Annotated in this window: 52 protein-coding genes (1 of these 52 running past the window's edge); 9 read left to right on the forward strand and 43 right to left on the reverse strand. The window is 56.0% G+C overall.

Features of this window, described 5'->3' with window-relative positions; all coding sequences use genetic code 11:
* The 14 genes from AB1724_17940 to AB1724_18005 form a co-directional block, all read right to left on the reverse strand.
* The coding region (locus AB1724_17940; protein MEW6079692.1) for an RHS repeat-associated core domain-containing protein at positions 1 to 206 on the reverse strand (206 nt) is incomplete at its 3' end.
* Positions 207 to 218: 12 nt separating this feature from the next.
* Positions 219 to 1,907: a choice-of-anchor U domain-containing protein gene (locus AB1724_17945; GenBank protein ID MEW6079693.1), complete on the reverse strand. Its 1,689-nt coding sequence runs from the start codon at positions 1,905 to 1,907 to the stop codon at positions 219 to 221.
* A gap of 146 nt (positions 1,908 to 2,053) precedes the next feature.
* Complete coding sequence (locus AB1724_17950; protein MEW6079694.1) at positions 2,054 to 2,401, reverse strand: hypothetical protein; 348 nt, start codon at positions 2,399 to 2,401, stop codon at positions 2,054 to 2,056.
* Positions 2,394 to 3,425, reverse strand: a complete 1,032-nt coding sequence (gene ruvB / locus AB1724_17955; protein ID MEW6079695.1) for a Holliday junction branch migration DNA helicase RuvB — start codon at positions 3,423 to 3,425, stop codon at positions 2,394 to 2,396. Before ruvB ends, AB1724_17950 begins: the two co-directional genes overlap by 8 nt.
* A gap of 54 nt (positions 3,426 to 3,479) precedes the next feature.
* Positions 3,480 to 4,091, reverse strand: coding sequence for a Holliday junction branch migration protein RuvA (ruvA, locus tag AB1724_17960; GenBank protein ID MEW6079696.1), 612 nt, complete (start codon positions 4,089 to 4,091; stop codon positions 3,480 to 3,482).
* Entirely contained in the window at positions 4,075 to 4,560 is a 486-nt protein-coding gene (locus AB1724_17965) for a crossover junction endodeoxyribonuclease RuvC (protein ID MEW6079697.1), read from the reverse strand. The genes ruvA and AB1724_17965 overlap by 17 nt, the downstream gene beginning before the upstream one ends.
* A 9-nt stretch (positions 4,561 to 4,569) precedes the next feature.
* Positions 4,570 to 5,334, reverse strand: coding sequence for a tol-pal system protein YbgF (gene ybgF, locus AB1724_17970; GenBank protein MEW6079698.1), 765 nt, complete (start codon positions 5,332 to 5,334; stop codon positions 4,570 to 4,572).
* 220 nt (positions 5,335 to 5,554) lie between these two features.
* Positions 5,555 to 6,073, reverse strand: a complete 519-nt coding sequence (gene pal / locus AB1724_17975; GenBank protein MEW6079699.1) for a peptidoglycan-associated lipoprotein Pal — start codon at positions 6,071 to 6,073, stop codon at positions 5,555 to 5,557.
* A gap of 51 nt (positions 6,074 to 6,124) precedes the next feature.
* Positions 6,125 to 7,456 carry a Tol-Pal system beta propeller repeat protein TolB gene (tolB, locus tag AB1724_17980; GenBank protein ID MEW6079700.1) on the reverse strand — a complete coding sequence of 444 codons (1,332 nt, stop codon included), beginning with the start codon at positions 7,454 to 7,456 and terminating at the stop codon, positions 6,125 to 6,127.
* Between the two features lie 17 nt (positions 7,457 to 7,473).
* Positions 7,474 to 8,394 carry a TonB C-terminal domain-containing protein gene (locus AB1724_17985; protein ID MEW6079701.1) on the reverse strand — a complete coding sequence of 307 codons (921 nt, stop codon included), beginning with the start codon at positions 8,392 to 8,394 and terminating at the stop codon, positions 7,474 to 7,476.
* An 82-nt stretch (positions 8,395 to 8,476) separates the two neighbouring features.
* Complete coding sequence (gene tolR / locus AB1724_17990; protein ID MEW6079702.1) at positions 8,477 to 8,956, reverse strand: protein TolR; 480 nt, start codon at positions 8,954 to 8,956, stop codon at positions 8,477 to 8,479.
* Positions 8,953 to 9,657, reverse strand: coding sequence for a protein TolQ (tolQ, locus tag AB1724_17995; protein ID MEW6079703.1), 705 nt, complete (start codon positions 9,655 to 9,657; stop codon positions 8,953 to 8,955). Before tolQ ends, tolR begins: the two co-directional genes overlap by 4 nt.
* Before the next feature lie 263 nt (positions 9,658 to 9,920).
* Positions 9,921 to 11,864: a molecular chaperone HtpG gene (htpG, locus tag AB1724_18000; GenBank protein MEW6079704.1), complete on the reverse strand. Its 1,944-nt coding sequence runs from the start codon at positions 11,862 to 11,864 to the stop codon at positions 9,921 to 9,923.
* Positions 11,865 to 12,205: 341 nt separating this feature from the next.
* A complete protein-coding gene (locus tag AB1724_18005) occupies positions 12,206 to 14,020 on the reverse strand; it encodes an acyl-CoA dehydrogenase (GenBank protein ID MEW6079705.1) in 1,815 nt (604 codons plus the stop codon).
* A 466-nt stretch (positions 14,021 to 14,486) separates the two neighbouring features.
* On the opposite strand from AB1724_18005, the gene nth reads away from it, so the two are divergent.
* The 6 genes from nth (at position 14,487) to AB1724_18035 (ending at position 22,032) form a co-directional block, all read left to right on the forward strand.
* Positions 14,487 to 15,134, forward strand: a complete 648-nt coding sequence (gene nth, locus AB1724_18010) for an endonuclease III (protein MEW6079706.1) — start codon at positions 14,487 to 14,489, stop codon at positions 15,132 to 15,134.
* Between the two features lie 15 nt (positions 15,135 to 15,149).
* Positions 15,150 to 15,827, forward strand: a complete 678-nt coding sequence (locus tag AB1724_18015; GenBank protein MEW6079707.1) for a nitroreductase — start codon at positions 15,150 to 15,152, stop codon at positions 15,825 to 15,827.
* The gene (gene pgeF / locus AB1724_18020; protein ID MEW6079708.1) at positions 15,824 to 16,588 is read left to right on the forward strand and encodes a peptidoglycan editing factor PgeF; all 765 of its coding nucleotides are present in this window, start codon (positions 15,824 to 15,826) and stop codon (positions 16,586 to 16,588) included. The genes AB1724_18015 and pgeF overlap by 4 nt, the downstream gene beginning before the upstream one ends.
* Before the next feature lie 264 nt (positions 16,589 to 16,852).
* Complete coding sequence (locus AB1724_18025; protein ID MEW6079709.1) at positions 16,853 to 18,910, forward strand: cadherin-like beta sandwich domain-containing protein; 2,058 nt, start codon at positions 16,853 to 16,855, stop codon at positions 18,908 to 18,910.
* On the forward strand, positions 18,889 to 19,533 hold the full coding sequence (locus tag AB1724_18030; protein MEW6079710.1) for a hypothetical protein: 645 nt from the start codon (positions 18,889 to 18,891) through the stop codon (positions 19,531 to 19,533). The genes AB1724_18025 and AB1724_18030 overlap by 22 nt, the downstream gene beginning before the upstream one ends.
* A 432-nt stretch (positions 19,534 to 19,965) precedes the next feature.
* Positions 19,966 to 22,032 (forward strand): hypothetical protein, encoded by a 2,067-nt coding sequence (locus AB1724_18035; GenBank protein ID MEW6079711.1) that lies wholly within the window; start codon positions 19,966 to 19,968, stop codon positions 22,030 to 22,032.
* Positions 22,033 to 22,042: 10 nt separating this feature from the next.
* Here the strand turns inward: AB1724_18035 and AB1724_18040 are convergent, their stop codons facing one another.
* Positions 22,043 to 23,560: a GMC family oxidoreductase gene (locus AB1724_18040; GenBank protein ID MEW6079712.1), complete on the reverse strand. Its 1,518-nt coding sequence runs from the start codon at positions 23,558 to 23,560 to the stop codon at positions 22,043 to 22,045.
* Entirely contained in the window at positions 23,557 to 24,483 is a 927-nt protein-coding gene (locus AB1724_18045; GenBank protein MEW6079713.1) for a hypothetical protein, read from the reverse strand. The genes AB1724_18040 and AB1724_18045 overlap by 4 nt, the downstream gene beginning before the upstream one ends.
* 290 nt (positions 24,484 to 24,773) lie before the next feature.
* Here AB1724_18045 and AB1724_18050 point away from each other — a divergent pair, with 290 nt between their 5' ends.
* Both AB1724_18050 and AB1724_18055 read left to right on the forward strand, forming a co-directional pair.
* A complete protein-coding gene (locus AB1724_18050) occupies positions 24,774 to 25,646 on the forward strand; it encodes a 3-keto-5-aminohexanoate cleavage protein (protein MEW6079714.1) in 873 nt (290 codons plus the stop codon).
* 151 nt (positions 25,647 to 25,797) lie between these two features.
* Entirely contained in the window at positions 25,798 to 27,237 is a 1,440-nt protein-coding gene (locus tag AB1724_18055; GenBank protein ID MEW6079715.1) for a response regulator, read from the forward strand.
* Between the two features lie 38 nt (positions 27,238 to 27,275).
* On the opposite strand, the gene AB1724_18060 is transcribed toward AB1724_18055, so the two are convergent.
* From AB1724_18060 to AB1724_18090, 7 genes are all read right to left on the reverse strand, one after another.
* Positions 27,276 to 27,935 carry a TetR/AcrR family transcriptional regulator gene (locus tag AB1724_18060; GenBank protein MEW6079716.1) on the reverse strand — a complete coding sequence of 220 codons (660 nt, stop codon included), beginning with the start codon at positions 27,933 to 27,935 and terminating at the stop codon, positions 27,276 to 27,278.
* A gap of 23 nt (positions 27,936 to 27,958) precedes the next feature.
* Positions 27,959 to 28,729: an enoyl-CoA hydratase-related protein gene (locus tag AB1724_18065; protein ID MEW6079717.1), complete on the reverse strand. Its 771-nt coding sequence runs from the start codon at positions 28,727 to 28,729 to the stop codon at positions 27,959 to 27,961.
* Complete coding sequence (locus tag AB1724_18070) at positions 28,722 to 29,261, reverse strand: biotin/lipoyl-containing protein (GenBank protein MEW6079718.1); 540 nt, start codon at positions 29,259 to 29,261, stop codon at positions 28,722 to 28,724. The genes AB1724_18065 and AB1724_18070 overlap by 8 nt, the downstream gene beginning before the upstream one ends.
* Before the next feature lie 107 nt (positions 29,262 to 29,368).
* A complete protein-coding gene (gene accC / locus AB1724_18075) occupies positions 29,369 to 30,856 on the reverse strand; it encodes an acetyl-CoA carboxylase biotin carboxylase subunit (protein ID MEW6079719.1) in 1,488 nt (495 codons plus the stop codon).
* Between the two features lie 27 nt (positions 30,857 to 30,883).
* Complete coding sequence (locus AB1724_18080; protein ID MEW6079720.1) at positions 30,884 to 32,500, reverse strand: carboxyl transferase domain-containing protein; 1,617 nt, start codon at positions 32,498 to 32,500, stop codon at positions 30,884 to 30,886.
* 27 nt (positions 32,501 to 32,527) lie between these two features.
* A complete protein-coding gene (locus tag AB1724_18085; protein ID MEW6079721.1) occupies positions 32,528 to 33,652 on the reverse strand; it encodes an acyl-CoA dehydrogenase in 1,125 nt (374 codons plus the stop codon).
* Between the two features lie 17 nt (positions 33,653 to 33,669).
* Entirely contained in the window at positions 33,670 to 34,812 is a 1,143-nt protein-coding gene (locus AB1724_18090; GenBank protein ID MEW6079722.1) for an acyl-CoA dehydrogenase family protein, read from the reverse strand.
* A 260-nt stretch (positions 34,813 to 35,072) separates the two neighbouring features.
* Between AB1724_18090 and coaE the strand changes: the two genes are divergently transcribed.
* Positions 35,073 to 35,699 (forward strand): dephospho-CoA kinase, encoded by a 627-nt coding sequence (gene coaE / locus AB1724_18095; protein ID MEW6079723.1) that lies wholly within the window; start codon positions 35,073 to 35,075, stop codon positions 35,697 to 35,699.
* A 35-nt stretch (positions 35,700 to 35,734) separates the two neighbouring features.
* On the opposite strand, the gene AB1724_18100 is transcribed toward coaE, so the two are convergent.
* From AB1724_18100 to AB1724_18195, 20 genes are all read right to left on the reverse strand, one after another.
* Entirely contained in the window at positions 35,735 to 36,892 is a 1,158-nt protein-coding gene (locus tag AB1724_18100; GenBank protein MEW6079724.1) for a (Fe-S)-binding protein, read from the reverse strand.
* Position 36,893: 1 nt separating this feature from the next.
* A complete protein-coding gene (locus AB1724_18105) occupies positions 36,894 to 38,270 on the reverse strand; it encodes an FAD-binding oxidoreductase (protein ID MEW6079725.1) in 1,377 nt (458 codons plus the stop codon).
* A 4-nt stretch (positions 38,271 to 38,274) separates the two neighbouring features.
* Positions 38,275 to 39,297: a (Fe-S)-binding protein gene (locus tag AB1724_18110; protein MEW6079726.1), complete on the reverse strand. Its 1,023-nt coding sequence runs from the start codon at positions 39,295 to 39,297 to the stop codon at positions 38,275 to 38,277.
* Positions 39,298 to 39,340: 43 nt separating this feature from the next.
* Positions 39,341 to 40,615, reverse strand: a complete 1,275-nt coding sequence (locus tag AB1724_18115; GenBank protein ID MEW6079727.1) for a hypothetical protein — start codon at positions 40,613 to 40,615, stop codon at positions 39,341 to 39,343.
* 132 nt (positions 40,616 to 40,747) lie between these two features.
* Positions 40,748 to 41,338: a glutaredoxin domain-containing protein gene (locus AB1724_18120; protein ID MEW6079728.1), complete on the reverse strand. Its 591-nt coding sequence runs from the start codon at positions 41,336 to 41,338 to the stop codon at positions 40,748 to 40,750.
* Between the two features lie 69 nt (positions 41,339 to 41,407).
* The gene (locus AB1724_18125) at positions 41,408 to 42,175 is read right to left on the reverse strand and encodes a class I SAM-dependent methyltransferase (GenBank protein MEW6079729.1); all 768 of its coding nucleotides are present in this window, start codon (positions 42,173 to 42,175) and stop codon (positions 41,408 to 41,410) included.
* 19 nt (positions 42,176 to 42,194) lie between these two features.
* On the reverse strand, positions 42,195 to 43,382 hold the full coding sequence (locus AB1724_18130; GenBank protein ID MEW6079730.1) for an NADH:flavin oxidoreductase: 1,188 nt from the start codon (positions 43,380 to 43,382) through the stop codon (positions 42,195 to 42,197).
* A gap of 216 nt (positions 43,383 to 43,598) precedes the next feature.
* A complete protein-coding gene (locus AB1724_18135; GenBank protein ID MEW6079731.1) occupies positions 43,599 to 44,651 on the reverse strand; it encodes a Fic family protein in 1,053 nt (350 codons plus the stop codon).
* 8 nt (positions 44,652 to 44,659) lie between these two features.
* Positions 44,660 to 44,782 (reverse strand): hypothetical protein, encoded by a 123-nt coding sequence (locus AB1724_18140; GenBank protein ID MEW6079732.1) that lies wholly within the window; start codon positions 44,780 to 44,782, stop codon positions 44,660 to 44,662.
* Between the two features lie 349 nt (positions 44,783 to 45,131).
* On the reverse strand, positions 45,132 to 47,522 hold the full coding sequence (locus tag AB1724_18145; protein MEW6079733.1) for an SIR2 family protein: 2,391 nt from the start codon (positions 47,520 to 47,522) through the stop codon (positions 45,132 to 45,134).
* Between the two features lie 279 nt (positions 47,523 to 47,801).
* Positions 47,802 to 48,080 (reverse strand): hypothetical protein, encoded by a 279-nt coding sequence (locus tag AB1724_18150; protein ID MEW6079734.1) that lies wholly within the window; start codon positions 48,078 to 48,080, stop codon positions 47,802 to 47,804.
* Positions 48,081 to 48,223: 143 nt separating this feature from the next.
* Complete coding sequence (locus AB1724_18155) at positions 48,224 to 49,741, reverse strand: class I SAM-dependent DNA methyltransferase (GenBank protein MEW6079735.1); 1,518 nt, start codon at positions 49,739 to 49,741, stop codon at positions 48,224 to 48,226.
* Positions 49,738 to 50,331 carry a transposase gene (locus tag AB1724_18160; protein ID MEW6079736.1) on the reverse strand — a complete coding sequence of 198 codons (594 nt, stop codon included), beginning with the start codon at positions 50,329 to 50,331 and terminating at the stop codon, positions 49,738 to 49,740. Before AB1724_18160 ends, AB1724_18155 begins: the two co-directional genes overlap by 4 nt.
* Positions 50,332 to 50,555: 224 nt before the next feature.
* Positions 50,556 to 51,902, reverse strand: coding sequence for a restriction endonuclease subunit S (locus tag AB1724_18165; protein MEW6079737.1), 1,347 nt, complete (start codon positions 51,900 to 51,902; stop codon positions 50,556 to 50,558).
* A gap of 178 nt (positions 51,903 to 52,080) precedes the next feature.
* Positions 52,081 to 54,873, reverse strand: a complete 2,793-nt coding sequence (locus AB1724_18170) for a DEAD/DEAH box helicase family protein (protein ID MEW6079738.1) — start codon at positions 54,871 to 54,873, stop codon at positions 52,081 to 52,083.
* 26 nt (positions 54,874 to 54,899) lie between these two features.
* Positions 54,900 to 55,142 (reverse strand): hypothetical protein, encoded by a 243-nt coding sequence (locus AB1724_18175; protein ID MEW6079739.1) that lies wholly within the window; start codon positions 55,140 to 55,142, stop codon positions 54,900 to 54,902.
* 138 nt (positions 55,143 to 55,280) lie between these two features.
* Positions 55,281 to 55,952, reverse strand: coding sequence for a hypothetical protein (locus AB1724_18180; GenBank protein ID MEW6079740.1), 672 nt, complete (start codon positions 55,950 to 55,952; stop codon positions 55,281 to 55,283).
* Positions 55,945 to 56,166 (reverse strand): hypothetical protein, encoded by a 222-nt coding sequence (locus tag AB1724_18185; GenBank protein ID MEW6079741.1) that lies wholly within the window; start codon positions 56,164 to 56,166, stop codon positions 55,945 to 55,947. Before AB1724_18185 ends, AB1724_18180 begins: the two co-directional genes overlap by 8 nt.
* Complete coding sequence (locus tag AB1724_18190; protein ID MEW6079742.1) at positions 56,159 to 56,344, reverse strand: hypothetical protein; 186 nt, start codon at positions 56,342 to 56,344, stop codon at positions 56,159 to 56,161. Before AB1724_18190 ends, AB1724_18185 begins: the two co-directional genes overlap by 8 nt.
* A gap of 289 nt (positions 56,345 to 56,633) precedes the next feature.
* Positions 56,634 to 57,671, reverse strand: partial view of a Xaa-Pro peptidase family protein gene (locus AB1724_18195; protein MEW6079743.1) — the 3' portion only. Its footprint extends 150 nt past the window's final position; 1,038 of the gene's 1,188 nt are visible here — the last part of the coding sequence; its start codon lies off the right edge, out of view; its stop codon occupies positions 56,634 to 56,636.

The raw sequence follows: 57,671 nt of genomic DNA on the forward strand, positions 1-57,671 counted from the left end.
AGGTTTGGGTCCCCGCTAAAGAAGCCTATTGGATCTTTACGCAGGTATCTTCCGATTTCTGGTTCGTAATACCTAAACCCGTTATAATGCAGCCCCGTCTCGGCATCGTAGTATTGGCCCGGGAACCTGAAATTTTCCTGGGTGATGAAATCCAGGTACTGGCGCCGGGATTCCGCCGGCGCCGGGATTCCGCCGAAATTCGTCACGTCAGACGCGTTTTACTGCAAGACGGACCGCAGAAAACACCCGCCGCCACTGTTATGATGACCGTCTCCGTCGCCACCGTCTGTTCCATCCCCGTTGTCTTCATAGAACAAAGCCGGTCCGGAAGGGTCTACAACGACGCCGTTGGCAACACCGTCCGCGTCGCCGATGCCGCCATCCTGGAACGTTAATGTCACCGACAGGCGATCCTCACTGAAGACGGCCTGGCCGGAATAATCGTACCAGCCGTTGACCGGGTCATGCTTGTACCAGATCGCGCCCTCGGGGATCGGTTGGGAGCAGTATAGGGTCAGTGCGATGGTGTCGCCGGGGGAAGCCGTCAACACCCGGAATGTCACCAGCCCCAGGGGAAAAGCGTCCGGCCGGTTGGTCATGTCGGGCACGCTGGCGTCGTCGATCCATTCCAGGTATTCCAGAGCCGTTTCCTCCGGAAGGATGAAGCCGAAATACAGGCCGGAACCATCGGACACCACGGCGATATTATCCTGGTCGCGATCCGGGGTGCCGTTACCGTCAAGGTCAAGATCTTCCGGCAGATCCTCGTCGGACGTCCAGACAGCGGTAAATTCGGCGGTGACGGCGATATCGGCCATGACATGGGTGTCCTGCCGGGTGGCGGTGGCGACCCCGTCACTCCACTTCACAAAACGGTAGCCCGGGTCCGGCTGGGCCGTGACCGGTGATCCGTCCGTACCCTGGCCGACGGTCTGGGTGCTGTCACCGATGATGGAACCGTTGTCCCCGGCCGTGTAATTCAGGGCAAAGGTGGTGATAACCGTTTCAAAAAAAGCCGTCACGGAAATATTCCCGGTCACATTGCTGTCCAGGCGCGGATTATCTATAGATCCGTCGTCCCATTGCGTGAAAGCAAAACCGGGATCGGGCACGGCAAAGACTTCCGATCCGCTGCCGCCATGGAGGACCTGCTGGGGGGTGGAGCCGCTGATGGCGCCGTGATCTCCGGCCGTGTATTCAAGGGTGTAGATGTCTCTGGCAAAAAAGGCTGTGACCGCCAGGTCGGCGGCGACGTTCATATCGGTCCGGATTGCGGTAGCAACACCGTCGCTCCAGCGCGAGAAATGGTAACCGTAACGGGGCACCGCTCTGACCGCCGAACCGTCCGCCCCGCAATCAACCGTCTGGGGGCTGGCGCCGATAATGGTTCCGCCGGTGCCGGCGGTGTAGGTCAGGGTAGCCGTACAAACCGATGCCCTGAACCAGATGTCGGAGCCGGCCACGAACCCGGCTCCGGCCGTGGCCATCCCGCCGGCGTAGCTGTTCGTTACGTCATAGCGGAATTTAATGCCATTGACGCCGCCGAGTTCGTTCGTGAACAGGAAGGTATACTGCTGGCCCGCCGTGATCGCCACGCCGCCCACCGCGTAGGTGTTCTCCCCGTGAACCAACGCGGGCAAGCCGGTCTGGGTGGAGAGCAGGTCGGGCCCGGCGAGGCTTTGACCATTGTAAATTTTAAGTGTCATCAGGCCGGCATTCGGCGTATCGGCTTTTACGGTTATGGACTGGAGCGTGCCGTCGCAGGTCGGCGTCCAGGATTGGCCGACGGTCAGCGGAGCGGTGGTGTTGTTTTCTACCAGAAATTCGTCCGTGCAGCCCGCGAAAGAATGGGCCGGAATGCCGATCAGCAAGGCCAGCAGGACGGCCAGCCCCAGGGCGGCTTTCATTATATGAAAGCTTTTCTTACAAGATACGAATACATCGTTTAATGACTTTTTAGCCATTTTGGGTACCCCGCCTTTTTTCAACTTTAAGTAAGGTTGTCGGTTTTGCTAAAGGATAACGCGGAACGGGTTATCGTCCACGATCTTTTTCACGGTGTTGCCGTTGGCGTCGTACCCGATGCCGGCGCCACCGGCGCCTGGCCGTTTTCGCAAACTCCCGCCAGGCGGGCCGTCAGGGCATCATTTTCATTCATCAGTGAACTGACCGTGTCCTGGACATGCGTCAAGGAAGTTTGCAGTTCCTGGCGCGTCGCGCGTTCATGAAAAAACAGCCCGGCCAGGCCCAGAGCCATAATCAGCAGCAGCAAAACCGTGCCGCCCAGGACAAACAGATAACGCCTGGGGTGATTAATCCGGACGGTCCGTCCGTATTCATTGATGAGCAGCAACTGCCAGTTGCCCCGGGGGCGGGACGGCTTTCCGCGCTTTTCATTCATGCCAGGAAAACCCCAGATGCCGATAGGCTTCACGCGTCGCCTTTCTCCCCGAAGAGGTCCGCTGCAGAAAGCCCTCGGCCAGCAGAAAAGGTTCCACCACATCCACCAGGGTATCCGTCTCTTCCTGGAGGGTGGCGCTGATGGCCTCTATCCCCACCGGCCCGCCGTCATAATAACTGATGATCGTGGTCAGGTAGGAGCGATCCAGCGGCGTCAGGCCCCGGCCGTCCACCCCCTCCAGCGCCAGGGCCGCGTCCACCACCTCGGCGTTCAGTTTCCCGTCGCAGCAGACCTGGGCGTAATCCCTGACCCGCTTCAACAGTCGGTTGACGATGCGCGGCGTTCCCCGGGAACGTCCGGCCAGGGCCAGGGCGCTGGCATCATCAATTTTCATGTTCAACAGGCAGGCGGAGCGATGGACAATTTTCACCAGCTCCCCGATGGAGTAGAAATCAAATTTGCGGAAAATGCCGAACCGGTCCCGCAGGGGGGCGGACAGCAACCCTACCCGGGTAGTGGCGCCGATAAGGACGAACTGATTGAGGCGGAACCGGTGGCTGCGGGCATGCATGCCCTTGTCGAAAACAAAATCAATGGCGAAGTCTTCCATGGCCGGATACAGCAACTCTTCCACTACCTTCGGGAGACGGTGGATTTCATCCACGAACAGGATATCCCCCCGCTCCAGGCGGGTCAGCATACCGACCAGATCCCCCCCCCGCTCCAGGGCGGGACCGGAGGTGACCGTCAGTTCCGCGCCGGTCTCCACCGCGATGATATGCGCCAGGGTGGTCTTCCCTAAACCGGGGGGGCCGTGAAAAAGGATATGTTCCAGGGGCTCCTCCCGCTGACCGGCGGCTTTGATGGCGATTCGCAGCGTTTCCACCGTTTCGGCCTGGCCCACATAACCGGAAAAGTCCGGCGGCCTCAGGGAAAGAAGTTCCCGGCCCAGATCCGCTTCCGTGCTCTTCGGCGTCAGCGGCTTATCCTTGTCGGAAGAGAAGGTTAAAATCCCTTTTGCCATGGGTCTGATCCATTGATCCTGGTGGCGGCCTACAAAAACCTGCCGCAAAACAGGTTACCGCGTTTTAAAAATTTCTTCCAGCAGCGCTTCCGGGGTCGCGATTGACGCCTGCCGCTGCAGGGCGTCAAAGATCATCTGCCTGGCCTCCAGCGTCCTGTATCCCAGCTGGCCGACCAGCACGTGCATGGTCTGTTCGATAAAAGCCCGGCTGTCGGTATCGGCCGCGGGGGCGGCCCCGGGGACATCACCGACGAACTGGCCGACCTTGCCATGCAGGGTGGCGATGATTTTCTGGGCGGTCCGGGAACCGATTCCCTTGAGCCCTCCCAGCAGGGTCGCGTTTCTGGCTTCGATGGCCGCGGCGATGTCGCTGACCGGCAGGGTCAACGCCTGGGCCGCCTTCAACGGACCGATGGTCTCCACGGATATCAGCAACCGGAAAAATTCTTTTTCCTCCTCGGAGTTGAATCCGATGAGTACGGGCGCCGGCTGACGCTCGGTCTGGTGATAGTAGACATAAAAAAAGGCGGGATCTCCCTCGCTCTTGAGCCGGAGGGAATCCATGACGACCGCGGGCAGCAGCAGTTCATAGCCGACATGACCCGCCAGAAGCAGGATGCGATCGGCCCGTTTTTTTAAGATAACGCCCTCAAGGTATCCGATCATATCGGAACAATCCCATAATGGCCAGCGCCAGCGCGTCCGAAGCATGGTCCGGCCGGATGACCGTTTCGTGGCGGAGAATTCGGCGCACCGATTCGGCCATCTGTTTCTTGCCGGCGTTACCGTTACCGGTGATGACCTTTTTGGCCTCACGGACCGGTACGCTGACCACATCGGCTTTGGCCCGGTACCCGGCCAGCAGGATAATACCGGTCACCTGGCCCAGCATAATGCCGGAGGCCGGATACGCTTTCAAGGAAAACACGTCCTCTACAATCATGATGTCCGGTGATTCGGACTGAAGAAGTGACGTGATGCTGGAAAAAATATGATTGAGCCGGCCAGGCAGCGGCTGCGCCTTGTCGGTCTGGATGCTTCCAAACGAATAATGATGGATCTCGGTCTTTTCCCCCTCGACGATGCCGACGCCTGTTTCCGCCAGCCCGGGATCTATGCCGAGCACTTTTGTCATGATGTCATATCACAGCTCTTTGAGCCGCTGGGCCGCCAGTTTCGCCTCTTCTGAATTGGGGAAATCCCGGACCACCTGCTTGAGACGCAACCGGGCGTTGACATCATCCCTGATTTCCTTAAAGGCCAGCCCCTGCTTCAGCAGCGCGGCCGGAAACTTATTGCCCTTGGGATATTTATCGATAATTTTCTGGTATTCCAGGATGGCTTTCTCGAAATTCTTCTCCCGGTAGTAGGTTTCGCCTATCCAGAAAAGGGCATTATCACATTGCTCCGATTTCGGATAAAGCTGCACCATTTTCCCGAAAGCCGCGCGCGCCCCGTCATAATCGGCCGCGTTCAGCCGCTGGCGTCCCGTATCGTATAGCGTTTCCTCGTCAACAGCCGCTTCCGGGGGTGCCCCCGCATCACTTCCAGGGGCCGATCCGGCATCACCCGTCACAACAGGCGCTCCGTCGGGACCCGTCGTCGCCGGGGCCGAAGGCGGTTCCTTGGCCTGCCGCCACGACTGGTATTCTTTGATATGACTGTCCAGGCGGAAAGCGGTCTGCTCCTGTTCACCGCGAAGCGCCTGCACCTCACTTCTCAAACTGTTCAGTCCGGCGTTGACCTCGGCGTACTCGCTTCTGCCCTTGTCTTTCTCTTTTTTAGATTTGTCGACTTCGTACTGCAGCCTGCGGCATTGTTGCTCCAGATCGTCTACCCTGGACGCACTGACGCAACCCGTCATCAGGCAGGCCGCCACCATACAGGTGAAGATATGTTGTGTTTTCACGGCACCGTTCCCGTGCAAAAAAACAGCCGCCCGACTGTTTCAGCCGGACGGTATTACGTGCTTGAGTCAGAGGCAGCCGTTGCCCGGTCGGGAGAAAACCAGGCAACGGTTGTCGACTCTGCGCATTCAGAATGGACGAAAGATGGTGTTCCCGGCGGGAGAAGTCCCGCCGACACTCCCTGCCCCCCTGCTGGCGGGCCTTCCGTCCACCGTATCAGGACTAATGAATGACAAAATGGGCCCGTCTGTTCTTGGCCCAGGCGTCTTCATCATGACCCGTATCCACAGGTTTCTCTTCGCCGTAGCTGACCGTGTCCAGGCGGGAAGATTCAATCCCCATGTCCACCAGGAACTCCATAGCGCTCTTGGCGCGTCTTTCACCCAGGGCGATGTTGTATTCAGCCGTGCCGCGCTCATCGCAATGGCCTTCGACGGTCACCGATTCATCGGCATTGCTGCGCAGCCAGGCGGCCTTGCGCTCAAGGACGCTGCGGGCATCCGCGGTCAGATCGGACCTGTCAAAATCGAAATAAACGTCTTCGTTCTCAAACGCTTCCCGGGCCCGCTGCATTTCCATACGGACAGCCGCGTCTTCATCCACATCAGACGACTTTACCGTCGACTTTTCCTGAGTAGCGCCGGTGTCGGGTTTGACCTGCTTCTTGGAACAGGAGATTGTGAAAACCATCCCGCACACCAGCAGCGCCGCAATCATGATCGTTAAAATTTTCCTTACCATTGTTGTCCTCCTAAATTACTTGTTGTTGTTATACGGCTTTGTGACAATTATCTATTGACCCGCTGTCATGCCGAGCGACCAGGCCGGACACGTTTGCTCTCCCGGCAGTGTCAGCAGCCGTCTCTGGTCGGTCCCGGCAATTGTCATCACATATATTTTCGATTTGCCTCCCTCACGCGTCGAACTGAACGCGATCAGGCTTCCGTCAGGAGACCATGTCGGCGACTCATTGTCCCCTTGATTGTCAGTCAACCGGACGGACTGTTTCGTGCCGACATCCACCACCCTGATCTGAAACTGGCCGTCCTCCAGGGAGCTGTAGGCGATCTTCTCATCCACCGGGCTCCATTTGGGGGTTGTATTATACTTGCCTTCAAAAGTCAACCTCTCTGTATTTCCCGAGGCGATATCCATGACATAAAGCTGAGGTGTCCCCCCCCTCTTGGACACAAACGCCACCCGGCCGCCGTCCGGGGAAAAGGTCGGAGACACGTCAATATCCCAGCTCTTGGTCAGCTGCTTGGTCACTTTCCCTTCCCCGGTCAGCAGATAAATCTCCTGGTCCCCGGAAAAGGAGAGAGAGGCCGCCAGCTCAAAACGGCCCGGCCGCCAGACCGGAGAAAGGTTCACTCCCGGTTTATCGAACACATAGCCCCGTTTGTCCGAGAGGTTCTGGATATAAAGATCGGGCTTACCCTTGCGGTAAGACGTGAACGCCAGCCATTGACCGTCCGACGACCAGGCCGGCGACAGTTCAATGACCTGGTTGTTGGTAATCCGGCGGGGATTGTATCCGTCGAACTCGCTGACAAAAATTTCCTTGTTGCCCGGTCCGTTGGAAACCAAAGCGATCTCGCTGTCAAAGTACCCTTTCCGGCCGGTCAGCCGCTCCATGACTTCGCTGCAGAAACGCCGGATGATTTTTCTCTGGTCGCTGATCCGGCCTTTATACCGTTTGCCCACCAGCATCTGCGCCTTGAAAACGTCAATCATTCTCAATTCATAGACGACATTGTCGTCTTCCAGGGAAACGCTGCCGGTCACCAGGAACTCGGCCCCGATATCCGACCAGTTTTTCAAATTGATCTCACTCAATCCGATGCCGGTCTGCCGGGGATCCTCCAGGAAGGCGGCCCTGTCGATAATACTGAAATAGCAAGTAAACTCTAATGTCTGGGCAATCAGATCGGCCGATTCCCGGGCCACGGTCTCCTCTTCGGCCGTACCCGCCAGGGACTTTAATTCAGGCACCGCCAGCGGGATTTTCCTTAAAAACGGATTGCTGATAACGATGGTATCATAACCGGCCAGAGCATGAGCCGGCACGATCACGGCGACCAGAAACATCAGAACAGTTGCGCTAACGTATCGATACATCATCATAAAAACACTCGCCTTTGTCAGTACATATCCGATGGCGTGAATTCCAGCCCCACGGTGTAGGAACGAAATCCATCGGGAAGCCTCGGAAGGGGATTGGATTTTAATACCGCCTTGTAAGCGGAATCGTCATAATACTCGTTACCGGACTTCCGGTCAAACCAGGTGTCGGTTATGGTACCGTCAGCGTCAATCTTAATGCCGATCACCGTTTTCAACTCCTGGTCGGCTCCGACCAGCTGGCTGGAAAACACCCAGTTCTTTAAAATATGGTAGCGGATCTCCAGCTTGTAGATATCGATCGCTTCCAGTTCCTTGTTGGATCCGCCCCCGGCGGGACCGCCCAGACCCGGGCCGCCCCCGCCTCCCACGCTGCCGGAAACCGTCACCGACTGGTGACTGTTTTCCTCCGCCTGCCTTAAACGGGACAGGGCCTGGTTAATAGAGTCGGTTGACTCCGGAGCGTCCTCCTTCTTCTGCTCCACCTTCTTTTCCAGCCGGGCGATGGCCTTATCCAGGTTCTGCGCGGGATTGAAGGTTTTTTCCTTCAGGGCGGTTTTGACCTTGTTGGTCGGCTTGGCCGGCGCCATGGGGATGGCCGCCGGTGCCTGAGGCGTCGGCGGTGCCTGAACCGGTTTCGGCGCCTTGGGCTCGGGAACATTCTCGGCCTTCTTGGCGGGCGCCGGTGGCTGCGGTTCGGGTTGGCTCATCCGGGGCGCGGCCGGCGGTCCGCCGCCGGGAGGCGCTCCCGGCAGGCCGGAGACCAGATCCACACTAATCACCCGGGAAGAAAAGGAGTTCCGTTCACAGCCATTGAAACCGGAAAGAAGGATCATGCAAACCGCGAGGACGAGGTGACATCCCAGGGATATTCCCATGTAAGGCGCCAGGGTTCCGATATCCTGGGTGTCCTGCCGGAACAAAGGTCGTTCAAAAGTCATGACAATATCTTGTGGTTTGTCAGGGAAACGACAAAAGCCACGAAGCCCTTACAATATCGGTCACGGCGGCGTTCGGGAATCATCATTTTTTACTCATGCCGGGTGATGATGTGCCGGGGATTTTCTTCTCCGCGTCTTCTTTCCCCTTCTTGCCGCTCTCCACCGGCTGGGTCAGCATGCCCAGTTTTTCCACGCCGGCGCCCTTGATCTCGGCCATGACGCTGACCACAAATCCATAGGGGACGTCTTTGTCCGCTTTTAAAAAAACCTGCCGGTCTTTACGGTGTTCCATGATCGCGGCCAGTTTTTCCCCCAGAAAAGACAAATCGACTTCCACGGTATTGATAAAAACACGGCTGTCCCGGTCCACCGATATCACCAGCCGCTCCTCTTCTCCGGTGGGAATCGGGGCCGCGGAGGTCTCCGGCAGGGCCACGTCCACGCCGTGGATCATCATCGGCGCCGTCACCATGAAGATGATCAGCAGGACCAGCATGACGTCCACCAGGGGCGTCACGTTGATCTCCGACATCAGGCTGTCGTTGTTCGCGTCCGACTTCATCTGTCCCCCTCGGACATTTTCGGCCGCCGGATCTGCCGCTCGATAATATTCAGAAAATCGGCTGAAAAATTTCTCATCTCTCCGTCCACGATCCGGTTTTTCTGGGTAAAATAATTGTAGGCCACGACCGCCGGTATAGCGGCCGCAAGGCCCGCCGCCGTCGCGACCAGGGCTTCTGAGATTCCGGGCGCCACCACCGCCAGGCTGGCGGAACCGCGCTGGCCGATACCATGAAAGGAGTTCATGATACCCCAGACCGTGCCGAACAGACCGATGAACGGCGCCGTATTGCCGGTGGTAGCCAGAAATGGCACCAGCTGATTCAATTTGCCCACCTCGGCACTGACGCTTCGCTGCAGGGCCCGTTCAATACTGGTGATAGCCGGAATTTCAAAATCCTGCGGCCCGCTTCCGTCCGGGGTGGTCAACCGTTTAAACTCCACGTAACCGGCCCGGAAGACCCTGGCCACCGGAGAGAACCGCAGCATTTTGGCCCGGTTGAAAGCGTCTGAAAAATCACGTTTTTTCCAGAAATAATCGGTGAACTCCAATGATTCAGCCAGAGCCCTCTTGACATAGCGGTACTTGATGAACATGATCGCCCATGATGTTACCGAAAAAGTCAGCAGCACCAGCATCACAAACTGAACCATGAAACCGGCGTTAAGAATCATTTTTACAATATCGAGACCTTCAGACATTATCGCATCGTCCCCCTTTATTGATGACAACCCATGGATCGGGCATGACAAACCCTAAAATCATCAGGTTATACCGCCTACACCACACTTTATGCTCCGATTTGGATTTAATTATCACATAATTCCATTTAATCCAACTCAAAACGTCGCCACATATCATGACGGTGCCGGGACTGCAATCAGAATCGCATATAATTTTTTGCAGCGCCCAGAAGGTCCGAAGCCCAAGGGTCAAAATGACCGCTTCAAATTATTTTATCCGTTTAATTAGACACGGACACGGCCATCAGTTCCCCGACGATTTTTGACAGTTTCGAAGGGTTGGCCACCCGGCCGCCTTCACCAATCAGCGCCAGGTCATAGATCAGGCCGATGTACTCGGCCAGCTTCGGATCGTCCTTGTCTTTTTCAAACAGGTCGTTGACGCGGGCAATGGCCGGATGATCCACGTTAATCTCCAGAACGCGTTTGGTCTCCGGCATGGTCTGGCCCGAGGCCTTTAGAATCTTCTCCATATAGGCGCTCATGTCATAGGTGTCGCCGGAGAGGCAGGCCATGGAATCCTTCAACCGGGTAGAGGGTTTGACCTCCTTGATTTTTTCATCCAGCGTCTTTTTCATATACTCAAAAAGTTTACCGTAGGCCTTCTGCTTTTTCTTGTCCACTTCACCCAGGTCCAGGTCGCCCTTTTCAGCGCTCTTCAGTTTCCTGCCGTCATACTCGGGCAGGGCCGAGACCACCCACTCATCCACCGGATCGGTCATGAGCAGGACCTCAAACCCTTTTTCCTTGAGTTGTTCCAGGTGAGGATGGTTCATGAGGGATTCAAGATTCTCGCCGGTAATGTAATAAATCTCCTTCTGCTCCTCCTTCATGCCGGCCACGTAATCCTTAAAGCTGGTCCACTTGCCGTCTGACTGGGTGGTCTTGTATCGCAGCAGATCGACGATCTTGTCCCGGCTGGCAAAATCGGTGTGCATGCCTTCCTTGAGGACCTGGCCGAACTCCACGTAAAATTTCTCGTACTCTTCCTTGCCCATGTTGGCCAGCAGATCCAGCACTTTTTTGACCAGGTTTTTGCGGATGTTGCGCACCACCGCGTCCTGCTGCAGAATCTCGCGGCTGACGTTCAGGTTCAGATCCGGCGCGTCCACCACGCCCTTGATGAAGCGCAGATAATCAGGGAACAGTTCCTTGCAGTCGTCCATGATAAAAACGCGCTTGGAGTAAAGCGACAGGCCGTGTTTCCGGCCCGGGTGGAACAGTTCGAAGGGCGCCTTGGAGGGGATATACAGCAGGGCCACGTATTCGGTCACGCCTTCCAGTTTCAGGTGCAGGTGGGTCAGGGGCGGATTCCAGTCGTGACTCAGGTGCTTGTAAAACTCCTCATGCTCCTCGGCGGTGACCTCGTCCTTGTCCTTGAGCCAGATGGCTTTCATGGAATTTAAGGTCTCTTCCTTTGTCACGGCTTTGGTCTGGCCCTCGATCTTCTTCCCGTCCTTGTCCACCAGGGCGTCCTTGTCATCGACCGGCTCGTCCCGGGTCACGTCCATGACCACGGGGTAGGCCACGAAATCGGAATGTTTCTTTATAATGTGCCGGATGGTGTACTCCTCGGTGAAGTCCTCGGCCTCGTCGTCTCCTTCCGGCGCCGGCTTGAGGTGGAGAATAATGCGGGTGCCCCGTTCCGGCTTGTCGACGGTTTCCAGGGTGTAGGAACCGTCCCCGGCCGATTCCCAGCGTACGGCTTCATTGACCGGTGCCCCGGCCGCGCGGGTGATCAGGGTGATCCGGTCGGCCACGATAAAAGCGCTGTAAAACCCGACGCCGAACTGGCCGATCAGTTCCGGCGAAACGCCCCCGCTCTCCTGGGCCTCCCGCATGGCCTTCATGAAGGCGGCCGTGCCGCTCTGGGCGATGGTGCCGATATTGGCAATCACTTCGTCCCGGGTCATGCCGATGCCGTTGTCGGCGATTTCCAGGGTGCGCTTGTCCCGGTCGGGGGTCAGCTTGATCTTGAATTCCGTGTCTTCACCCAGAATATGCGGGTCGGTCTGGGCCTTGAACCGCAGCCGGTCGATGGCGTCGGAGGCGTTGGAGATCAGCTCCCGCAGAAACACCTCGCGGTTGGAATAAAGGGAGTTGATAATCAGATTGAGTATCTGCTGGTCATCGGTCTTGAACTTGAATGTCTCTTTGCCTGTCATGATTTACCTCGTTCAAACGGTTATTATCGTATCAGCACCGGAATCATCTCTCATCTGTAATCGAGTATGCGAAAACAGTTTGTTGTAGCGCCATGACCCTTTTGGGGCCGGTTGCCATCATCCGCGGAGTTTCTCGAAGGGCTCTGTGCCCGCCCAAAATGATCGCGGAGCGAACAAAATATACTTTTACGAAGCCGCCACCGTATAATTTTTTTTAAAAAATGAACATTATAACTGAAAAGTCAAGGCCGTTTGACCTGCAAACAGTTAATTTTCCGATAAAAAAGCCCGGATACCGCTGATCGGTATCCGGGCTTTTGTTTATTTGTAATAAAGACGGCTTACATGAAAGCGTCTTCGGGCATCTGCATGACCGCGGTGTTCATGGCGGCCACGCCGTCCATCTTGCCCATCACGGCCGGGAAAACGGAGGTGATGTAGAATTCGGCCGTCTTGACCTGGCCGATGTAGAAGGCTTCATCCTTTTTGACCTTGACGCCGGCCTTGAGGGTTTCAGAAGCCACGGCCGCCCGCCACAGGTGCATCCAGGCCATGACCACGTCGCCGACCACTTCCAGGAAGGGGGTGGCCGAGGCAAAGGCGTCCAGCACCCGGTCGGACATGGCGGTGGCGCCGATGGTCATGGCCACATCGCCCAGCCGGGCCAGGGCCTTTTCCACGGTTTCAGCCATGGCCTTCAGTTCATCGAACTGCTTGGCCCGGGCCGCGACCGCGCCGATTTCTCCCAGGAAATCCTTGAAGGGCTTGCTGTTGTTCATGCCCAGCTTGCGGGCCAGCAGGTCCATGGCCTGGATGCCGTTGGTGCCTTCATAAATGCTGGTGATTTTACAGTCCCGGACCAGCTGCTCCTGGGGATACTCCTTGATGTAGCCGTAACCGCCGTACACCTGGCAGCCAATGACGCAGACTTCAAAACCCCGGTCCGTACAATAGGCCTTGACAACCGGCGTCAGGAATTCGATCAGGCCCTGGTATTTGTCCTTTTCCGCGGCATCGGCGGTAATTTCCACTCGGTCAAAACAGTGGGCCACGAAATACAGCAGGCCGCGCAAACCTTCCACGTAGGATTTCATCCACAGGAGCTGGCGCCGGACATCCGGGTGTTTGATGATGTTGACGCTGGGCGCCGCGGCGTTCATGAAATTGAGCAGATCGCGGCCCTGGATCCGTTCCTTGGCGTAGGCCACGGCATTGGCGTAGGAAGTGGCGCCCAGCGAATAGCCCTGGACGCCCACGCCGAACCGGGCCTCGTTCATCATCAGGAACATGGCCTTCATGCCCTTGTTTTCCTGGCCCAGCAGAGTGCCGATGCAGTTGCCCTTGCCGCCCAGGGTCAGGGAGCAGGTGGCGTTGCCGTGGATGCCCATTTTCTCCTCGATGCCGGTGCAGACCACGTCGTTGAACTCACCCAGGCTGCCGTCGGGATTAACCCGGAACTTGGGCACGATAAACAGGGAGATGCCGCGGGTGCCGGCGGGCGCGCCTTCGATGCGGGCCAGGACCGGGTGAATGATATTCTCCGTCAGATCATGCTCGCCGGCGGAGATGAAAATCTTGTTGCCGGAGATGGAATAGGTGCCGTCCGGGTTTTTGACGGCGGTGGTGGTCAGGGCGCCGACATCGGAACCGGCGTCCGGTTCGGTCAGCAGCATGGTGCCGGCCCACTTGCCGGAATACATGTTTTTGACATACATTTTTTTCTGTTCGGGGGTGCCCAGGGTCTCGATCATCTTGGCGGCACCGTGGCACAGACCGGGGTACATCATGAAGGCCATGTTGGCGCCGGAAAAGAATTCGGCCGCCGCCAGGTTGACGACGTGGGGCATGCCCTGGCCGCCGAACTCGGGGTCTTCGGAAGCACCGATCCATTCGCCTTCGCGATAAAGGTCAAAAATCCTTTTAAAGGATTCCGGAGCGGTGACCTTGCCGTTTTCAAACTTGCATCCGGCATCCCCTTCCACGTTGGCGGGCAGGATTTCCTTCAAGGCCAGATTGCGGGCCTCGGTAACCACCATGTCTATGGTTTTCCTGTTAAAATCAGCGAACTTGTCATGTTTTGACAGCTCTTCCACGTGGAGCATTTCATGCAGGACAAAATCGACGTCCCGACGATTGGAAAGCGTAGCCTGTGCCATAACTTCAATCTCCTTTTTTTTCAGAAAGTTCTAAAGTTCTATGTTTCAATCAATAAATTATGATTGTGGTGAATGAATACTCATTCACTATAAACCGCCCGGAATTTAGGTGTCAAGCAACAAATCATTTTTTCAAAAAGGTTCAAAGTACGAGGTTTAAGGTTTGAGGTTTAAGGTTTGAGGTGCAAGGGGGGGGGTATGAAGTTTCTGCGGGCTCTAAAAAAAATATGGGTATCTTATTGAATATAATTGGTTGTGTGTCAGGTTTATGATAAAAGTTTAGCAATAAATATAATTCAATAAGTTATGGGGGCCACCTCTAAAAATAAGAATTTTGGTTCCAGTTCAAGGCGCGCGAAAATTTTAACCGCAGGAATACATAGCAGTATTTCGAGGATTAAAATTTGAGCGCAACGACGAAATCGAACCAAAAGGCAATTTTTAGAGATGGCCTGGATAGTTAATCATGAATTTGGCCTCATTCATTACCGCCCTGGAGAAGCATTATCAAAACAGCCGGGCGCCGGTGGTTACCCTGATCGCCGAACGGGGAGCCACGCCTTTTGAAATTCTGGTCTCGACCCTGCTTTCCCTGCGCACCCGGGACGCGGTCACAACCGCGGCCACGAACCGGCTTCTGGAAAAGGCCACAACGCCGGAGCAGCTCCTTTCCCTGACGGAAAAACAGATCCAGCGGCTGATCTACCCGGTTGGCTTTTATCCCACCAAGGCCAAACGGCTCAAACAAATCTGCGCGCTGCTGGTCAGCCAATTCAAGGGGCATGTGCCTGACACCATGGAAGGGCTCCTGGCCCTGCCCGGCGTGGGCCGAAAAACCGCCAACCTGGTGCTGTCCGAAGGTTTCGGCCAGGATGCCATTTGCGTGGACACCCATGTTCACCGCATCAGCAACCGCATCGGACTGGTGGAGACGAAAACACCGGAACAGACGGAAGACGCATTGAGGAAAACCCTTCCCAGGAAATACTGGAAAAGATACAATAGCCTTCTGGTCTGTTTCGGGCAGACCCTGTGCGCGCCTATTTCACCCTTCTGCGGCCAGTGCCCGGTGGCCCGGCAATGTCCGAAAAAAGGAGTGGTTCGATCCCGATAACCAGAGGAGAATGCCATGAATTTTGAAACCGTTGTCACCCGTCGCCGCAGCATCCGGAAATTCAAACCCGATTTAATCGGCCGGCAGACCATCTCCCGCGTGCTGGCCCTGGCCGCCCGGGCGCCGTCGGCCATGAACACCCAGCCCTGGGAGTTTTTCGTCATCGCCGGTGAACCTCTTGAAAAAATCAAGCAGGACAATATCGCCGCCCTGCGGGCCGGGATCCCGCCCAAGCCCGAGCACGCCCTGTCCGGCTGGCCCCCGGATTCGGTCTTCCGCCGCCGTCAGGTGGACCTGGGCAAACAACTGTTTACGCTTATGAAAATCCCCAGAGAAGACATGGCCCAGCGGATATCCTGGCTGGAACGGGGCTATCGCTATTTTGACGCGCCCGTGGCCGTTATCATCGCCTATGACGCCGCCTTCACCCCGCCCGGTCCCCTGATGGACATCGGCGCCGTCATGCAGACCCTGTGCCTGGCCGCCACCAACGCCGGTCTGGATACCTGCATCGAAGATCAGGGCGTGCACTATCCGGACATCATCCGCCGCCACGCGCCGGTTCCGGTTTCCAAAATCATGGCCACGGCCGTGGCTCTCGGTTTTTCGGACCCGGATTTTCCGGCCAACCAGGTGCAGAGCGAGCGCGAATCCGTGGAGAACACCACCACCTGGATCGGGTTCGACCGGTGATCCGGGCAAGCGAAAACGGCCTGACCCTGTTCCGGTTTGAGAACCTGTCGGCCTGCCCGGGCTTGAACCACGCGGTTTTCTCCCGCCTGGGCGGCAGCAGCAGCCCGCCATTTACCAGTCTCAATCTGGGTACCGCCGAAGGAGACCATCCGGAAACAGTAGAACAAAACAGGGGCGCGGTGGCCGCCTGCTTTGGTCACCGACCGATGGCCTTCGTCAAACAGGTACACGGAGACGATGTTCTGGTATTTAAAAAAGGCGGCCAGGCCTTTGATCCTTCCCCTAAACCCCGGGCCGACGCCATGATCACCGACATTCCTGGCCTGATGCTGGCCGTCAAGCTGGCCGACTGCCAGGGCGTGCTTCTCCATGACCCGGTCAAACAGGTCGCGGCCGCCGTCCACTCGGGCTGGCGCGGCAGCGTGCTGGACATTATCGGCAAAACCATCGCCCGCATGAAAACGGACTTCGGCTGCGACCCGGGCGATATCATGGCCGGGATCAGCCCCTCCCTGGGCTCCTGCTGCGCTGAATTCGTCAATTACCGGACGGAACTGCCGGAATCGTTTTGGCCTTACCGGGATTCGCGGGATCGCTTTGATTTCTGGCAAATCAGCCGCGACCAGATGACCGCCGCCGGCCTTCTCGACGCACACATCGAAATCGCCGACATCTGCACCCGCTGCCGCACCGACCTTTTTTTTTCCTACCGCGGGGAAGGCCGCACCGGCCGCTTCGCGGCCGTGATCGGCATGGTCTGAAATTCAGCCGGTCAGTGAGATAACCGGGCGGCTCACATTATTGTGTCATAAGCCCTCACCGTAAGACAAAGGTTGTACACCCAAGAAAACTCTACGAGTGCTGGAGAAAATGATCTTATTTTTTCCGGATATCAATACTTATATTTCTTGATTTTCAGTTTTTTATAAAATATGGTTTTCATGCTCGTCTGATCGATTTCATGTCATATGCATTAAGGATGATGCGGCCGGCCTTCCGGGACGGCCCATGGAAAGGAGTCCATTATGATGAAGAGCCTGTTTGCATTTGTCGTTTTTCTTTGTGCGTTTTCGGCGGCTGTCTGGGGGTGGGCCGACACGTCTTCCGGCGATCCGGTCGGGGTTCAGAATCAATCCTATTCATTTGTTGACGGTGGCATTTCTGGACCCTATGTCGATGAAACGCTGACCATCGACCTGTTCTGGAACAAAGTTTCCATGATCAAATTTGATGCGGAAAAGGATGCTTCGGCCGTTCTTGTCATTACCCGACTGACGCCGGGAAAGGCCATTTCCTGGGGATTTGTAGGCATCAACGACAGCCTGTTCCGGCTGGATGATTTCCTGGCCGGGCCGGACACTGTCTTTGTGAGGGATGTGCGCCTGGGAAAAAACAATCATGTGTTCACGCACCTGTTCGGCGAAAGCGGGGCCAGCCTGAGGATCCAGGTGTTGCCGCCCCTGCCGGCCATCATGTCCTTTACGGTGACGCCGGACCGCGTGACCGCGGGGAGGTCGGCAATACTGTCCTGGTCCGCGGTTCAGGCCGACACCGTGGTGATTGAACCGGGCATCGGCAGCGTCGGCCCGGAAGGATCCGTGCAGGTGACGCCGGATGCCGCCACCGTGTATACCCTGACCGCCGCCAACGGCTATGGAAGCACCAGTGCCTCTGTTCAACTGGAAGTCCTTTATCCGCCGGAACTGGTCATAACGGAGCCGGATGGGCAGGGTGATACGACCAGCGGGTCGTTTGTCATTTCCTGGACCGACGAAGACCCGGACAGCAACGCCGCGATCTCGTTGTTTTATGATACGGACAGCACCGGTGGGGACGGCACCCTGATCACTGCCGGCCTGACGGAAGATCCCGACGGGCCGGACGACCAGTTCCTTTGGAACACGGCCTCCCTGGCGCCGGGGGCGTATTATGTGTATGCCGTCATTGACGACTGCCGGAACGATTCAGCGGTTGCCTATTCTTCCGGTCCGGTCACGGTGGCCGCGGTTGCGGCGCCGACGGTTTCCATAATCGCCGCTCCGGAATCCATTGCCGCCGGCGGCTCCGCTACTCTGTCCTGGACCTCGACGGACGCGAGTAGCTGCCTCATCGAGCCGGATGTCGGGGCAGTGGCCGTGAACGGGTCCAAATCCGTCACCCCGGCCGCCACCACGGTTTATACCATCACCGCCACCGGCCCGGGCGGAATGGCCACGGACAGCGCTACCGTCCAGGTGGACTGCCCGCTGACGGTGGCCATCACCTGCCCGGAAGATGGCGCAACCGTGTCCGGGCCATGGCTCTCGGTCAGAGGCACGGTCACCCATGCCGGCAACAAGGAAACCGGGGTGACGGTGAATGGCGTTCTTGCCATCATCAGCGATGGTCAATTCCGGGCGGATCATGTCCCGTTAAACGATGGTGAGAACAGCATAACCGTATCGGCCACGGATGTGGATGGCGCAACGACAGGCAGCACCATTACAATCACTGTCGACACCTCAGGTGATTATATTGCCTTAAGCGCTGATCCTGCTTCGGGAATTTTGCCTTATGAAACCACGCTGCGAATTTATGGATCGTTTGGTTTTACGTCTTCAAGTCTGATTTGCGATGGCCCCGGTTCGGTTGAGGTTTTCCAAATCAGTGCTGAAGAGTACAGGGTTCAAGTCGATACTGAAGGCGTCTATACCTTTACGGCAACTGTGACGGATAACCAGGGTAACGCCTTTACGGATAGCATGGTAGCGGAAAGCCTCAGCAAAGAGAAACTGGACGGATTGCTGAGAGACAAATGGACAGGATTGAAGACCGCTCTGATGACCGGCGATAAAACAGGTGCCCTGAAGTTTCAGCATGGAACAGCGCAGGAAAGATATGCGGCCATTTATAATGCGCTGGGAAGCGATTTGCCGATGCTGGCAGGACAGATGCGGCCCATTGCCCCGGTAGTGATTGAAGGGTCCCGGGCCAAATATCGTACCACCCAGGACCATTTAGTCGAAGGCCGGGCGGTTACAATTACTTATTACGTCTACTTCAGCCGTGATCAAGATGGGATATGGAAAATAGAAATGTATTGAACATGAAAGAGAGCAGCCTTATGAAAAAAACAAATTACGCCCGCCGCTTTTCCGGAATGGTGATCGCCACCTTCCTCGTTCTGTCAATCTCCGGCTGCAGCGGCATACTGGTACCGCTCCCTTACCGGTCTCTGGCCCCGTTCGAAGGCAAGGTGATTGACACGGCGACAAAAGAACCGATCGAGGGCGCTGTAGTCCTGGGGGTATATTATTTCACGACTTACACCATAGTTGCCGGATCGAATTCTTATGTGGAGGACGGCCAGGAGACGGTAACCGACGAAAACGGTGAATTTGAACTGCCGCGGACAAGAAGGTGGTTTGTGCGGCGGCGGGGATACCCGGATGGGAAACTGGTTATTTTTAAACCGGGGTATGGCGTGTTTCCGAGACATGAGAAATCCGTAGCCGTGGGTTTCAATAAGGGCTGGCCACCGCCGGGAAAGTATGTCGTTTATGAGTTGCCGAAATTACACACTACGGATGAGAGGGAAAAAAATTTACCAAATTCATATAGTGAAATCCCGATCGATTATAAAAAAATATATATTCGGTTAATTAACTTGGAAAGAACAACACTTGGCGCGGAAACTCTCTTTAGTGAACCAAATGAGGAGCAATAAATAATGAAAAAACAAATTATTGTTGTACTTTTCATTTATTGTCTTAGTCCAATATTTAGCTGGGCATGGGCATATGACGGTGAAGTGCATTCACGACTAAATGATGAAGCAGCTGTATTGTCGCAAACATTGAATGTGCTTTTAGAAAACACATTAGGGTATACCTTAGGGCTCGGTGAAACACTTAAAAAGGGTAATAAAGAAAATACTATAAAAGAATGGCTTGCCTATGGTGGAGAAGCCGAGGACTTTGGCTGGGGAGGAGAGGACAGCTATCTGACAACACGGGCCTATAACCATTTTCACGATCCATTAGAGTCCTGGGACGAAGCGGGCTTAGACTGTGCCCTCACCGATATCTATAAACTGTATTACTCCCGGGAGCCGGTTTCGCCAATTTTCTGGGGACTTGCCCCGGGCCGGCAGCGCTTCGTGAAAAACAAAACCGGTGACTGGTCTTGGCAGAAGGCACGCGAGTATTATTATACCTTTCTGTCCGGGAAAGACTTTACCGGGAATGCTGTTGCCGATACTCGCGATAAAAGAGAAGCCGCATTTGCTGACTGTTTTCGTTCCGTCGGTCAGGTGATGCACCTTTTGCAGGACATGTCGGTTCCGCTTCATACCCGTAATGACGCCCATATCCTGCCCTTGTTCGGGGTCGGTCAATGGACCTACGAAACTTATACCAAGGAAAATGTCGATACGGGTAGACTGGATTATACGCCCGATAAAGCCGGGGACCGGCCTGATCTCGAATTGATCGCCACTCCATACCCGGAACCAGCCTATTCGAACTTGCCGCCTGTCACCGGACTGATTGACCGGAATCAATATAATGGTTTGAGAGTTCCTGCTATCGACGAGAACATCGGGCTGGCCGAATATTCTAATGCCAACTTTTTAACCAATGATACTCTTTTTAAATATCCCCACCCCGCTCTTGACGAAACCAATTATGATGAATCCATCTGGCAAAATCCCGAGCAAGTGGATGCAGAAGACGGGCAGACGGATAGCCGGATCTATTTTAAAAAAATTACCGGAGATCCGGTAGAGCATCTAATGGCAGCCGGCTATTGGTCCCACGCCATCGCGGAATCCGGATGGGATAGACCTGAGCTCCAGTGGTCCTTTGTTATAGACAAGACCTGTTTTGCCGATTACGCCGACAAACTCATGCCCCGGGCTGTCGGCTACTCCGCGGCCCTGCTGGATTATTTCTTCCGGGGGAAGATGGACCTGGTCGTTGACCAGGATGTCTGCCGGATCGCCAATCAGACCGAAGAACAAATGGAGGGAACATTTGGACTGTATTATGACACGGTCGGGGGTGAACGCCGGCCGGTAACCGACCTGGAGAAATGGCCCTGGTCCCATACCGGCTGGGTTTCCGCCGGTGACCAGAGCGAGGACCTGGACCTGTTTGCCGTGCCCGGCGACGCGCAGACGCCGGGCGAATACATGCTGGTGTTCAAGGGCCGGATGGGAAATGAGACCTCCAATGCCGTGGCCGCGTCAAAAATCACCATTCCGGCCATCCGGATCTCATTGCCCGAAGAGGGCTATTATGCCTTCACCGACCGGCATCCCTACCACGATCCATCTGACGCCAGATACATGAATACGCCCGCGACAAACGGGTTTAACAAAATCGTCGTCAACGCGGAGAACCTTTCTCCCCAGGCCGGTGAAATGAGCGGCGGAGCCGTTACGCTTCTGATCAGGTACCGGCAGGGGTTGACCGACCAGTTTGTGTCGCCGCCGGGGGAGACCAGCGATGAGTTTTATACCCTTTTTGCGGGTCTGCCGGAAAGCGTCTCCATCCCTTCCGGTGCGGCCACGCGGCTGGAGTTTGATCTGACCGGCAGGGAAATCCCGCTGTGGGCTACGGACGTTCATCTTTTTCTGCTCTACGCCGGGCATGTCGGCGGACAATCCGGTCGGATCTGCCTGGGTTATAAAGATATTTCGGAACCGACGCAGTTTGATTTTTTCAATGTCATGGATAAGACCTGTCTGAACGGTGAACTGTATGACGCCGGTTCAGCGGAAGCCATTGCTGTTGTTGACACCAACAAGGACGGCATCGCTCAGGAATGGGACGTCTATCCCCACGGGGTCAGAAACCTGTCCGTCCGGTTCGTGGCCACCAGCCCGATCGATTATCTGATCCCTTTTATCAGCGCCGGTGATTTCTTTCGCATGTTCGCGCTGACCGATTACGACTATTTTGACATGAGCGTGTCATACTATCTGCCACCGCTGGCTGGCGAAGATCCTTTTTCTCACAGCGATATTTCACGCAGAGTATACTCGCACCGGGGTCTTACTAACCAGATCTCCAGGAAGGCATTTCCCGGGTGTCCGTATGCCTCCTGCCTGGTAAGATGCATTTCGTTCTTCAACTCCTTCAGGGGTCAGTATGCCTGGTCGGCGATGGTGCTTCTGAATACGTCCTATCCGACCGGGGCGCAATGTGATTATGAGGGATTGTAATGCAAGCGGGCTATCCGGACAGCCTGCGGCCGATGGCTCCGGCGACCAGCGTGGCCAGGGTCATGATGGTGATCTGGGGGTTGACGCCCAGGGAAGTGGGCACCATGCCTCCGTCCGAGACATAAAGATTCCTGACGTCATAGGTTTCACCGGCCGGACTGACCGCGCCCAGGCTCGGATGAGCCGCCATGCGGCATGACCCCAGTGGGTGAAAGGCCAGCATTTCCACCTGGACCGGCTTGATCTTCATGGACAGCAGCCTGGCAATGTCGGCCGGAGAATGGATGACCGGCATGGGCGCGATACCGGTGAACACCTTGCGCGCGCCGGCCGCGAAAAAAATTTCAGCGGTCCGGGCTACGCCCGTGACCAGCCGGGCCGTGTCCGCGGCCGAAACAAAATAGGTGGAGACCGGCCGGTTGGACCGACCGCTGCCCGGTACATTCAACACCCGGCCGGTGGTTTCGTCATGGGCCATGACCCCGAAGGCGGCCAGGTGTTTGCAGTCCAGGGCCATCTGCTTGTGTCCCTCTCCGATGCCCGGCAGGGCCGGCAGCAGCAGCGAGGGGTGGACGAAGACGCCTTCCAGCATGATGCCCTGGCCCTGGAAATCATCCACGTAAGCGCCCTGGGACACGCCCTTCCAGCCTTCTACCACCTCGTCCATCAGGGCCACCACCCGGGTACCGGGATGGATCTGGAGGTTCCGACCGATGTGCCGGTTCTTCAGGCCGTTTCTCTTCAGAAAAGCCGGAGTCATCATGGCGCCGGCCGCAACCACCACCACCCGGGCGGTCACTTCCACGGTAAAAGACCGTTTGCCGGTCCCGGGATCAATAACGGATGCGGCCACACCATGAACGATATGGTTGCGGATGATTAATTTTTCGGCCCGGCAGTTGGCGTAAATCCGGGCGCCATGCTGTTCCGCCAGAGGAATGTAGGTCACGTCCACGCTCTGTTTGGCACCCTCCTGGCACCCGAACTGGCAGGGGCCGCACCCTTTGCAGTCTTTGACATTGTGCAGCAGGGGACGACAGTTCAGGCCCAGGCGGTCGCAGCCGCGCTTGACGATCTGCGCGTTTTTGCCCAGCACCTCCCAGGGCAGCCGGGTGACGTTGAGGATGGACTCCACCCGCTCAAAAACGGGACCCAGGTTTTCCGGCGTGAGATGATCCAGGCCCAGATCGTTGCGCCAGTGGGTCAGGATTGACTCCGGGGTGCGGAAACAAGTGGCGGAATTGATCGTGCTGGAGCCGCCCACGCATTTGCCCATGGTTACCGATATGGCCGTGTTGCCGATGGTGCCGGTGGCGCCGCCGTCCCGGTACATGCGCATCAGTCCCGGCAGGGGCATGCCGTTCCAGTCAGAACGGGTAAAATGGCCGCCCTCCTCCAGCAGGACGACCGCGTATCCCTTTTCCGCCAGTTCCTTGGCGACCACCGCGCCGCCCGGCCCGCTGCCCACGACGCAGACATCGCAGGATTCGTGAATGTCCGTTTGATAATCATCGAAGGTGGTAATCATGCGGCCTCCCCTTTTCGATCTTGAAGATGACAGCCATGGATATACCCGATGGCCGCGGCCGGTCCTTCATGCTCGTAGAATGCCGTCATGACCAGGAGTTTCAGAAACAGGAGGATGTGCCGGTGATACAGCAGGCGGCCGCGTTCCATTCTTTCAAGAAACCTTTCGGCCCGGGGACGGGACAGCCCCGTAAACCTTCGGCCGTTCCATAGCAGCGATGTCCATTCCACATACCGGAGCATGGCCGGAGTCAGGCGATGAAAAATCGGCGGAAGCGTAGTCAGGTAGTCGTTGGCCCGCGACACCAGGTCAAAATCGGCCGCGCCGGGCGCGAAAACCCCGCCCCGGGGAATAATCGTATCCGCGACCCTGTTGAAGACCGCCTCGGCCTTCCCCCGAATCACCGGCCGGTGTATCCGCGACAGGCGGGTAATCACAGCCTGAACCTGCTTCTCCGCTCCCGCATCGAAACGATCTTTTACCGGGCGGCCGGAGCCCTCTCTTTCCACCGAAAAATAAAAGGAATTGAAGGCCACGCCGAAGAGCCGCAGCACGCCCCGGCCCAGATATTTACCTTCGCCGGTTTTCTTCAGTTCGTCATTTAAAATCCGCAACCAGAAGGGATTGCCCGTCCGGTCGTAATTGATGCGCAGCACCTGCTGACCGTCACCCAGGATTGACTCGGCCGGTTCGATCATAAATGAACCGATACGGACTTTGCCGAGAAATTCATTAAATCCGCCGGAACCGGGCTCAGGGTTAGCGACATCCACCGGGAAAAACTTGCGATGACCGAAGAACCGCAGAGGAGACAGAACTCCGGTCAACAGCCGGACCGCGTAATAGCCGCGTAACTCGTCCGGCTCCGGAAGGGGGCTTTCGGCAAACTGTTTTTCAAATTTACGACATGAAGCGAATAACATCTTTCCCCTTTCATTATAAATCCACCGCGCCTAAAAAAATTATATCCATAAGAATTCAATTTTTCATATCAAATTAAAAACGTTTACATTTCCAATTGCTGGACAACCCGGCCAACTGGTACTACCATCATACCAGTTAAGTTTAAAAAAGAAAGGTTTTTTTAATTCCTGATACGGCAACCGGGAATGGCGAAAAAGTCTTGAGACTAAAGCCCGAATAACCTATTACTATGCGACTGGTCGAAAAACCGGCCGCGATGACTGTAACCTTAAAAAGGCAGGACAACCCCATGACGGAAAAAATCATCATCACGGCCGCCCTGGCCGGCGCCGCCACCTTCAAGAACAACAACCCCGCCGTCCCCTACACCCCGGAGGAGTTCGCCCGGGAAGCAGCCGCGGCCTACCGCGCCGGAGCGGCCATGGTCCATGTCCACGCCCGCACTGACGACGGCTGGGCCACCTACGATATCGACCGGATCCGGCAGACCTACGACGCCATCCGCCAGAAAACTCCCGAACTGATCGTCAACTTGAGCTCCGCCGTGGGCATGGGCGCCACTGCCGAACAGCGGATCGCCCAGATCGTCGCTATCAAACCGGAGATGGCCTCCCTGAACACCAACACCATGAACTTCAGTTTTGTCGACCGCGACAGCGGACGGATCGTCGTGGACTACATCTTTGAAAACACCTTTACCATGCTTCAGGACTTCGGCCGGGCCATGGAGGAGAATGGCGTCAAGCCCGAAATCGAAATTTACGATATCGGCGGATTCGACAACTTTGCCCTCATCTCCCGGCAAGGATTTTTCAGCGAGCCGTTTAATTTCAACTTTGTCTGGGGAGTGACCGGCGGCCAGAAGTTCCGGCCGGACGCTTTTGTCGCTCTGACCCATGCCGTGCGTGATCTGGGCCGAAAAGCCAATTTTACCACCTGCGGCGTAGGCCGGGACGAATTTCCCGCCATCATGCAGTCGGCCCTCATGGGCGGACACATGCGCGTCGGGCTGGAGGACAATACCCGTCTGGGCAACGGTCAACCGGCCCGCGGAAACGACGAACTGGTGGCACAGGCGGTAAAAATCGCCGACATTCTGGGAAAAGAGCCGGCCACGCCGGATGAAGCCAGGACGATTATGGGGCTGCGAGGCGGCCAGTAACCTTTTTTATTTTTATATATTTTTTGACAAATCCGATATCTTGCGCTAATCTTTTTTATTACGGTACAAGCTGACCGGCTCCCCGGGATTGTTGATTTCAACCATTGACGGGAGCAATAAAACCAACGGCTGACAGTAAAAGAAGTACGACGTGACCAAACCAAAGCCCAGCATTCTGGTGATTGACGACAGCGCCGCCATCCGGCACCGCCTGATCAAGCTGCTGGAACCGCTCAACGCCTCCTTTGAGCAGGCGGAAAACGGCCGGCAGGCGCTGGATATCATCAACAGCAAGCCGTTTGACATCATCCTGACCGACATCGAAATGCCGGAAATGAACGGCATCGAACTGTGCCGGCGTCTGAAAAAAAAGGATGACACCCGGGATATCCCGGTCGTCGTCGTCAGTTCTCTTGACTCCGAAGAAGATATCGAAAAAGGATTTGAAGTCGGCGCCACCTATTATATCGCCAAAAACGACGTTTACACCGATCTGTACAATGTGGTGGAAGGAATCCTGTTCCGGAGCAATCGCAACAGCAATCAGATCATCCTGGTAGTGGATGACTCCGCCACCATCCGCAACATCGTGGAGCGAGGGTTAAAGTCGGCGGGCTTCAAGGTGATGATCGCGGAAAACGGCCGGCGGGCCATGGAAATCCTGGCCGATCATATCCCGGATCTGATCTTGAGCGATATCGACATGCCGGAGATGAACGGTTTTGAATTCTGCGAAACCGTCCATGCCGACCAGCGGTTTTCCGGCATCCCCTTTATCGTCATGAGCGCCAAGAACGACCGCGGCCATATGAACCGCATGCTCCAGCACGGTGCGGCGTCCTATGTCACCAAGCCCTTCAACATCGATTCCCTGGTCCTGCAGATCGAAGAAGTGCTGTCCAACCAGTTCCGCCTGCTGTTAAAGGAAAGGGAGCGACTGGAAACGGAACGCAACCTGATCATTGCCAGCATCTCCAGCCTGATTTCAGCCCTGGAAGCCCGGGACCCCTACACCAAAGGCCATTCCGAGGTCGTCGGCCGGATCGTCTCCGGCATGCTGGCCATGACCGGCGCCAGCAAAAAGGAAATCGAAAGCGCCCACATCGGCGGCCGGCTTCACGATATCGGCAAGATCGGTGTCCGGGACAGCGTCCTGTTGAAGAGCGGACCCCTGACCGACATCGAACTGGCCCACATCATGGAACACCCGCTGAAAGGCGCGGAAATCATCAAGAACATCCCCAGCCTTTCCGGCACCCTGGACACCGTCATGTATCATCATGAACGCATGGACGGCAACGGCTATCCGGAAGGCTTGAAAGGCAGTGACATCCCCCTGCTGGCCCGGATGACGGCCGTGGCCGACACCTACCACGCCTTGAGCAGCGACCGGCCTTATCGCGCCGCCACCAGTCATGACCGGGCCCTGCAGATCATTGAAGACGCCCGGGACACGCAACTCTGCCCGGATTGCATCAAGCTTTTCATGGAGTGGTGCGACAAAAACGATCCCCAGCGCACCCTTCACCCCAAAATGCCCGACAACGTTGCCTTCCTCGGCCGGCCCTTCCAGTCCACTATTTCCCACTGACCGGACATTTTATATTATCAGCGGAAAAATTGCGCCGGTCATCCTTTTCGGGAAATCATCAGGTTCTTGATCCCGCCGACGGTGAAGGCCGTAACGTCATCGGCGGCGGCGTTAATATCTCCGGCGCGATCGTGCCAGAGCATGTAGTAACCGGCCACCCGCTCATAGATACCGAGGATGCTGACCGCCATCAGTTCGGCCGAGAGCGGTGATCGGTAATGGGTTTTCGTTTCAGCGGCCACCCGGGCCAGCGCCCCTTCAAGGTCCTTGATGACTTTTCCGTAAAGCCGTTTGCGTTCTTCCTCCACGGCCGGTCCCTGCCCCCCGGCCTCCCGGAAAAAAATGGACAGTCGCTCCGGATATTTGAGACAGAACTCCTTGAAAAAAGAAAGCCCGGCGCTGACAATACCTTCCAGGGTGCCGTCCTGGCTCAAAAACGCGTCCCCCAGGGTCTTGCGGAGCTGAAAACCGACCTTCTGGATCAGGGTGATGAGCAGGTCTTCCTTGTTTTTGAAATAAAAATAAACCGTGCCCACCGAAATTTCGGCGGCGTCGGCGATATGCTCCAGGCTGGTCTGGTGATAGCCGTTTTGAGCGAACAGTTTTTCCGCCACGTCCAGAATGGTGGTATATCGTTTTTCCTTTTCCCGCTGGCGCCGCAGCGCCGCCCTGGAAACCTGTCCGTTTTTCTCTTTCATGCCGCCTCGCTTGGCCTGGCCATTTATTTGCCGGTAAAATCCGGCTTGCGCTTCTGGATAAACGCCGTAATGCCTTCCACGGCGTCCTGGGTGGCCGCCACTTCCGCCAGCTTGCCCGACAGGAACTTGACCGCCTCACCCAGAGGCATGTTTTCAGCGGCGGCAAAAGCCAGCTTGCCGATCTTCATACCGATGGGACTTTTTTCGGAGAGAGTCGCGACCACCGCGGCCACTTCCGATTCAAACGTGTCCGCCGGACAAACCCGGGTCACCATGCCCATTTCCAGGGCTTGAGCGGCCGTCAGCCGTTCCCCCAGCAGGATCATCTCCATGGCTTTCTTACGGGGCACGTTGCGGAAAATAAGGGCGCCGATCATCATGGGAAACAGACCGACATTGACCTCGGGTGTGCCGAACTGGGCCGTGTCCCGGGCGATGACAATATCGCAGGCCAGCATGAAGCCGGTGCCGCCGGCCAGGCAATGGCCGTTGATCCGGGCCACGGTGGGCTTGGAAAAGGTCGCCAGGCGCGTGATGAGGGCCGCATAACCGGCCAGCACGTCGCCGCCGGACCCGGCCAGGCTGCCGCCCAGGTCCGCGCCCGAGCAGAAGGCCTTGTCGCCGGCGCCGGTCACCACCACCACCCGCACAGCCTCATCCTGCTCGGCTCTGTCCAGGGCCTGGGCAAAAAGCGTCATGGCCTCCGGACTGATGGCGTTACGCTTGTCGGGCCGGTTGATGGTCAGCCAGGCGGCCCTGTCCCGGACTTCATAAAGCAGATGGGGTTCATTCATTGCTGCCTCCCTGCGGCTCGCCGGCCGCGTCCGTTTTCTGAATATCCACCAGGATGTCCCCCGGCGCCACCTTGTCGCCCGCGGCCACGTTGACGCTGGTGACCACCCCGTCAAACGGCGCGTAGAGCGTCGTTTCCATCTTCATGGCCGAGACCACCGCCACCGGTTGGCCTTCCGTGACCCTGTCCCCCGGGCTCACGGCGATCCGCACCACCACGGCCGGCATGGGGGGAGTGACTTCCAGCGGCTTCTTCCGGGCCGACTTGCGGCCGGTACCCGACAGGGCCAGGGTGTCTTCGTCGATCAGCGGGTACTGGCGGCCATTGATGACAACGGTTTTGCCCTCGCCGTGTTCCACTACTACCGCCGGCAACTGCCGGCCGTTGACGGTCAGCAGCAGGCCCTTGTCCGACGTCCGGACAAATTCCACCCGGTAGGTCTGCTCAGCCAATATCGCCGAGAAAAATCCCTCGCCGACCTCATTCACGGTCACGGGCAGCGGCGTGTCTTCCATTTTCAGTTTATATTCCATAACAGTCTCCTTAACTGTATTTCAAAAGGTGCCGGAATTCCTTTTTTCCTTAAAACTTAAATCTTAAAACTTAATATTTAAAACTTAATACTTAAAACTTAAAACTTTTACAGCCTCCAATGCCCCAGCGTCTGCCACGGCAGCGGAATCTCCGCCGGTCCGGCCGCCGCCGATTCCGTCGTCCGCCTTCCCGCCATGGCGTCGGCTACAAAAGCCAGGGCCGCCGTTTCCCTGTCCGGCAGGGTCGGCTGCCATGATGGAAAATAGGTGGGAATAAAGCTGGTCAGGGTTTTGCCTTCACGGAACGGCTTTGAGTCGATGACATCGTAAAGGAAGGCGTTGGGCGTCTTAATGCCGACGATGACGTACTCGTCCAGGGCCTTTTTCATGCGGTCGATGGCATCATCCCGGGTTTCAGCATGGACGACCAGCTTGGACAGGATGGGATCGTACTCTACCGGCACGGTGTACCCTTCGTAAATGCCGCAGTCGTTGCGGATGCCCGGGCCGACCGGTTCCTTCAGATAGAGAATTTTCCCGGGAGAGGGAAAGAAATCATTGGCCGGGTCCTCGGCGTAAATCCGGCACTCGATGGCATGGCCCCGGGCCGTTACCTGTTCCTGTTTCAGGTCGAGCTTTTCCCCGGCGGCGATCCTGATCTGCCGACGGACGATATCGATGCCGGTTATCATTTCCGTAATGGGGTGTTCCACCTGCAGCCGGGTGTTGGCCTCCAGGAAATAAAATCTGCCGTCTTCATCCAGAATGAACTCCACCGTACCGGCGTTGACGTAGCCGGCCGCGGCCGCGGCCCGTACGGCGGTTTCGCCCATTTCCCGGCGCAGTTCCGGGGTCAGGGCGGTGGAAGGGGTCTCCTCGATGATTTTCTGATGACGGCGCTGGATGGAGCATTCGCGCTCAAACAGGTGGATAATGTTGCCGTGGGCATCGGCCAGAACCTGGATCTCCACATGCCGGGGCCGGGCAATATATTTTTCAAGGTAAACCGAACCGTCGCCGAAGGCCGCCGCCGCCTCGCTGGAGGCCGACGTCAGGGCCGCCGTCAGTTCGGCGGGATCATGGACGATGCGCATGCCCTTGCCGCCGCCGCCGGCGGCCGCTTTCACCAGCACGGGATAACCGATCTTCTGGGCATGGGCGGCCACCCGCACCGGGTCCAGGTCCGGTTCGACCATGCCGGGCACCACCGGCACGCCGCCGTCGATCATCAGTTTCCGGGCCACGGTTTTATTGCCGAAACTCCGGATCGCCTGGGGCGGCGGCCCGATGAAGGTCAGGCCGGCATCCAGGCAGGCCTGGGCGAACTCCGCGTTCTCGGCCAGGAACCCGTAACCGGGATGAATGGCCTCGGCGCCGGTCTGCCGGGCCGCTTCAATAATCCGGCCGATGTTGAGATAGCTTTCCGCCGGTTCGGAAGCGCCGATAAAAACCGACTCGTCGGCGCCGCGGGTATGCAGGGCCTCCCGGTCCGCCTCGGAATAAACAGCCACTGTGGCAATACCCATCTCCCGGCAGGCGGCCATGACCCGCAGGGCGATCTCGCCCCGGTTGGCGATAAGAATTTTCTTAAACATGATTTATCCTCTCACAAGGTTTGTTCTTTACATGCGGAATACGCCATAGCCGTAAGCATCATCCCGGATGGGCGCGTTGAGCGCCGCCGAAATGGCCATACCCAGCGTGTCCCGGGTTTTGGCGGGATCGAGGACGCCGTCGTCCCAGAGATGAGCCGTGCTGTAATAGGCGTTGCCGTCGGCCCGGGCCTTGTCGATGATCGGCCGGGTGATGGCCTCCACCTCCTCCGGGGTCAGGGGCGGCTTGCCCAGGCGGGCGTTCTGATCGTTGGTGATGGTCACCAGCACGCCGGCGGCCTGTTCCCCGCCCATGACGCCGATTTCAGCGTTGGGCCACATCCACAGGAACCGGGGCGAATAGGCCCGGCCGCACATGGCGTAGTTGCCGGCCCCGAAGGAAGCGCCGGCGATGAGGGTGAACTTGGGCACGCTGGCCGTGGACACGGCATTGACCATCTTGTGACCGTCCTTGGTGACCCCGCCGGCCTCGTAATTCTTGCCGACGATGAAGCCGCTGATATTCTGCACGAAGAGCAGGGGGATTTCCCGGTTGTCGCAGATCTGAATGAACTGGGTGGCCTTCTGGGCGCTCTGGGGGAACAGCACGCCGTTGTTGGCCAGGATGCCCACCGGAAAACCGTGGATATGGGCCCAGCCGCAGATCAGGGTGGAGCCATACAGTTCCTTGAACTCGATAAAGTCGCTGCCGTCGATCATGCGGGCCAGGGCTTCGCGGATGTCATAGGGCGTAGATATGTTGCGGGGGATGATGCCGTAAAGCTCTTTGGGATCATAAGCCGGCGGACGGACGGGTTTGCGGGTGAGGCGGGCTTTCTCGATTTTCGGCAGATTGCCGATGATTTCCCTCAGCATGGCGATGGCGTGGGCGTCGTCCTCGGCGTAATAATCCGAGACCCCGGACTGGGAGCAGTGCAGGTCCGGTCCGCCCAGTTCGTCCGGCGTCACTTCCTCGCCGGTGGCGGCCAGCACCAGGGGCGGACCGCCCAGAAAAATGGCGCCGTGGCCCTTGACGTGGACGATCTCGTCGCACATGGCCACGCCGTAAGCGCCGCCGGCCGTACACAGGCCCATGACGGCGGTAATTTGAGGTATCTTCATCTTGGACATCATGGCCTGGTTATAGAAGATCCGGCCGCCGTCATTGGCGTCCGGAAAAATCTCGGACTGCAGGGGCAGGAAAGCGCCGGCCGAATCCATCAGGGCCACCGACGGCAGCCGGTTCTCCATGCAGATGGTCTGCATGCGCAGGGATTTTTTCACGCCCATGGGATAGACCGCCCCGCCCTTGATGGAAGCGTCGCTGACGCTGATGGCCACCTCCCGGCCCTGGACGATGCCGATGCCGGCCCGGACACCGGCCCCGTGAATCTTGCCGTCATACATGTCCTTGGCGGCCAGGGGCGCGATCTCCAGAAAGGGGGTATTCTTGTCCAGCAGCAGGTCCAGTTTCTGGTCCACCGTCAGCTTGCCCGTCTCCTTGAGCCGGTCCAGGGCCTTCTGAGAGCGGTCATGATGCGCCTTTTCGATCTCCTTGCGCAGATCCGCCACCAGGGTCTCCATTCGTTCACGATTCGCCTTGAACTCGTCCGAATTGACGTCAATCCGGGATTCGATCACAGCCATTTATTTTTCCTCCTGTTAGGGGTTTCTCTATTTTAATGCCTCACCGCCGATGTTCATGCGGGCGATCTCGGTGGACGTGCCCGCGATCTGCGCGAGTTTGGCGAAACGTCCGGCCACGGCGGCCGGATTGGCCGGGGCCAGCCCGCCGGCGGCCAGGATGCGCAGGGCGGCGCCGGCCACCTCCTCGGCCGCTTCGGCGCAGAAAACCTTGGCGCAGTCGGTCATGACGGCGGCTTCCCGGTCTCCGACGGCGGACAGCCAGGCGGCCTTGTAGGCCATCAGCTGGGCCGTCTGGGTCTGGGTCAGCATCTCGGCCAGCTTGAAACCCACCTCCTGATAGGCGATGACCGGCCGGCCGCCGGAACGGTGCGCCTTGGCATGGGCCGTGGCGGCAAGCAGAGCGGCGTTCATCTGGCCGACGGCAACCGCGATCAGCACCTGGTTTTCCCAGAGGCGGATATCATTGATCAGTTGTTTGCCGTCGACCGGCCCCACAACGCGGTCCGCGGGGACAACGCAATTGTCCAGGGAGACGGCCCCGATGTGCAGGGGCGCGTATTCCGCCATGACATCAGCCGGCGTAACGGTGACGCCCGGCGCCCGGCGGTCCACCAGAAACAGGCCCAGGCCGTCATCCAGCGCGCCCACCACCAGCAGCATGTCGGCCGCGCCGGCATTGATGACAAACCCCTTCTGGCCGGAAACAACTACCCCGTCTTTTCCCCGGACACCGTTGACCGTCAGGGGGTCATTGACCACGTTCAGGGCCGCTTCACTCAAAGCCACGGCGCCGGTCAGCGCTCCTTTTTGCAGGGCCGGGAGAATGGTCCGCCGCAGTTCCGGCGTTCCGTGATGCCGCACCAGCCGGCCGAATACCCGGGTGCTCATCTCAAACGGAATAAACACCTGGGGAGCCGCGGCGGCGAAAGTTTCCATGGCGGCCATGGCAGCCACCCCCAGCGGTGCCTCATCGTCAAGACCGGCAGCCATGTAACCCGTAGCCGCCAATTCACCGGCCAGGGTTTTAATCAATTCCCCGGCCTGCTTCGGATCCGACAGATCCCTGCCGGCCGCGCCGGCCATGGCCGTGCCGACAACCCGGCCGGCCTCATCTATCAATTTCTGTTCCTGCTCTAAAAATTCATATCGCATGGTGTTCACCTGTCTTTCTACATCATTCTGGATATGATCATCTTCTGAATGTCCGACGTCCCGCCGCCCAGAGGCGCCAGGCGATTATCCCGGAAAACCCCTTCCATTATATATTCATGGCAGTACCCGTAACCGCCGTGAATCAGGATGGCGTCGTTGACCGGGCCCAGGCTCCAGTCACCGACAAACAGTTTGGCCACGGCCGCGGCCAGATGGTTTAAGGGCTTGCCCTGGCTCTTGAACCAGGCAATGCGGTAAACCAGCAGCCGGGCCGCTTCGTAAAAAATCCGGATGTTGGCCAGCTTATGCCGGGTCGCCTGGAACTCGCCGATGGTTTTGCCGAACTGCACCCGCTTGTTGGCGTAATCAGCGGACTTTTCCAGGACGTATTTGGCCACACCGACCATGGGCGCCAGCAGGGCGCTGCGGTCCCATTCCACGGTCTGCATGGCCATGAGAAAGCCATGCCCCTCTTTGCCGACCATATTTTCGGCGGGGATTTCACAATCCTGGAAAAACAGCTCGGAAGTGGCGGATGTCCGGCAGCCCATCTTTTTCAGGGGATTACCCGTGGAAAACCCCCGGGTCCCCTTCTCCACGATAAAGGCCGAAATACCCTCGTGCCGCTTGGCCGGGTCGGTCTTGGCGTAAACCAGGGCCACGTCGGCCAGGGGGCCGTTGGTGATAAACATCTTGCTGCCGTTTAAAACGTAGCGGTCGCCCTTTTTCTCGGCGGTGGTCTTCAGGGAGGCCACGTCCGAGCCCGCGTCCGGCTCGGTCAGCCCCATGCAGCCGACGATTTCCCCCCGGGCCAGCCGGGGAACGTATTTCTTCTTCTGGGCCTCGGTGCCGTGGCAAAAGATGGTGTCGGCGCACAGAAACGTATGGGCCCCGTAAGAAAGGGTCAGGCCGCCGTCGACCCCGGCTTCACCCAGGGCCTCGCCGGCCAGCACGGTGGTGACCACGTCCGCGCCCTGGCCGCCGTACTCCTCCGGAAAGTGCATGCCGAGCAGGCCGAACTCACCCATCTTCCGGAAGGATTCCATGTCAAACGTGCCCGACAGCTCGTGCTCCTCCACCCGCGGAACGATCTCTTTTTTCGCGAACTTGATGACCTCTTTTTTAAACATCATCTGCTCGCGGGTAAAACCAAATTCCATGGGACCTCCTCAATCCAAGTTTATTTTAGAACCGTCCAAAACGGACAGAACCCATATGCCGATTAAAATAATATTCATTTATTGAATCAGATTCAATTTTAAAATCTGCTTATAGCCATGTCAAGCGCTTTCTAAATACGACCGGATCAAGCTCCTGGCCGGTTATCCGCGACAATTTACTTTTCTTCGAGGAATTCATATGATAGGATTCATAAAAATCGGATGTACGCCTATAACTATACGGGCGGGAGTCTGCCATCATGATCATCGCCGGTCTGACCGGAGGAATCGCCACGGGCAAATCTATCGTGGCCAGTTGCCTTGCCGAGCACGGCGCCCTCATTATTGATGCCGATCAGATCGCCCATGAAGTGGTTGCCAGAGGGAAACCGGCCTGGGAAGAAATCGTTAAGACGTTTGGAGAGACCTATCTTCTCCCCGACGGCGAAATTGATCGCAAGGCGCTGGGCAAAACCGTCTTTGACGATACCGCCAAAAGAAACCTGTTAAATCACATTGTCCATCCCCGGGTATTTGAAGAGATCAGCCGCGCCATCACCGCGACCATCGAGGCGCATGAAGCCCATGATCCGGTTATCATCCTGGATGTACCGCTTCTTTTTGAAACCAAAATGGACGTGGAACTGCCGGAAGTCATCGTGGTATTCGCTCCGGCCGAGACACAGCTTGATCGGCTGATGGCCAGGGACAATCTGAGCAGGGAAGACGCCCTGGCCCGCATCAATTCACAGATTCCCATCACGGAAAAAAAAGACAAGGCCGATTATGTCATCGACAACAGCGGATCCATCGACGTCACCAGGGAACAGACGACCGCGCTGTTTACCGTCCTGAAGGCCAAGGCCGAAACAAAAGCAGAAGAATAATAGCAATTTGAAATTGCTATAACACCGGGCAGTCGTTATGCAACTCGTTCCACGACCAGCTCCGAGACCTCCCTGACCTGAAGCCTGTTCTCCAGTCCTTCGGTTTTAACGGCATCTCCCAGCATGACGGCGCAGGCCGGACAGGCCACGGCCAGAACCGTCGCGCCGGCGGCCGCGGCCTCGCGGCACCGGGCCCGGGCCGGGGAGTCATCACCGCCGGAGATCATGTCGGTGAACAGGTTGCCCCCTCCCCCGCCGCAGCACAGGGCGTTTTTGCGGTTGCGGTCCATCTCCACCAGTTCGATGCCGGGCGTAAAAGCGAGCATTGTCCGCGGTGACTGGTAGTCGGCGTTGTGTCGACCGAGAAAACAGGGATCATGAAAGGTGACCCGCGTTTTTTCAACCGGGGTTTTAAACGAGAGGCGGCCCAGCAGGAAGGCCAGCATCTGGGTGTAGTGAAACACCTGAAATTGCCCGCCCAGGGCCGGGTATAAATTTTTAAAAGCGTGAAACGAATGGGGAGAGAGGGTAATGATTTTTTTGACACCCCGTTCAATAAAGACTTTTATGTTTTTTCCGGCCAGTTCCTCGAATAGCGCCTTTTCTCCGGCCATGGCCACGTCATTGCCGTCGGAGCATTCTCCGTCGGTCAGCACCCCGAAATCGACCCCGGCTTTGGCAAGCAGGGCTGCCGCGGTCCGGGCGATTTCCTGGCCCCGGGAATCATAGGCGCCCACGTCTCCGGCGAAAAAAAGATACTCCTGCCCGGAATAATCCGCCGCGTCGGTTCCGGTTCGCCAGTCGGCCCGCTTTTTGCCGGATTGGCCGTAAGGGTTACCCGCGTTCTGGACCCGGGTCAGGTAATCCCGGACCGGACCGGGCACGGTGCCGGATTCCAGAATGGCATCCCGCCCGGCGGTAAAGGCCAGCAGGATCTGGTCCTTGAAACCGGGCATGGCGCAGTGTTCGACGCAGTTTCCGCAGCCGGTGCAGGAGAACATGATCCGGCCCAGCCGCTGGCTGACGCCGATCCGGTTGTTCAGCCAGGCGGACAGCAGCCACATGCGGCCGCCGGGCGAAAAGGTTTCAAACCGGTGGGCCAGGTAAGCCGGGCAGTTGATGTCCGTGTAGTTGGATGGGAATTTGCAGTAGCCGCAGCGAAAGCAGCGATGGAGGATTTCCTGGTGTTCCATTTCAGACCTCCCAGTTGCCGGGATTCATGATCCGGTTGGGATCCAGGGTGTCGCGCAGCCGGTTCATGAACGAGACGGTATTCGGATCCATGCGTTTTAAAATCTCCTTCTGGGCCGGGGCTTCGGCCTTCCAGGGAATGCCGCCCATCTCCAGGCAGGCCCGGTTGGTCTCTTCCAGGGCCTCGGCCGCCCGGCCCACGTCTTCGGCATCGGCCCGGTTGAAGGCATAGGCGAAAAAAAACATCATGGCATGGCCGGCCCCGATGATCCGGGCGCCCAGGGAATAAGTGGTATGGTGTTTCTCGGCGATTTCAGTCCCCCGGCGGTAGGCTTCGGCAAACCGCTCGACGGCCATGATGGCGCCCACGTATTCAAACCCGCCCCCCTTGCGGGCGTCGGCGAACCGGGCCAGGTCAGGCGAGGGGATCTCCATGAACCGGCTCTTCTGCACCGGCGGGATGGGCAGAAACCCGGCCGCCCCGGTGTCGGTAATGGACCGCACCGACTCCTGGAGCAGGTTGCGTTTAAAGATCAGCTCTTTTTTCGAGTGGGCGCCGAAAGCGACATTAATATGGAAGAACCCCCTGGCCCAGTCCGGCTTGGGAGTCATCCAGGGGGTCATGTCCTCGGCCACCTGGACGCCGGTAAACCGGGAAATGATCTCGGGCATGAGGTCGGCGGTTTCGGACACATAAATCAGCACGTCGTTATACCGGTAGTTGGGGAAAAGCCGGATGCCCAGCTTCGTGATGATGCCGGTGGTGCCGGACCAGCCCAGGAACAGGCCGGACAGGTCGGGCAGCGGCGCCCTGGAAAACCACTGGGGCGACACGCTGCACGAACCGGTGCGCACGATCTCGCCCGTGGGCAGCACCGCCTCCAGACCGGTCAGCATGTCCGAATGAAAGCCGCCCAGCACCGACAGGTGGCCGGAGCCGTGAATGCAGACATTGCCGGCGATGGTGGCCGCCGGCGGGGCGTCGGGCATGGAGTGCTTCAGGCCGGGGTGGTGTTTGGACAGGTAGGCCTTGAGCACGCCCTGGGTCACCCCGGCCTCCACCACGGCGTAGCGGCTGACCGGGTTGACCTCGATGATCCGGTCCATCCGCTTCATGTCCACGATGACCCCGCCCTTCAAGGCCCGGGTCAGGCCGGATAGCACCAGTCCCCCGCCCATGGGCACCAGCGGCACCTTGTGCGCGTTGGCCAGCCGCACGATTTGCGCCACCTGGTCGGCGGTTTCCGGCATGGCCACGGCATCGGGCGCGGCCGGCGGCATGGTGCCCTGGTCCATGGAGTAGAGATAGCGCTCCTCGGGTTCGGCCGAAACAAACGCCTCGCCCACGATGGCCTGCAGTTTTTTAATGAAGTCGTTCATGACATTATTCTCCCAAAGCCGCCTGGACCAGGTCGCTGACCAGAATCGGCATCAGGCCGCGCCCGGCCACCTCCTGGGCCATGGTGGCCATGCAGAAGGGACAGTTGAACACGCAATAGACGGCCTTGACTTTCAGCATGTCGGATATGTTTCTCTCCACCAGGTCGTCGGCCGTCTCGTCCCGCTGATGGGCCCGGGGCACGCCCCCGCAGCACAGGGCGTTGTCCCGGTCATACTCGCGGGGCGCGCGGATGGCGCCGATCTTCTCAAAAATCCGGTCCAGGACCGCGTCGGTTTCCGGGCAAAGCCGGTTGGAGCAGGGCCGCTGATAGGCGATGACCTGGTTCAACGGCTTGATGCGATCGGCCAGTACCGCCAACCGTCGGTCGATATAGTCAAACAGATGGATCGGCCGGAAAGGCACGGTAATGCCAAAGGCCCGGGCCAGAGTGGTGTAGGTGCCGTAGCACTCGTCATGGAAACAGACCATGTCCGTGACGCCCGAATCCTTCATGTAAAAGGACATGATATTGTCGATCACCCGGGGCACCCGCTCGCGGATGACCGAATTCTTGGCAAAATGCAGCCACATGATATTGCAGAACACGTCATTGCCGGAAATGACCGAGGCCCCTTCAAAAAGACGGCCGCGGATGGATCCGGCCAGCATGGGAAAAGCGCACATGTTGACCAGGGGCGCGGCAACGGCTGCCCTGGTCAGCCGCCCCTTGAACGCCATCATCTTCAACTGCTCGGCCACGATGGGCCGGGGCGCGGGCAGCAGGCCCATCTCCTCCTGGCGCTCCACCAGGACAAAGAAGGGGTTGTTGCCGTTGGGGCAATACTCCTGGCAGGCGTAACAGGTCAGGCATTCACGCAGCACCCGGCTGTCCTGTCCGGCGTTGATCTTCTGCTTTTCCTGCCTGGCCTCGGCCACGTCGGCAAAAGCGATGTACTGGCACTTCATCAGGCAATCGATGGTTTCGCAGGCCGCGCAGACAGCGGGATTAAAGGCAATGGCGTTCACGATGGACCCCCATAAAAATCAAACCATTCATAAAATATTCGGGTCACCCGGGTAGCTGTTCAAGCATACGGTCGTAAAATTGATTGACGATCCCGGCGGTATAAACCGGTTGATACGTACCGATAGACAGCGTCAGGCTTCCGGCATACCCGGTCATTCCCATTCCAAAGAGGGGCGGATTCATCGGCGGAACCGTCAGCCAGGCCCTTGCGGCCGGCTGGTCATACGTCACATCCTCCGCCTTTATCGGCCCCATATTGGTCAGGGCATTGACCAGCCCGATCCGTTTCATTGAAAACAGCAACAAACCGCCGAAAATATTCTTTGCCAATCTGGCCGGCATCAGGCTGATGGTCGGCATGACGCCGATATAGTCGCTCAGCCCCAGCCAGTTCTTTTTCCGCAGGCCGATAATATGGGAAATTCTTTTGACCGAATCCGAAAACGAATGACCCAGGTCGCTGCCGGGAAAAGCAAACTCCAGGGCGCTTAAGTTGCAGATCCCTTCGCCTCTTCCCGATGGCAGGTAATGCAGGCGCAAATCCGCCGTCATCAGGGCCTGCAACCTGCTTTTATGATCCCAGTCGCCCAGATCCGTCATGGCGCTGAAAAACGAGGCCATCAGCATATCGTTTAAGGTGGCCTTCATTGTCCGGCCGTAAGCGGCGATCCTGGCCACCCTGTCGGCCGGGATATGGCGCACGACGTATTCCGGCCGACCGCCGAAATCCCCCTCCCGGCTGAATCCAAATCCTTTGGACGACGTCAGCAGTTTCCACTGCGTTCGTAAATAGTTTACATAAATCCTGGGATAGGCCATTTTGGGGATCAATCGCAACACCTGCCACGAACCGCGTGAACCGTGAAGATTCGGTTCGGGAAGGTAATCCGGGTTCTCCGCCAGGGCATTGTATATCCCGGCCAGAGCGCCGGACACTTCCTTGCAGCCGCCCGCGTCCGCCGCTTCATGGGAAATCTTGAGGATAAGCCGGTTTTTTCCGGAGGCGTCATCCTGCCACAGGCACCCGCTCACCTGCGGCCCGCCATGAGCGTCATGGGGTTTTGCGCGGAAGGCTTCATACCCGTCCCCGGAGCTGACAACGATAAAATTATCACGTTGACTGCTTTCCAGCCGCTGCCAGTATGTTCGAATATTTCCGACGATGAGTCTGCACCCCAGAACCGGCTCGGCATCCAGCACCAGGTCAAAGGCGCGGGTCAGTCTTTTGACATCCAGCCGGTGATCGAATTCCATCTCCAGGTGGAGCATCATTTCACCCATGGCGCCGAGGATATACACCACCTTGTCCGTTGCCATCGATGGCAGTCGCTTTGGTATGTTGACTGTCATTGTTCTTTTTACGGGCAAAAAGCGCATTCTAAACCTTATGTTGCAATGTTTTTCAGGCGTATATTGTATGAGGTCAGCATGTTATCCTGGTCCGACCCCTCAAATAAGGCCTGCGTCCTTCAAGACATTTTCCATCACTTCTTGATCCCACCCCGATATCCGATTTTTTCCGACAAAAATCAAAGGGACGCCTCGCCCCCTGAGATCATTAAATTTTTTGAGATTCTCCTCTGACTCGTTGATATTATATTCAATAAACGCGACGTCGTGCTTAATCAAAAAATCTTTGGCCAGATCGCAATACCGGCACCCCCTGGCGGTGTAAAGAACAACTTCATTTGACGCCGTCTCGTCTGTTTCATAATTAGCTGCGCCATTGTCAGACATGCTGCCTTGATCATTCGGATCAGCGCCGCTGAAATACCCGTAAAGGCCGGCGGAAATTACAATAGCCGCGATAATAAACAACAGCCAACCGGTAAGGGCGGTTGAGCTTTCGCGGCTTTTAACCGGTTCTTTTCCCCCGAATGAGGATGGTCTGTCAGAACCACTGTCCGCCAACACCGTACCGCTTTTATTGTGCTTTTCATATACGATTCCGCACTGCGGACATTGCCATGCCGGCGCGAAATCATCCGGCTTCCGGGTATATCCGCATTTGGGGCAGGTAGCCCCGGCATTGTCAGGCATTGTCTTCTCCTTTTTGTATTATTAGAGATACTGCCCCAACCGAATTATTCCCCCACCTGCCGGTAAAAATCAATTGCTTTGCGTTCTTCCGTTCTCCAGGCGGATCGACAGCATATTGCCGGCAACGGCGTATTCGCCCGGCAAACCCAGCCGGTCGAATATGGCCTGGTGATCGCTTGCCGTCCTGGCCACCAGCTTGCCGTTTTTCGCCAGGGCGTCCAGATACCGGTCGGCCAGACGGCCGGCTTTGACCAGGGTCGTAAAATACATCCGGCCGTTTTCCGACAGGATTTTCTCAAGGCCAGCCAGCAGCGGGCCGGTGTCGGCCAGACAATGCAGAAGGTTCTGGCAGAGAACGGCCTGGAACGCGTTTTCGCGAAACGGCAGCCGCAGGGCGTCGGCCTGGAGAAAAACCAGATTCTCCGGCATGCGGCAGCGCTGCCCGACGATCCTGGCTTTGCCCATTCTGAGCATTTTCAGGGACTGATCCGCCAGAACGACCGGCCGTCCGGACCAGCGGCTATAGACGTCGGCCGTAAAGGCCAGGGAACCGCAGCCAAGATCCAGGACGTTCCCCTCTCCGGAAGACCGCAGGGCCTCATCGGCCATTTCCGGGAACAGGGCAACCGCATATCCCCAGATCAGGCGATTATAGAGCGGATGGCACGCCACCCGATCGTAAAAAATCCCGAACCGGGTATCGTATTCGTTGCCGGATCCGCTGTCCGGCAACACGGAATAAATGCCGGGTTCAACCAGCCGCAGGGGCGTGTTTTCCACCAGCAGGGACGCCAGATGATGCTCCGCCATCGTCACCCTGTGGTCATTTTTCTCCATGAGCGGTTACTCCATTATACTATTCATTCCGCAGGCACCGCACCCGGCCGTCCAGAATGGAGGTGAAACAGTTGCCGCAGGAAACGCAGGCCGATTCGATTGCCTGGCCGGTCCGCAGCCGGTTGACAATATCGGGCTGGATGATAAACGGACGCGCCAGGGCGATGTAGTCGGCCGCTTCCTCCCGGATGATCCGCTCCATGTCCGGGAGGCGCCGGATGCCGCCCACCACGATGACGGGAACTTTCACCTGCTTCCTGATGGCGGCCGCCGCCTCGACATTGTAGTTGTGGAGCGGGCCCGGGGTCTTCATCAGCAGGCCGGCCACCGGCCTGAGCAGGGTCCTGACCGGGCCGGGCAGGTTCCGGGTCTGACGCGCCCGGTTCAGCAGGCCGGTCGCCGGCGCACGGGTCACCCGGATGGTGTTGAGCCCGTCTTCCATGACCCCGCACGAAACCTCGATGGCGTCGATGCCCGCCCCGGCCAGTATCCCGGCCACCCTGGCGGCCTCCTCCAGGGTGGTGCCGTTTTTCATGTGGTCAAAGGCGTTGATCTTGATCAGCACCGGAAAATCGCCCAGGCGTTTTCTGATCAGGCGGATGATTTCCGTCACGATCCGGGTCCGGTTCTCGGTCGAGCCGCCCCAGCCGTCGGTCCGCCGGTTCATGGCCGGCGTCATAAACTGGGACAGCAGATACCCGTGGGCGCCGTGGAGCTGCACCCCGTCAAAACCGGCCTCGCGGGCGCGTTGGGCGGCAGCGGCAAAGCTCTCGATAATCTGAAAGATCTCCTTTTCCGTCAGCTCCCCGGGTTTATCCAGCGGAAAGGTCCGGTCCCGGATGGCGGACGGCGCCTTCGGCCGGCTGCCGGTGGTATAGGCGTCGGTCTGGCGCCCGGCATGGGCAAGCTGGAGAAAGACGGGGACCTGGTGTTCATGCACCGCCCCGGTCAGTTGCCGGAAGCCGTCAATGGTCTCGTCCCGGTCAATCATCATCTGGGTGGGAAAGGCCTTGCCGTCCTGCTGCACGCAGGCCAGGCCGGTGATGATGGCGCCCGCGCCCCCTTTGGCGATTCTGGCGTAAAAGGCGGCCAGATCCTTCCCCGGCACCCCGTCCGCGCCTGCCATGCCTTCAAAAGTCGCCGAACGGATGATCCGGTTGGGCAGCGTCACGCCCGCCAGTTGGGTGGGTTCAAATATCTGTTTCATCTATTGCCTTTCTAATTTGCGTTCCCGCCGAACCGTTTGCGGCGTATATCCCTACACAGTTCTTATGGGTTGGGCCGTCTATGTTTTTATACGTTGGTCATTGGTCTCTCTGAAAAGAATAAAAGCATGGACGTCCCCCATCATACCCCGGTGGTTGGTATTTCCATTTGTCACACCCGCTGTCGCAGCATTGTCACAGCTCATTGTCACAGCTTGTCACAGCTTTCCCAAAACATAGTGACGGGTGGGATCGGTGGCTCCCGCGCCGACTTCGGCAACAACCCCTTTATCGATCATTCCCTTGAGATCCCGCTGCAGACTGCGGCGGTTGACGCTCGGGCAGAGCAACTCAAAATTCTGGATGGTCAGCTTGCCATGCTGGATAAGATAGCCCAGCGCCCTGGCTTGCCGCTCATTAAGCCCGTGTTTTTTCACCAGCACATCCCGGCGGATGACCTGCTCCCCTCGCTGCCGCACTTCGATCATCTGGGACTCCAGTCCGGTGACGAAGTAGTCAAGCCATGAGGTCATGTCCATGGCGTTCTCCCGGACGCTCTGGATGGCTTGGTAAAATGAAGGCCGGTCACGGTCGTAGTATTCGCTGATGGTAAACAGCCGCTTGAAATCATACCCGGCTTTGTAAAGGCAGAGAGTGGACAACAAACGGGAGGCGCGGCCGTTACCGTCCAGAAAAGGATGAATGTGCACCAGTTGATACTGAGCGATGCCGCTGATCAGCACCGGGTGAATTTCGGAACCCCTGTTCAGCCACTTGACCAGCTCCGACATCATCACCGGCACCTCCACCGCCGGGGGTGGGGTGTAGAGCACCCGGCCGGTGGCAACATTGACCACATAATTCTGGATACGCCGATACTCGCCGGGGGCCGCCTGGCCGCCGCGCACGCCTTCCAGCAGCTTGCGGTGGATCTCGCGGATCATCCCCTCGGTGATCGGATCTCCGCTGTCCAGACATTCGGAGACAAATTCAAAGGCCGCACGATAATTGAGCAGTTCCCGCACGTCATCCGGATCGGCTTCCGGCACCGCCTCTCCGTTCCATAATCGCGTGGCCTGATCCAGGGTCAGCCGGGTGCCTTCGATGTGGGTGGTGTGGTGAGCTTCCAAAATCAAAGCCCGGTCGCTCATCTCCCGCACCCAGTCGGCGGAAAGCCGGGCCGCCTCCAGAAAGCCCCGCGCCCGCTCGATACTGGTTATCGCGGCCGTCATGCGGCCGGTAATGGTAAACCTGGGGGTAAAAGTATTCATATCAACACCTATTTTGTCTCATTCTGATACTTTCCGATCATGGTACCCAGTGCCGTTTTCAGCGTGACGGGAATCCGGGAGGCCCGGACGATAATATCATACGCCATATCTGAAAAATCATCGGTATCCATTAGCGATTTCCTCCTGCTGAATCTGCTTTCCCCGCGGTGCCAGATCCGCGATAAACGGTATATCGAATTTGTTCTCAATCATGCGTCAACAGTGGGCAAAGTTCTCTCATCATAAATAGACAACCTGGTACCGGAATCCAGGCAAGTTTTCGGAAACAGGTTCTCCGTCCGGGGATATTCCGGAATCCAGCCCGTATAAGGGGTCTCCGGAAATGAAACACTTCAATACGCGATATTCTGCCCATACTTTTTTCCTGTTAATTCATCATCCACAACTTGATTTTTAGGAATTGTGTATGATGTCCCCGAAATTTTGGAAATTTTGTGTTACCACGAGCAGGCGGAGGGGTTACCCTAGATCCATTGCATTCCTCGCGTCCAGAAGCCGCGCGCATACATCCTCAATTTCCTTTCTTGATACTTGGGTCTTCAATGGCCATTGTGCGGTCACGGTCAGGAGGCTTAGCCCTATGGTGCCATCCACATTTTTTAACGTCGCAACGTTCAGTTTCGACAAAGCCTTAGTCTTTGCTGTCGGGAGGTATTTGGCAACATTGCGATGATCCCATTCTGAGCGAATTTTGGTCAACTCAATGTGAACAACAATTGTATCCCCTTCATTATGCAATTTTAACTTGATCCGCTTCGAAGGATCGATCCCGTGAACGTGAACTTCCCTCCCAAAGTCGTGGGAGTCAATACTGCCATCTGATTCTAGGCAAACCGCCATTTCCTCAAGCACGAGAGGATTACTGCTCGATACTTGATCGCTGAAGGTCATTCGATATGCTTCTCGAAACGCTTCTATCGCTGAGGTGAACGGGAGACGCGACTGTTGTTTATCTCTGGTGCATCCTTCCACCGTTCTGGCCAGATACGATGGAAGACAACGCCAGTTGCAGGAAAACCTCGTGCGAATACTGTCTCTCACGTGTTCTTTGAATTTATGGAAGTTTTGCTCGTTGGGGCGTGGGTCATCACCAACGAAAAGAAAATAGGCAAGCATCCCGTATCCAAAAGTATCGACTGCCGTATGTCGAGTACTTACACCAGCTTTCATGCCAGTAGCGGTCTGCTCTGGGGCCGCATAGCCTTGGGCGCGAGCACCATGAACTACTGACAAGTCCGACGCTCCTTTGTGCCAGGATAGATCGAAATCAAGCACTACTACATCAATGGGATCGCCCTTATTGTAGCCATCCCGCAATATGACGTTGTCGGGCTTGAGGTCTCTGTGCAGAACGCGCTCCTCAAGGTCGTGAGCAGTATGAACAACATCTCCGATTTGCACGAGAACATCAAGTGTCTGCTGTAACGAGTCGAGCAACCCCCAATTCTTGGCCTCCGTCAACGTTGGTCCATCTATGAATTCCATCAAAACGCAGGCAGGGACCTCGAATGCATTTATGAACTTGACCATCTTCGGGACATTTTTTTGTGTAAGTATCTTCATTGAGCGTACGCCGCGTCGAAAGCTATTGAGGTATTCGCTATCACTTCGTACCTCTTGGAGTAGCACTTTTAGTGCTGCGCGTTCCCCAGTGTCCAACTTTTCTGCTTCGTACACTTGTCCGAAAGCACCTCTGCCCTTTCCTGCCACCATCTTGTACCCGTGAACAACATCGCATTCTGAGTTTGGCTGGATCAGCCATGCCATATGGATTGCTCTCAGGTGGTCTGCATAGAACTTCTCGAGCATGTCTATGTCATTTGTCTTGGGTGTCGTGTTAGGAGGAATTATGCTGGCTACTGCTTTGTTGAGAAGCTCTCTGACATGATGCACTGGCATTGTGAGGAGGTCGGCATCACTTGGGAGCGAACCGAGGTCAGTCTGGCCACCGGTGAAGACGGAGGCGGGGATATCGTCCTCCGGTAGGAATTTAAGAAAGTCACGTAGCGTTTCCTCTATTTCTGGATGACTGTTTGGATCGCTCGGACGATAGGGAATCACTGCAAATCCTTGATTGCCGTATGTGTTAACTATTCCTGAATCGGTGCGTGACAACAAAAGGTAGTGTCGTGATCCAATTGTACCAGGCTCTGTGACTACTTTCTGGAGCAGATACGAGAAGGCGAAGTCGTCAGGATCGAATCCTACTATCAACAAATGTTTCGTCTGGCATAGGGATTGGACAAATTTTGTATAGGTACTGCTGGCAAGCAAACCTCCGAGCTCGGCCTGCGTGAAAACCCATGTTGACGGATCAGAGACATGTCCGTGGGGCTGGAACACAAACTGTTGAGGACCTATGAGGAATCTACTGAATTTTGCCGTCTCTTTCGCCGTTGCTGTGTCCACAGCTGATCGATGTACCTTGGAATATGAGTCAACGGCGCATGTGTCTATGTTGTACGTCATAATTCCCTTCACATCGAGTTGCCAAAGTAATTCGTAGGTGACAGGGATGCTGCTCTTATCTTTGAGCGTGAGGCGTTCCCTGATAGCCTCTTCGTACGCCTCTTTGGAGAGGATTCCTTGCAGTTCAGTAAAACACCTCCATAGATCGGTATTCTCGGCGATACGGTTCAAGCGTTCCTTGTGCCCTTGACGTTCCAGTTCGGGGATCTCTGAAATTCTGTTGCGAGCGTTGTCGACAAGATGACCACGAAGATTGGTCCACGTTGGAAGGCCGCACGGTCGAGACATACCTGCGCCTACTATTACAACGAAGTCTTTCGGGTTCTCGCGGATTCGTGACCGCAAGTCAATGTAATCGGGATGCCGTTTATCTAATGTCATCGACTAACCTCCAGTGATAGACGCTGGTCGTCTGCCGCGGCTGTCACAACCGCTGTGTGTATAGGATTTCTCTGAGTTCTTTTTTAAGATCACATTATTTATTATATTGACTGCTTGCTTCTATCCCCCATTTGCAATTCTGCCACTTAAGGATGAAATGTCATGGTGGATTGTTACCCAGCTTGAATTTTTCCTTGACGGCATAGAGCATGTGAATTCCGTTGGCAGTATAAATATTTTTGATAGCTTAAATGCTGGCATCGGAATTGCGTAGATATCTTATTGTACAGGAACCAGATCAGTATCCCATGCTTTGAAGATCTCATCCTCTGGCTTGTTGTTGCATGAGTAGCACATGGGCAAAATGTATTCCTTGTTCCCTCTTCCGGCCTTAATCACGTGCCCACCGAGAGTGGGATTCCCTTTGCACAGCATAACTTCGCATGTCGCCGCCTTCTTTCCCTTCTTCTTCTCCCAGAAGTCCAACCAACTCTCGTAACCTGCCGGAGGCGTTTTGCTCGATGTGCCTTTCTTGTTTTTCACGTCGATGAAGCTCATTTTTTTCTCCTTTTTTATTCCTTGTAAAACAACAATTATCAGACGCCACGCCACTAAGGGCAAAACGATAATTCTGGATACAGCATACAGTTTTCTGATCGGTATTATATTTTCATAAAGTATAAATAAGCCTCCCGATTCCGTTATTTCCCATTAATCGTTTCCATAATCTCTTTGAAGCTCGACAGACCGGCTTCGATGTTTTCGATGATTTCGCTGGCAAGGATATCGGGATCGGGAAGGTTGTCCAGGTCGGTCAGGCTTTTGTCCTTGAGCCAGAAGATGTCCAGGTTAGTTTTGTCGCGGGCAATGATTTCCGGGTAAGTGAATTTCCGCCAGCGGCCTTCGGGATTTGTGTCCGACCAGGTTTCCTGGCGGTCGTGGCGGTTGGCGGGATTATAGCATTTCACAAAGTCGAGCAGGTCTTCGAGTTGCATGGGCGACTTTTTCAGGGTGTGATGGATATTGGTCCGGTAGTCATAGACCCAGACCGCTTTGGTCCAGGGGTCCCGCGAAGCCGGCTTGTTGTCGAAAAAGAGCACATTGGCCTTGACTCCCTGGGCGTAGAAAATACCCGTGGGCAAGCGCAGGATGGTGTGCAGATCGGTGGTTTTCATCAGTTCCCTGCGCACGGTTTCGCCGGCGCCGCCTTCAAACAGCACATTGTCCGGCAGCACCACCGCGGCCTGGCCAGTTACTTTCAGCAGCGTGCGGATATGCTGCAGGAAGTTGAGCTGTTTGTTGCTGGTGGTGGCCCAGAAGTCCTGGCGGTTGTAGCTTAAATCCTGCTTTTCCTGTTCGCCGGCTTCGTTGGTGATGGTCATGCTGCTTTTCTTGCCAAAGGGCGGATTGGCCAGCACGTAATCCGCCCGGATGCCTTCGTCGCTGATCAGGGCGTCGTTGGACGAGATAAAGGATTCGCCGTCGATCTCCCCGATGTTGTGCAGGAACATGTTCATCAGGCAGAGCCGGCGGGTGCCGGCCACGATTTCATTGCCGGAAAAGGTGCTGTTTTTCAAAAATACCTTCTGATCCCGGTCGAGTTTATAGTTGGCCGTGATATAGTCATAGGCGGCCAGAAAAAAACCGCCCGTGCCGCAGGCCGGGTCATGAATGGTGTTGCCGGGCCGCGGGGCCACGCACTGCACCATGGCCTTGATCAGAGCCCGCGGGGTAAAATACTGGCCCGCGCCGCTTTTGGTGTCGGCGGCGTTTTTTTCCAGCAACCCCTCGTAAATGTCGCCTTTGATATCCGCCCCCACCATGGTCCACTGTTCCTGGCCGATCATGTCGATGATCTTGAGCAGCTTGGCCGGGTCCTGAATCTTGTTCTGGGACTTGGTGAAAATCTGGCCCAGCGTCCCTTTTTCCGATCCCAGGGAACGCAGCATTTGAGTATAATAGGATTCCAGCTCCGCACCCCGCTTGCGGCTCAAGGTCGGCCAGTCGCAGGGCTCGCCGTCCGGCAGTTCATGACCTTCGGTATCCTTGATTTTCGGAAAATGAATGTTCTTGTTGTATGGCGGGCGGCTCATCTCATCGGCCATTTTCAGAAACAGCAGGTAGGTGATCTGCTCCAGATAATCGCCGTAGCCCACGCCGTCATCGCGCAGCACGTGGGCAAAATTCCATACTCTGGATATCAGGTTTGATTCGTTCATGCGTTTATTCGTTCCTCGTAAAGCGCATCCGCCTTCCAGTTCATCGGGTTGTTTTGAATATAATTTTGAATTTTATAATAGGAATCGGCGTTACGAATAATATGATCATAAAAACGGGATTGCCATGTGAAATCATACCCCAGGCGATGTGCGTGTTTGGTTACCGCCGATTTGTATGACCCTATAATGGATGACAGGGTGTTTTTCCCCTGGTTTTGAAACCGGTTCCGGCCAATGGTCTGGGACGGCAATTGTAGAGACAAGGCATGCCTTGTCTCTACGGAATTATCGGTATCGTTGCCTTTACCGTTCAGGGTTAAAATACCGTGGATATGGTTCGGCATGACCACAAATGGGCCCAATTCCACGCCGGGTGCGTGATGTTGTATTTCGTACCAGCATGTTTCGGCTAATGTTCCGAGTGGGGATAAATGCATTTTATCCTGAACAATGGCCCCGAAATAACATTTGCGATTTTCTGTGCAGATGGTGACAAAATAAGACGCGCTCCACCCATAATCCCAGTTTTGCAGCCGGGTGGATGGGATACGATATTTATTTTGATATTTGTCCATCACGTCGTGCATCATTCAAATTGTCCGGATTATCGCGGTTGTCCGGTTTGGCCCGGGTTTGTTTTTCCCGATTGCCCGGTTGGTTCGGTTCATTATTGTAGAGACAAGGCATGCCTTGTCTCAAATGTGGCATGCCCGGAAATACATACCATACCCATGTGGAGGCATGCCCCTGTAGAGACAAGGCATGCCTTGTCTCTACATTGCCATGCAAATTCCCCGGTGGTATAAATTTCGACCTAGTTTTTCATTTGTTTTTCACCTGTTTTTTTTGCAGACCGGCCGGATTTTTCTTTTTGAATTCTTTCCAGCAGACTGGCTGCCGGCTCCCAGTCCGGTTCCCGGCGACAGGCCGCAAGCTCGGCCTCGTCGAGCAGTTTTCCGGCAAAGGCTTTCTTCAGGATACTCTGGCGCAGGGCTTCGGATTGTTCAAGGCTCTGGTCGATGCTCTCGGCCAGTTTGTCGCACACGGAGAGGCGGGATTCGATGGCGGCAACGATGACGGTTTGTTCTCCAATCGCACACACTTTCATCATCAAGGTTGAAAACTTGCCTTTATTCAAAATCGGCAACGTTGTGGAAGAAGCTCTTTTCTTTATTTGAGTTTGGAAATCTATTCCGATAGCTTGATAATAGACATATTTTGGGTTGTATTTGTCCGATGGAATTATTGCATTAATCTGCTGGTTAAAACATCCTCTCAATTTTATGAGCCCTGTCTTTCCAATTGTTGCACCTATGCAAGTCACAAGGATCGAATTTTCTGGGGCTTGGCGACCATTTTGAAACCCCTTAAGTGAAAGGCCATCGATAGATTTAAAAACATTATGGCCTGCTTCAAGGTCAGTCGGCTTGTAAAAATTGTAATCGTGGGACGAATAGAATTCTTCGTTTTTTTTGGATGGGGTATTTCCAGTAACTATTTCTCCAATTTGTGAAATCATCAGCTCCTGCCATCCATTTACATCTCTTTGTTCCCGCCACTCCCGTGTCAACTCCCCCTCAAACGCCTTTTTCAGCAAGGCCTGGCGGTAGATGTCCAGTTTGGCTTTGGCGGCTTTGAGGTTGGCGATGCCGTTGTCCAGATCGCTGAAGAGCTTCTCTATTTTGGCGACGATGGCGCGTTGTTCGGGGAGGGGGGCGAGGGGGATTGGTAATGCAGAGAATGCTTTCGCTGACAATTCTTTAAAGGTTGTTCCGCTTGCGTGGTTTTCGGCCTTCTGCTTTATGGATTTGAAATAATAATAGATAAATTCACTGTTGAGACAATCGAACGGCACTAAACTTTTAAAGCCTTGGTTTGTGCAAATGTTATTTTTCGCTATGGCGACATATCCGATTGGCGCTCTTGAAGAAAACAATACGCTATTTGCTGGCATCAGTTTAGCCGAAGAATTTTTTAATCCTGTTGCGGTAATTGATTTTCTTCCTTTCGAAATAAACTTTTGAGTATAGCCAGATAAGTCAGCCGGTGTAACCCATGGTATTTCATCACCCCAGTATTCAGCATTTGATGTTTTCGGGGTTCCTCCTGAAATGACTTTCCCGGCATTGCCTATATCTGTTTCAACCCAATCTTGTCTCATGGCCCTATGAAATTTTTCATTAAAATTTTATTGTTTGTTGGCGTGCTGTTGTAGAGACAAGGCATGCCTTGTCTCTACCGGGGCATGGCATGTTTTTACAAGGCGTGCCAATTAATGCCTCATTCGCGCATGCCTTATCTGCAAAAAAATTGTTCCCGTAAAATATGTCCGGCATCCATCATGCCGCCAGGGCCTCGTTCAATTCTTCCAGCAGAGCATCCGTCTGGTCGCCAAAGAGCTGCCACATCCTTCCCCGGCCGCCCTTGGCGTCAAAGGGGGTGTAGTCCAAGTCGTCTACGCCCACATGAAAGCTGGCGGCTACATGGTCCTTGATCAGGCGCAGCCAGGCCATCTGCTCTTCGGTGAACTTTTGCCCGGCGCCGCCGTGCTTTTTAAAAATCCAGTCCTTGAAATTTCTGTCCACGATGTGATTGTACGGGGTCAACTGACTGTCAATGCCGGTCACTCTCCGGATGAGGGAAACCAGGGCCGCCAGTTCACTTTTGGGGCTGTTGCCTTTTATCTCTTCCAACTGGGCATAGGCGTCCCACACATAATGGGGGGCCAGCAGGGGCTTTTCCCGTTTTAAAGTTTCCAGCACCTCCTTGATCATGGCATAGGTCAGTTCCCGGCGGCGATACGGCTGGTCGTAAAAAATGCTTAAGGCGATGATCTCGTTTTTATTTTTTTCAATATAGGCGGTAAAATCCTCGATCATTTGCTGGGCTTTTTCCGTGGAATAGCTGTCCCACTCGGCTTTGCGGAGTCTGTCCGGGTTGACCGTGTCGATGATCTGCTCATGGACTTTGCGCACATTTTCGATGTATTCGTTCAGCTCGCCGGTAAATACGGACGCGGCTTGACGCCGCAGGGCATCGAGTTCTTTTTCAATGTCCTGTTTGATTTCAGCCGGCGGAAACCCCGGTTTGGCCTGCTCGATTTTTGATTGCACCTTTTCGACGGTGTCCGGGTTGTAGGCATTAAGCAGGTCGCCGGCCGCCTGGTTGATGGTTTTGCCGCCTGAGAGTTTTTCAAACCAGGCCTTTTCGTCGTCAGTGAGCTGCCGGTGCAGGCGGATGAGGCGGTTGGCCAGAGAGGTAAACAGGTCTTCGTCCTGAACGCCCATGGCCACGGCCCCCAGCAGGTCCTTTAAGGGAATGCCGGGTTTGCGCTCCAGGGGTCGGGAGTCGGTTTTTTTGGATTTGGTGGCGCCCACGGCATCCACAATCACAAAATGGGTTTTGGTGTGGCGGGCCGTGCGGGAGACCTTTCTTAAATCGTCAAAGTTGAGGGTGCGGGTGCCCCGGCCCTTCATCTGCTCAAAATAGTTGCTGCTTTTCACATCCCGCATGAACAGCAGCACCTCCAGGGGCCTGACATCCGTGCCGGTGGCGATCATGTCCACGGTCACGGCAATCCGCGGCGCCCAGGAGTTGCGGAAGCGGGTCAGGACCGACCGGGGATCTTCATCCGCCTTGTAGGTGATTTTTTTGCAGAAATCATTGCCCTCGCCGAGCTCCTCGCGGATGATCTGGATAATATCGTCGGCGTGGCTGTCGGTCTTGGCAAAGACCAGGGTTTTGGGCACTTCAATTTTACCGTTTTCATCCACGCGGTCCGGAAAAATGGTCGGCAGGGCCTCTTTATAGGCCCGGATAATCCGGCGGATCTGGCTGGGATTGACCACCTCCCTGTCCAGGTTGCCGGCGGTGTAGGCGAAATCATCGTCCAGTTGTTCCCAGCGTTTTTTGCGGCTCATCCGTTCCCGCTTGTCCACATATTCTTTGGCCTTGATGCTGGCGCCGGCTTTGGTGATTTCCGTTTCAATGGTGAAGACGTCATAGGGCACGTTCACCCCGTCCACCACCGAATCTTCATAGCTGTATTCGCTGACCACGTTTGCGTTGAAGAAGCCGAAGGTGCGCTTGTCGGGCGTGGCGGTCAGGCCCACCAGAAAGGCGTCAAAATATTCCAGCACCTGCTTCCACAGGTTGTAGATGGAGCGGTGACACTCGTCAATGACGATAAAGTCAAACTGCTCCACCGGGTATCGGGGCGTGAAGGCCACGGGGACGGGTTCTTTTTTCTGCCATTGCCAGGCGGATTCGTTGGGATTTTCCAGCTCCGCGGCTTCATCCATTTCTTCGCCCTTTAAAATGGAATAAAGTCGCTGAATGGTGGAGATGCAGACCTGGCTGTCGGAGGCGATATAGCCCGAGTTCAGGCGCTGCACATTATAAAGCTCGGTGAATTTGCGGTTGTCGTCGGTGGGCTGGTATTTTAAAAATTCCTGCTCGGCCTGTTCGCCCAGGTTGCGGGTGTCTACCAGAAACAGGACGCGCCGGGCATGGGCGTGCTTTAACAGGCGATAAATAAAGGTGCAGGCGGTAAATGTTTTTCCGGCGCCGGTGGCCATCTGAATCAGGGCCCGAGGATGGTTGGTTTTTAATGACGCCTCCAGGTTCCGGATGGCCCTGATCTGGGCCGGACGCAAGCCTGCTTCATTGAGCGCGGGCATGTTTTCAAGCCGGGCCCGCAGGGTTTGCTTTTGTGTCTGCCATTCGGCCAGGGTTTCCGGCTGATAAAAATGAAACACCGGCCGGGAGCGGGGCCTGGGGTCCCGGTAATCGGTAAACCGGGTCAATACCCCGGTGCTTTCATACACAAACGGCAGGGGTTCCTGGTTGAGATTGTACTTTAACTTCGCCTGGGCATATGACGCGGACTGTTCTTCGTGAGTGGTAAGCCGTTCGCCTTCTTCTTCCCGCTTGGCCTCAATGACGCCGACGGGTTTTCCGTTTACAAACAGAACATAGTCGGCCGGGCCGATATCCGTCTGGTATTCCCAGACCGCCACGCCTTTGCCGGCCGACAGGTTCACCTTGTTTTTGGACTGCACCACCCATCCGGCCGCGACCAGCATCCGGTCGATCTCGTCCCGCGCTTTTTGTTCCGGCGTCTGGTTTGTCATTTAGTGTACCGTTTAAGGTTTACTGCTTAAAACGGGATGTCTTTACTATCAAAATCACCGTCAACGTCATCGTAATCGTCAAAGTCATCATCAGAATCGTAAGGCATCATTTCCGCCATCAGATTGAAAAATACGCCCTGTGACTGGCATAAGTTCCTGATGATCCGGCTGTACGCCTCTTTTTCATTAAGATTTTTTGCTTTGGCCATGGCCTTTAAGGCAGCGGCCAGCTCTTTATCCAAACCCTCCATGATTTTATCCGCGTCCATTTTTCTCTCCTTTTGTTTTTTTGGTGCCACTATTGTTATTAGACAGACAGAATGTCCCCATCCCATGTTTGTCTTTTTATCTATAATTTTGATTAATTACAAATGATTTGTGAGAAAAACGGGCTGGCTCTATGCCATTTAATAATTCATTAATTTTTGCGCCAGGCGGTGAAGGTCCGGGTTCGCCAGGGCGGAAACTTTTTTCTTTACCGAACGGGAATAATATTCCCTTTCGGTTTTGGTTAACAGTTCGCCTTGCAGCTTCTTTTTAAACAGCTCCTTTTGCTTTGGCGAGAACAATTGGGACAGGGCATACTCAAGAGACAAATTCTCATATTGTTCCTTGATCTGTTTGGTCTTTTCAGCATCCTGCGCAAAATAATTTTTAAACGTTTCTTTTAAGCGTGAAGGATCAAACTGTTTGTTACCGAAGGAGACCGATTGATTATGGGCCAAAGCATTTTTCAGCTCCCGCAGACGATCAAGGTCTTGCCGCAAAAGACTTTTTTTAAATTGCTGCGCCCATACAAAAGAAAAATGATGGTGTTGATACAAGGCTAACGATAATAACGACAGGAATCGCAGGCTTTTTTGTTCCCCGCTTTTTGTCGTATTTTTCATGACCTGGTCGTAATTAAAAGCGGGTTCTTTAACGGCATTGGCCAGCAAAACAGGGAAGCCTTCCCACAATCGGGTATCGTTGCTTTTAACAACCTCGGCAAGCGTTTGATTAACATCAAAATCTTCCGTTGTTTCCATAACTGAAAAACCAAGGCGGTTTAAATCTTTTAGCAAGGTTTTTTTAACCATAAAGCTTCTCGTCTTTAAGGATGCTTATAAAACGCTCCAGATGCCTGGTGATGCGACCTTCAGAAATGTCATAACCGGCCGTTTCCCTGAAGTGGCGTTCAAGGCGTTTGATATCCATTTTCCCCTTACGTGCTTTCACCAGCATCAAACAGTCTTCAAAATCAACCCCTGTCCCGCGAAAGAGCTTGCTGACCACCAGGTCATACTCATTCAAAATGCCGATGCTCCTTCTCGTTTGGTACTAAAAAATCGACATCTTTGGTCGAGGCTTTAATATCCAGCAAGGTTAATGCTGTCCCTCCGCAGGCAATCAGGTGCACCTTGCGTTTAAGGAACCCGTTCCACTGCCCCAATACACTAAGCAGGGTTTGCTTGTTAAGCCTGTAATCCATGTGTTGTACCAATAAATACAAAAAATTGTATTTTTATACTAAATAAATTGTATTTTTTTATACAATATATGGTTGGCTTTGTCAAGCATTTTAACGCTGGGGGGTATTTGTACGGAACCAGGTTGTATTGTGTTTTTGGCGTAACCCTGCACCCGGTAGAGACAAGGCATGCTTTGTCTCTACTCCACCATGTCGATGCGGCGGAACAGGTTGGCGATCAGCGGGTTGCGGCGTTTGGAAACATTGCCCTGGCGCAGATCGTCCAGGCGCGGGCCGATATGAATGCGCGTCAGACGATGATGATCTCTTCCGGTGCGGTCGTCAGCGACACCAGGCCGGCTTTCGTGACCAGGTGAGTGTTTTCGATGCCGACCACGCCCTTGCCCGGGAAAATCAGCTTGGGTTCCAGGGCGATGATCATGTTTTCGGCCAGGGCCAGGGTCTGGCCTTTGGCCAGAAAGGGGAATTCGTCCATCTCGGTGCCGACCCCGTGGCCCACGAAGCGGATCCGTTTCTTGCCCACGCCCATGAAATTTTTCTCATACCCCAGTTCGGTGGCCCGGCCCAGGGCCAGGTCATAGAGCTTTCCGGCGGGCGTTCCGGGTACGGCCGCCGCCATGACCGTTTTCTGCACGTCCAGCATGGCCTGGTGGGCCCGGAGAAGCTCGTCGGGCAGGCCGCCCAGGGCGAAAATCCGGGTATGATCGGCCAGGTAACCCATATAGGCAAAAGCGATATCCACCAGCACCGGTTCTCCCGGCCGGATCGGCTTGAGGCTTCCGCCCTGGGGAAAAGCCGGGCTCATGCCGGGGCCGCCGGTGGGCGAAGACAGGCTGCTGACCACGCCGGCCGAATCCCCGGCCATGATATGACCGTAAAACATGTCCGCCCCCCACAGCCGCATGCGGATCAGGCCCTGGTGGCCCAGGCGCCGGGCTTCGGCCTCCACCCGGCCGGAAAACTCCAGTTCGCTGATTCCGGGCTTCAGGGCCTCCGGCACAAAGGCATCCAGTTGATCGGCCAGGGCTGCGGCCTGCCGGATCTTTTCCACTTCATAAGCCGACTTGACCGCCCGCTGCAGCCTGACCAGGCCGGAAACATCAACGCATTTTATCCCCGGGAACAACTCCACGAGCTTCAGATACATCTCGGCTGAAATTACATCCAGCTCCAGCCCCAGCACACCGGGCACGGTCCGGATGATTCCCGGGATCTCCTGGAGCCGGTCGATCTCCACGATCCGGGCCAGGGGCGACTCGGCCCTGGCCCGATCCGCGTCCTTGCGGACCATCAGCACCGGCTCGCCTTCGGCCGGCACATGAAGATA

It is taken from the genome of Thermodesulfobacteriota bacterium (genome assembly GCA_040753795.1).
Taxonomy (GTDB): Bacteria; Desulfobacterota; Desulfobacteria; order Desulfobacterales; family Desulfosudaceae; genus JBFMDX01.

Coding starts and splice junctions, on each gene's coding strand:
- AB1724_17945 (MEW6079693.1), bottom strand. CDS start 1,907: ATGAAAGCCGCCCTGGGGCTGGCCGTCCTGCTGGCCTTGCTGATCGGC.
- AB1724_17950 (MEW6079694.1), bottom strand. CDS start 2,401: ATGAATGAAAAGCGCGGAAAGCCGTCCCGCCCCCGGGGCAACTGGCAG.
- ruvB (MEW6079695.1), bottom strand. CDS start 3,425: ATGGCAAAAGGGATTTTAACCTTCTCTTCCGACAAGGATAAGCCGCTG.
- ruvA (MEW6079696.1), bottom strand. CDS start 4,091: ATGATCGGATACCTTGAGGGCGTTATCTTAAAAAAACGGGCCGATCGC.
- AB1724_17965 (MEW6079697.1), bottom strand. CDS start 4,560: ATGACAAAAGTGCTCGGCATAGATCCCGGGCTGGCGGAAACAGGCGTC.
- pal (MEW6079699.1), bottom strand. CDS start 6,073: ATGGTAAGGAAAATTTTAACGATCATGATTGCGGCGCTGCTGGTGTGC.
- tolB (MEW6079700.1), bottom strand. CDS start 7,456: ATGATGATGTATCGATACGTTAGCGCAACTGTTCTGATGTTTCTGGTC.
- AB1724_17985 (MEW6079701.1), bottom strand. CDS start 8,394: ATGACTTTTGAACGACCTTTGTTCCGGCAGGACACCCAGGATATCGGA.
- tolR (MEW6079702.1), bottom strand. CDS start 8,956: ATGAAGTCGGACGCGAACAACGACAGCCTGATGTCGGAGATCAACGTG.
- tolQ (MEW6079703.1), bottom strand. CDS start 9,657: ATGTCTGAAGGTCTCGATATTGTAAAAATGATTCTTAACGCCGGTTTC.
- htpG (MEW6079704.1), bottom strand. CDS start 11,864: ATGACAGGCAAAGAGACATTCAAGTTCAAGACCGATGACCAGCAGATA.
- AB1724_18005 (MEW6079705.1), bottom strand. CDS start 14,020: ATGGCACAGGCTACGCTTTCCAATCGTCGGGACGTCGATTTTGTCCTG.
- nth (MEW6079706.1), top strand. CDS start 14,487: ATGAATTTGGCCTCATTCATTACCGCCCTGGAGAAGCATTATCAAAAC.
- AB1724_18015 (MEW6079707.1), top strand. CDS start 15,150: ATGAATTTTGAAACCGTTGTCACCCGTCGCCGCAGCATCCGGAAATTC.
- AB1724_18025 (MEW6079709.1), top strand. CDS start 16,853: ATGATGAAGAGCCTGTTTGCATTTGTCGTTTTTCTTTGTGCGTTTTCG.
- AB1724_18030 (MEW6079710.1), top strand. CDS start 18,889: ATGGAAAATAGAAATGTATTGAACATGAAAGAGAGCAGCCTTATGAAA.
- AB1724_18040 (MEW6079712.1), bottom strand. CDS start 23,560: ATGATTACCACCTTCGATGATTATCAAACGGACATTCACGAATCCTGC.
- AB1724_18045 (MEW6079713.1), bottom strand. CDS start 24,483: ATGTTATTCGCTTCATGTCGTAAATTTGAAAAACAGTTTGCCGAAAGC.
- AB1724_18050 (MEW6079714.1), top strand. CDS start 24,774: ATGACGGAAAAAATCATCATCACGGCCGCCCTGGCCGGCGCCGCCACC.
- AB1724_18060 (MEW6079716.1), bottom strand. CDS start 27,935: ATGAAAGAGAAAAACGGACAGGTTTCCAGGGCGGCGCTGCGGCGCCAG.
- AB1724_18065 (MEW6079717.1), bottom strand. CDS start 28,729: ATGAATGAACCCCATCTGCTTTATGAAGTCCGGGACAGGGCCGCCTGG.
- AB1724_18070 (MEW6079718.1), bottom strand. CDS start 29,261: ATGGAATATAAACTGAAAATGGAAGACACGCCGCTGCCCGTGACCGTG.
- accC (MEW6079719.1), bottom strand. CDS start 30,856: ATGTTTAAGAAAATTCTTATCGCCAACCGGGGCGAGATCGCCCTGCGG.
- AB1724_18080 (MEW6079720.1), bottom strand. CDS start 32,500: ATGGCTGTGATCGAATCCCGGATTGACGTCAATTCGGACGAGTTCAAG.
- AB1724_18085 (MEW6079721.1), bottom strand. CDS start 33,652: ATGCGATATGAATTTTTAGAGCAGGAACAGAAATTGATAGATGAGGCC.
- AB1724_18090 (MEW6079722.1), bottom strand. CDS start 34,812: ATGGAATTTGGTTTTACCCGCGAGCAGATGATGTTTAAAAAAGAGGTC.
- coaE (MEW6079723.1), top strand. CDS start 35,073: ATGATCATCGCCGGTCTGACCGGAGGAATCGCCACGGGCAAATCTATC.
- AB1724_18100 (MEW6079724.1), bottom strand. CDS start 36,892: ATGGAACACCAGGAAATCCTCCATCGCTGCTTTCGCTGCGGCTACTGC.
- AB1724_18105 (MEW6079725.1), bottom strand. CDS start 38,270: ATGAACGACTTCATTAAAAAACTGCAGGCCATCGTGGGCGAGGCGTTT.
- AB1724_18115 (MEW6079727.1), bottom strand. CDS start 40,615: ATGGCAACGGACAAGGTGGTGTATATCCTCGGCGCCATGGGTGAAATG.
- AB1724_18120 (MEW6079728.1), bottom strand. CDS start 41,338: ATGCCTGACAATGCCGGGGCTACCTGCCCCAAATGCGGATATACCCGG.
- AB1724_18125 (MEW6079729.1), bottom strand. CDS start 42,175: ATGGAGAAAAATGACCACAGGGTGACGATGGCGGAGCATCATCTGGCG.
- AB1724_18130 (MEW6079730.1), bottom strand. CDS start 43,382: ATGAAACAGATATTTGAACCCACCCAACTGGCGGGCGTGACGCTGCCC.
- AB1724_18135 (MEW6079731.1), bottom strand. CDS start 44,651: ATGAATACTTTTACCCCCAGGTTTACCATTACCGGCCGCATGACGGCC.
- AB1724_18140 (MEW6079732.1), bottom strand. CDS start 44,782: ATGGATACCGATGATTTTTCAGATATGGCGTATGATATTATCGTCCGG.
- AB1724_18145 (MEW6079733.1), bottom strand. CDS start 47,522: ATGACATTAGATAAACGGCATCCCGATTACATTGACTTGCGGTCACGA.
- AB1724_18150 (MEW6079734.1), bottom strand. CDS start 48,080: ATGAGCTTCATCGACGTGAAAAACAAGAAAGGCACATCGAGCAAAACG.
- AB1724_18155 (MEW6079735.1), bottom strand. CDS start 49,741: ATGAACGAATCAAACCTGATATCCAGAGTATGGAATTTTGCCCACGTG.
- AB1724_18160 (MEW6079736.1), bottom strand. CDS start 50,331: ATGATGCACGACGTGATGGACAAATATCAAAATAAATATCGTATCCCA.
- AB1724_18165 (MEW6079737.1), bottom strand. CDS start 51,902: ATGAGACAAGATTGGGTTGAAACAGATATAGGCAATGCCGGGAAAGTC.
- AB1724_18170 (MEW6079738.1), bottom strand. CDS start 54,873: ATGACAAACCAGACGCCGGAACAAAAAGCGCGGGACGAGATCGACCGG.
- AB1724_18175 (MEW6079739.1), bottom strand. CDS start 55,142: ATGGACGCGGATAAAATCATGGAGGGTTTGGATAAAGAGCTGGCCGCT.
- AB1724_18180 (MEW6079740.1), bottom strand. CDS start 55,952: ATGGTTAAAAAAACCTTGCTAAAAGATTTAAACCGCCTTGGTTTTTCA.
- AB1724_18190 (MEW6079742.1), bottom strand. CDS start 56,344: ATGGATTACAGGCTTAACAAGCAAACCCTGCTTAGTGTATTGGGGCAG.